The sequence below is a fragment of the Ignavibacteria bacterium genome (genome assembly GCA_017303675.1).
Taxonomy (GTDB): domain Bacteria; phylum Bacteroidota; class Ignavibacteria; order Tepidaquicellales; family OLB5; genus OLB5.
Genome location: JAFLBX010000002.1, coordinates 230,687 through 288,357, shown reverse-complemented (window position 1 = coordinate 288,357; position 57,671 = coordinate 230,687). Strand labels below are relative to the sequence as shown.

Genomic DNA, 57,671 nt, shown 5'->3' with positions numbered 1-57,671 from the left:
TGAACCATCTTTCGGAGATTGTAGCATCTAAGCTAAGTCTGCCGAAATGGAAACCAGCACCAAGGCTGATTGATGATGCATTCACAACGCTTAAACCTGTCTGCTCGCCTGTTGTTGAACCTGCAGTAACTTTGTTGCTCTCTGAGTTGATACCTTTTGAGAAACCAAGTCTGCCTGTTAACCAGTCAGCGATTCTTGTTTCAACAGCCATATGGAAATTAGGAGCGATGAAATCTGTGCTCTTTATTTCGATGTTGCCTGAATCAGCTTTAGCTGTGTTATAGAAAGCTGTAACACCGCCAGCGATCTGGATATCATCCATTATTGGCCAGTTTAAGCCAACGCCGCCGCTGATGTTCATCCAGCTGTAGTTTAAGCCTGTAACTGTTGTTGAACCTGATGTGCTCTTAGGCTGGAAGCTCATTGTGTTGAATCCTAATACAGGAACGATAGCTACTTTGCTGCCTTTTGAAGGATAGATCCATCCTCTGAAGTTAGCGCCGAACTGAATACCACCGTCGTTTTCAACTGTTGTTGTTGTTGAACCAACTGTGTTTTCGCTTTTGTATTTGTTCATTCTGAATGTGAAGTTACCTTCGATCCATCCTTTTTTGATCATATAGATGAAACCTAAGTTTGCACCCATTGAGCTTGAGCTTGCATCACTGTTACCAACTAATGTATCTGATGATGTTGTTTTGCTGTTCCACATTGCAACATACGGAGCAAGTGCGATATGGAAGTTTTTGCTGGCTGATGTACCAATAAGACCCATGAAAGGAACTATTGGTGACTGAACGTTACCAGGGAAAAATGTGTTTGTGGTATCTCTGAAGCTTTCCCACATATCACTTCTTCTGTTAACGATGAAACCGAGATTCCATTTTTTGCCAACACCGAATGTAACACCAGCGTGTCCGTCGAATCCAGCACCTGTTTCAGGTGTAAGATCTGCAAATGCATAGTTTCTGTAATAATTGTTCCAAGCCGGGTTGTTCAACATATCAACATGAGCATCCAATATGAACGGTGAACCGCCTAAAGCTGTGTATCTACCAGTTCCGCTCGGTATAGACTGTGAATAAGTGCTCACGCCCATAACAAACAGTAACATAACTGCTAGAAAATGTTTTAACATTACTTTTTTTCCTCCTATAATGTTTATTAATGTTGTTTAAGTCACTCAATCTCTACTTTAATCACGATGACGTCTTTCATGATTATTTCGGTCCTGAAGTGAAAATCTTTAATTTATAACTTTTACTAAATGCTTAACTTTATTGATCATACCCCTGATCTGAGGAGTATCATTGTGTTCCTTAACTTTTGAAATTTTGCCAAGCCCAAGAGCTTCAATAACTCTTTTCTGGTGTTTCGGCCTGTCTATTGTGCTTCCTGTCTGCTGTACTTTTATCTTTGCCATTATCTCTGTTCTGTCCTCTCTTAATTCATGATAACTGTTTGTATATCAACGCCTCTTCTTGAAGCCATTGCTTTGGCATCATAGATGTTCTTTAAAGCGTTCATAGTAGCTTTTACAGCATTATGAGCATTTGATGAACCAAGTGACTTTGTTAACACATCCTGTATCCCTGCAGCCTCAAGAACAGCTCTTACGCCGCCGCCGGCGATCAAACCGGTACCCGGTGTAGCAGGTTTAAGTAAAACTTTACCGGCTCCGTATTTGCCGATAACTTCATGAGGTAATGTACCTTTTCTCAAAGGAACATAAACCAGGTTCTTTCTGGCGTCATCTGAACCTTTTGCGATAGCCGCAGATACTTCATTTGCTTTTCCTAATCCGATACCAACGTGCCCGTTGCCATCGCCAACTACAATAACTGATGTAAAGCTGAATCTTCTTCCGCCTTTTACTACTTTAGCCACCCTACCGATGTAGACTAACTTATCTTTTAACTGTAATTCGCCTGCTTTTACTTTTTTTGCCATTAAACGATATTTTCCTAAACGTTTCTAATTACAAATATATATAAAAAAAATATAAAAATCCACAATATGCTACTTTTTTGGAGATTTCTGTTCTCAGGGGAGGATTCGAACCTCCACTAACGGCTCCAAAGGCCGCTGTCCTGCCATTAGACGACCCGAGAATTTAATTTATTAATTCCAGTGGAGTTAGGGCCGCTAATATAACAAAGACTAGAACTTAAGCCCGGCTTCGCGCGCTGCATCTGCAATAGCCTTTACTCTACCGTGATAAAGGTAGCCGTTTCTATCAAAAACTACTTTTGAAATATTCTTCTCTGCAGCTTTTTCAGCTATCTTTTTTCCGATAAGCTTACTTTTATCTGTTTTGGAAATCTTTGAGGCTTCCCCTTTTGTATCTTTTGCAATTGATGATACCGAACATAACGTTTTGCCGTTTATATCATCTATCAGCTGTGCATAAACATTGCTCAGGCTTCTGTATATTACAAACCTCGGCACCTCTGCAGTTCCTGTTACTCTTTTTCTTATTCTGAGCTTTATTTTCTTACGCGGTAATAAATTTGTTTTTGTCGGCATTATAAATAAAAATTAGATTTCTTAACTTTAATAAATTTCGTGAATTATAGATTATTTAGCGGCTGCTTTACCGGCTTTTCTTCTTATGAATTCACCTTCATACTTGATTCCCTTGCCTTTATACGGCTCAGGTTTCTTTAAGGACCTTATTTTTGCAGCTACAAGTCCAACCAGCTGCTTATCAATACCTGATATCTGAATAGACGTATCTGAGAGCACATCTATTTTAATTCCTTCAGGAGCGGTAAAAATTACAGGGTGAGAAAAGCCTAAACTTAAATACAATAACCCCTGTTTAATTTCTGCACGGTAACCGATACCAACAAGCTCTAGCTTCCTGGAAAATCCTTCGGTCACGCCGTTTATCATATTTTTTACAAGTATAGCGTATAAGCCATGAAGAGATTTTTCTCTTTTCAGATCAGAACCGCGTATAAACTCTACTTCATCTTCCCTGATCTCTGATTTGATGATCGGGTTAACATACAGGCTTAATGAACCCTTGGGTCCGTTAACAGTGATATTATCGCCTGATTTTTCTACTTTTACGCCTTTTAATATTTTTACCGGCTTTTTACCTATTCTTGACATTTATTTCTGATGTTTATAACTTAAACTTTATTAAAAAATTACCAAATACTGCAGACTACTTCTCCGCCGACTCCCAGTTTCCTGGCTTCTTTATCGGTCATTAATCCTTTTGATGTTGACACAATATTAACTCCAAGGCCGTTAAGCACTTTGGGAATAGCTGTACTTTCAACATATTTACGGATACCCGGACGGCTCACTCTTTCAAGCCCAAGGATAACACCTTCACTGTTATTATATTTCAGCTTTATTACAATGCTTCCCTGTTTATTCGCAGTTTCAACAACGTTAAAATCTCCGATAAAACCGTTCTTGTTAAGAATTTCAGTGATCCTGAGCTTCATTTTGGAAGCAGGGATTTCTACTGATTTCTTTTTCGCTTTCTGAGCGTTCCTTATTCTTGTTAAATAATCTGATATTGGATCGGTGTACATTATTTACTTTATTTTACTTTTAAATTTTTTACTCAAAAGCTGAGCGCGATATATCACATACCTCGCCGAACTTTTGTATGGTTAATATATTACCAGCTGGCTTTTTTAACGCCCGGGATCTTGCCTTCAAGAGCCATCTTTCTGAAAGTCAGCCTTGATATGCCGAACTTCCTGTAAAAGCCCCTTGCTCTTCCTGTAATAGCGCACCTGTTATGAAGCCTGATAGGATTGCTGTTCCTTGGAAGCTCAACCAAAGCATCATAGTCTCCTGCTGCTTTAAGCGCTTTTCTTTTTTCAGCGTACTTATCTACTAATTTTTTTCTCTTATTTTCTCTGGCTACCTGTGATGTTTTTGCCAATATTTGCTCCTGTAAATTAGTTCAGTTTTTTAATTAAGTGATACTTCTTTTTTGATAAAAGGCATACCGAAAGCACGTAAAAGCTCTCTTGCCTCATCATCAGATTTAGCTGATGTTACAAATGTAATATCCATACCGAAATGTTTCTGAACAGCGTCAATGTTTATTTCCGGGAATATTACATGCTCTTTTACTCCAAGTGTATAATTGCCGTTGCCGTCAAATGACTTATCAGGCACGCCCCTGAAATCGCGGATACGCGGGATAGCAATATTAATAAGCTTATCAAGGAATTCGTACATCCTGGCTTTCCTTAATGTTACCTTGGCTCCTATTTTCATTCCTTCTCTTAACTTGAAGTTTGAAACGGATTTTTTAGCCTTTGCCACAACCGGCTTTTGACCTGCGATGTTTTCAAGATCTTTTACTATAACATCAACAATTTTAGGATCCTGAGTTGCCGCGCCAATACCTACATTGATAGATATCTTTTCAAGCTTGGGAACCTGGAACGGATTTTTATAGCCAAACTGTTTGGATAATGTTTTAACTACATCGCTCTTGTAAAGATCCTGCAGCCTTACAGGAATCTTTTCCTCTACAAAATCTTCCTTTACTTCAGGTTTCTTTGCAGTTTTTTTGCCTTTCGGCTCGTCCTGTTTTTCTGTTTTAGCTGCTTTTTTTTCTTTTTTCTCGTTAGCCATCTATATGAATAAATTATACTTTTAACTTACAATGATTTCGCCGCTTTTTTTACCGTAACGCATTCTTTTCTTCTTGCCTTCAGCTTCTTCTATCACCTGCATACCAAGCCTTGTCGGTTCGCCCGCTTTGGGGTCAATAAGCATTACATTTGATACCTGTATCGGCGCTTCTTTTTGCGTTATACCGCCCTGTGGATTTTTCTGGTTGGGCCTGGTATGGCGCTTTATGATATTTACGCCTTCAACAATAACTTTATTGGATGAACGGTAGATCTTAAGGATCTTACCTTCTTTGCCTTTATTGTTTCCGGCTATGATTTTTACTTTATCGTTCTTTCTTAGTTTTGTCATATTGATTATAATACCTCCGGAGCTAATGAAATTATCTTCATGAACTGCTTTTCCCTGAGCTCCCTTGCAACAGGTCCGAAGATACGGGTTCCGCGCGGTTCATTTTCTGCGTTTATAAGAACTGCGGCATTTTCATCAAACCTGATGTATGAGCCGTCTTTTCTCCTGGTCTCTTTTTTAGTCCTTACAATTACTGCCTTTGATACTTCCCCTTTTTTAACGTTGCCGCCGGGAATAGCGGATTTAACGGATACTACTATAAGATCTCCGACACCGGCATACCTTCTGTCAGATCCGCCGAGTACCCTTATGCATCTTACTTTTTTTGCACCGGAATTATCAGCAACAACTAGATTTGTTTCTTCCTGAACCATTTTATAATCCTAGATATAATATTATTTTACTTTTTCAATTACTTCTACAAGTCTCCATCTTTTCCTGGCGCTAAGCGGCCTGGTTTCCATGATCTTGACTATATCGCCTATGTTAGCAACGTTATTCTGGTCATGAGCCATAAACTTTGTTGTCTTCTTGAAATATTTTTTATAGATCGGGTGAATGATCCTTCTTTCAATTGCAACAATGATGCTCTTATCCATCTTATTGCTTACAACCTTGCCAATACGGGTCTTTCTTCTTCCTCGTTTAACCGATGAACCGTTAACTGCATCAGCTGATGCGGTAACTTCCTGGACATCCGGTGTATTATTAACTTGTTCTAAATTTTCGCTCATTGGTTAATTATTTATCCTTTTTATCTGATAATTCTCTTTCTTTCAGAACTGTTTGAATCCTGGCAATAAGCTTTTTGGTATTCTGTATGCCTTTAAAATTCTCGAGCTGACCGATTGATTTCTGGAACCTTAAATTCTCCAGGCCCTCGTTCTCTTCCTTAAGCCTGTTTTTAAGATCTGCGGTATCCAGTGTTTTTATTTCGTAGTATTTCATTCTAAATAAATATTATTATTGCCTCAAAAAATCATTGTTAAATTAATTCAGCTTACTCAGAGTAATCGTGCCTTACAACAAACTTGGTTTTTATCGGCAGTTTATGCGCTGCAAGCCTTATAGCCTCTTCAGCAATAGCTTTTGTAACGCCGCCTACTTCGAACATTATTGTTCCGGGCTTTACAACCGCTACCCAGTACTCCGGAGCGCCTTTACCTTTACCCATCCTTGTTTCAAGCGGCTTCTTGGTAAACGGTTTATCAGGGAATATCCTTATCCATACTTTTCCATCACGCTTCATTTCCCTGGTAATTGCAACCCTCGCAGCTTCTATCTGGCGCTGGGTGATCCATGCCGGCTCCATTGCCTTTAATCCAAAGTTTCCGAAAGAAACTGTGAATCCGCGCGTAGCTTTTCCGGCTCTTCTGCCTCTGTGCGCTTTTCTGAACTTAACTCTTTTTGGCATCAATGCCATAAAAACACTCTCCTAAACAAGAAAAATTCTAAAATGTCTGTTTCTTTAATTTCCTGCTAATTTACTTCTGCTTATTTTCTGATAAGCTTATCGCCGATACAGATCCAAACCTTAACACCTATCTTACCGTAAATTGTTGAAGCTGCAAGGCTGGCGTAATCAATGTTGGCTCTTAATGTCTGAAGAGGGATCCTTCCTTCTTTAAACTGTTCAGCCCTGGCAATTTCAGCGCCGTTAAGCCTGCCGCCTACATATATCTTGATCCCTTCAGCACCCATTCTCATACTTGAAGCAATGGCTGTTTTAATAGCCCTCCTGTATGATACCCTGTTGGATATCTGGTTAGCAATAGTTTCAGCTACCAGGTAAGCATCCAGCTCAGGTTTTTTAATTTCGGTTACCAGAACCTTGATATCCTTGCTTGTTACTTTTTTTAATTCACCTTCAAGGTGAGTAATTTCTTTGCCGCTTTTACCAATTACATATCCCGGTCTTGATGTATGTATGGTAAGCGTTATCTTTTTGGGAGTTCTTTCAACTTCAATTTTTGAGATTCCGGCATTATCGAACCTTTTGCGGATATAGCCGCGAATCATATTATCTTCCATAAGCTTTGTGGCAAAGCTTTTGTCGTCATACCAGCTTGAATCCCAGCCATTTATGACGCCAAGTCTAAAACCTACCGGATGTGTCTTTTGTCCCAAATAAATCTCCCTTTAATTATATATGATAATTTTAGTTTTTTATTATACCGGTTATTTTCCGATAACCTGGTCCTGGATGTAATGGTCAACTGCTTTATTAACCGCTTCCTGAATGGAATTAACGGTATACTCTCTTAACCTGTATGAATCCCAGAAATTATCAACAGGTCTTTTATTGCTCAGGTAATACATGTTCCATGAAGTATTGAAATCAAAATCCACCAGTATCCTGCTTCCGTCAAATCCGGTGTTAACGTATACATTGATCTTCCTTACAACTTCATCATTTTTCACAAGGTCATAAACCCAAATATCAGTCTTGCCGGTATATACTTTTGATTCAATGAACTTATACCCGTATTTATCATCAGAGCCTTTTGCAAAAACAGAAACTGCCGCAAGCAGTAAAAAAACAACAAGTGAATATTTAAATGTTTCAGTTTTCATGCTCAATTATGCTTTATCTTTTTCTGCAACAACAATTGTTAAATGGTTTGAGCGTTTCCTCATCCTGTAAGCTCTTCCCTGCGGAGCCGGAAGCATTCTTTTGAGAACCGGGCCGCCGTTCACATAAACAGTCTTAACATAAATATCTTTTTCTTCTACCCTGCCTGTTTCAAGCTTGTTTGAAAGATTTGAAACTGCTGACCTTAATGTCATTTCAACAACCTTTGAACCGTGCTTTGGAGAAAAATGAAGTATGTTCAAAGCTTCACTTACAGCTTTGCCTCTTATGAGATCAACTACCAGCCTCATTTTCCTGGGTGAACTCTGTATATATCTTTTTATTGCTCTTGCTTCCATTATACTTTTTCTTAATCCTGCTCTTTATATAAACTGTGATTTACAATTTTCTTTTAAATAATAACAGCAAAAACGAATTTTACTTTTCGTCTTTCCTGTTACCTGAGTGCGTTCTGAAGATCCTGGTGGGAGAAAACTCACCAAGCTTGTGGCCAACCATATTTTCTGATACGAAAACAGGAACAAACTTATTGCCGTTGTGAACAGCGAATGTATGCCCTACGAAATCAGGAGTAATAGTTGTTGACCTTGACCAGGTCTTTAAAACTTTCTTCTGGTTAGCTTTGTTTAACTCCTCAACTTTTTTAAGAAGCTTCGGATCTATGAACGGTCCTTTTTTAAGTGATCTTGGCATTTATTATAAAATTACTTTCTTCTCTTAACTATGAATTTGTTTGACTGGTTCTTTTTCTTTCTGGTTTTGTAGCCTTTTGCGGGCAAGCCCCACGGACTAACCGGGTGTCCGCCGCCTGATGTTTTACCTTCACCGCCGCCCATTGGATGGTCAACCGGGTTCATCGCAACACCTCTGACCTTTGGCCTTCTGCCAAGCCATCTCGACCTGCCTGCTTTACCAAGTGAAAGATTTTCATGTTCAAGATTGCTTACAACACCGATTGTAGCTTTGCAGGTGTTGAGTATCATTCTGACTTCGCCTGAAGGCAGCTTAACCTGTGTATATTTTTCATCTTTAGCAACAACTATACATGAGCTCCCTGCGCTTCTTGCAAGCTGTCCGCCCTTGCCGGGCTTTAATTCCAGATTATGTATGAACGTTCCAAGAGGTATATTTGCAAGAGGTAATGTGTTTCCTACTGTGATATCAGCATCAACACCTGATAAAATTGTTGTGCCAACCTTCAGGTTATCAGGAGCAATAATATAAGTAATATCGCCGTCTGAATATTTCACCAAAGCAATTCTTGCAGAACGGTTCGGATCGTATTCAATAGCTTCCACTTTTCCTTCGATGCCTGTTTTATCTCTTTTAAAATCCACTACGCGGTACATTCTTTTATGTCCGCCGCCCCTGCGCCTTGAAGTTATTCTTCCGGTATTATTTCTTCCGCCTGATTTCTTTAAAGGTTTTAATAAAGATTTTTCCGGGGTCGACTTGGTAATTTCTTCGAATGAAGAAATGGTATAATACCTCGTAGCCGGTGTCATTGGTTTTAACTTTTTTAATGCCATTACAATATAATCCTGATCAGAACTTTGTCTGTTTTATTAAAAATTACTCAAATTAGCAAAAAACGTGTGAAATAGTTTGGTACAGAAGACAAATATAGCGGTTTTTATATTTAATGTCAATGAAGCAAATGATGGTAAACTCCACTGCTAAGATATTATATTAGGTAGATTAGGGATTATTAATCATTATGAAATATGATAACTGTCAAGTCAAAATGTTCGTTTTTTGTAATATTTTTAGGGGTGGCTACACTATATATAGTGTAATTCGCATTGCTCACAAAAAGTGCATTAAAGAGTAATTTTTGACGTTATTGCTATAAAGTTTAAAAAGTACCAATTTTTAACGCTTAAGAATTATGTACAGACGTGCCGCATGTACGTTTCATCTAAACTTAAAAACAAAACCTGCCAGATCTTCGAATCCCGGCAGGTTTGTAAGTTTAACTGAATCTATGACCACCCTCAAGTGATTGATTATAGCTATTATTACTTAACCATCATCATTTTCTTTGTATCTATTTTTGCACCGTCAATAAAGAGTGAATAAAAATAAATACCTGAGCTGAGCTTATCAGCGCTGAACATAATTGATCTTGTGCCTGGCTGCATTGATTCATTATTCACAAGTGTTTCAACCTCTTCACCTGAAACATTGAATATTTTCAGTGTAACATTCGCTGATTTCTGCAAATTGAAAGTAATATTCGTTACCGGGTTAAATGGATTAGGATAATTCTGATTTAAGCTGAATTCTTTTACTATCTCGCTTGTATTACCTGTTGATGTTAGCGGACTTGCATTCAGCCTTGTAACTACAAAGTTACCCTGCGAGCCGGCAGTACCTGCATAACTTCCTGTCCAGCATGCGCTGAAAAGAAATGCGTAGCCGCTCGTTGAAGTTAGTATAGCATCGGTACTGGCTGATGTACCTGAAAATCCGGTGTGCCTGATTTCAATGAGTAAATGTCCGCCATTATATACATATGCAGAATCAAATGCTATATCGGTTCCAAACGTGGTTGGAGAGCCTCCAAATGGAAATGAACCCGCAGTGATCGTAAGACCTCCAAATCGTACTCTCTTCTGAACTCCAACTACATTCTGCGCAAAAGTTAAACTCCTGTTTTCGGGTGCTACGCTTTCGCTTAGATATATATCATAATTTGTGAACGTAACATCAGCAGCCGGCCAGTTTGCGCTTGCAGAAGCAAGAAGCCTGAATGTTAAACCGGTTATCTGCTGTCCAACCAGAGAAGTGAGCATTGAATCCCTTATCAGCATTTGATAGGTTCTTGGAGAACCGGATAACGGACCCAGAAATGTACCTGTACCTTGTGTACCCGTATAACTTGGCGGCACTACATGATATGCCCTTGTTGCGGATTCAGTTTCCCCTGCTTTAATCCCGGCCGCAATGAATAAAAATACGGCAATTAAAAAAGATCGTAATACGAAATTCATTAGACTCTCCCAATAATTTAATTTAAAAAAAATGCGTTTACCGGATAACATTCCGGTAAACGCATAAATTTAGCTATTCTGATTTTATTTTACAAGAACCATCTTTTTAGTATCTATCTTCTCATCATTAACTATCAATGAATAGAAGTAAACACCTGAAGCGAATCTTGTGCCGTCAAAATCAAATGAAACTGTTCCTGCATTGAACTGCATATTGTTAAATACAGCTTCAACTTCCTTACCCAATATGTCATAAATTTTGAGTGTTACTCTCGCTGCTTTTGGTAAACCAAATTTTATGACTGTTCTTGGGTTAAACGGATTTGGATAATTCTGTGATAAAGTATACTGAACCGGAATTTCGTTGTTCCATGTGATTCCGCCTGTTAAAGGATTGTAAACTTTAAAAATTCCTCCTAATGATGCAACTGCAAAAGCAGAATCATAACCTTTAGCGTAAATTCCATTTGTTGTAGATCCGGAGGTATTAAGGACTTGCCAAGCGGCACCTCCGTTAGAAGTCCTGTAAGTTAACCCGGTTGCACCGGCAATGAAACCTGTGTTAACATTTGAAAATGACAACATGTATAAACTTGATGTAAATGGAACCGCAACTGTATCCCAGTTATCACCACCGTTGGTCGTTTTCCTTACTGTACCTGATAAACCGCAAAGATATCCTGTATTAGCATCAAACATCTGTACATCATACAATGATGATGTTGTACCCGGAGTTTGAGCCGTCCATGTTGTTCCGCCGTCAGTAGTTTTTCTGATTGTACCAGTTGTGCCTACAAACCAACCTGTATTAGCATCTAGCATATCTATATTATAAAGAGTATTTGTGATTCCGGTTGTTTGTAATTCCCAATTAACACCTGCATTTGTTGTTTTAAAAATTCTACCTGATGCGGCTGAAATCCAACCTGTGTTTGCGTTTGGAAAATCGACATTATACATTGTAGTAGAAGTGGAATATACAGTTGATGTATCCCAATTCATACCACCATTGGTAGTTTTTGCCAACTTGCTGGAAGCACCTGTAACATAACCTGTAGTAGGATTCAACATTTTGATTCCATAACATGTAAAAGTAACATTTGTACTGGTATTAAATATCCAGGACGAACCGCCATTTGTAGATACAATAATAGGATATTGGGCTGCTGATCCAACAGCGATAACTCTTCCATTCATATTATCGCACCAAATATCATTAAGTGTACCTGAGTAATCTAAAGAGTTGTGTGCAGTCCAGTTTGCACCGCCGTTAGTAGATGTATTAATCAACCCAAATGCTCCAACAATAGCCATGTTGTTCGCATTTCTATCAACGGAATACATTGTTGAAACGTAGGTTTGACTCCCGACGATAGAAACTGAATCCCAAGTTGTTCCATAGTTAGAACTTCTGAATGCATAAAAAGAGTTACCTGCAACATAAACATAATCTGCATCAGTTACTCCTGAAGCGTAAGCAACATCATAAAATGTACTTGTGGGTAAACCCGTGCTTGTTTGTGTCCAATTCAATCCGCCATTAGTGGTAACGCGAATTGCTGTGGAACTGCCGCAAACCCAGCCGGTATTTCCATCTTTAAAATGCACATCATAAAGAGTTACTGACGCTCCGGTAGATTGTATTGTCCAGTTAGTTCCACCATTAGTAGTGTATCTAATATTACCTGCTGTTGTGGTAACAAATATTGTATCATTATTTAAAGCAAATACACTGTATAATGTTGCAGAAGCGCCAGTAGATATTGCAGTCCAGTTTAAACCGGCGTTTGTGGTCTTTCGGATATTGCCTCCGGTAGAGGTACTGAAGAATCCTGTATTGGCATTTATAAAATGCATACCATAAATAATACCGGATTCTCCTGTTGTAATAGTATCCCATGTTAATCCGGCATTTGTTGTTCTTGCAAGTTTTCCGGATTCACCACCGGCCAAACCAATATTCTGGTCAAAGAACCAGCCGCAATATGCAAATAACTGACCATTTTCCTGAGTACCAAACACATTAGTAGTAATAAACCAGTTTGTTCCAGAGTTTGTTGTTTTTAGAAACGTTCCGGCATAACCAATCGCATAATAGGTAGTTGCATTAAATGTTTTTACATATCGCAATGTATTACCCTGAGGTGTAGGATGGACCCACTTCCATGGTGAATTAACCTGCGAATATGTTAAACAATTGAATAAAAAAAGAATTACAAACACAGATACCGATTTAAGAAAAGAAATTTTCATAAAATCCCCCGTTTTAGTAGTTTATAAAATAATTTTTAATATGAATATGATAATATATATACTAATTTATCCTACATCAAGGGTAAATATATCCTATATAGAAGGTTATATTTTCCTACATTTTATCGGGATCAATTTATCTTAAAATTCTACGTTTACATAAAAAAAGGCACTGCGGTTAATCTGCAGTGCCTTTGTTTTTTAATATTTTACGAAATTATTTCACTAAAACCATCTTTTTGGAATCAATTTTATTATTGTTCACTATCAATGAATAGAAATATATTCCTGATGCCAGCTCAGTTCCGTCAAAATCATACGTTACTGTTCCCGGGTTAAAATCTACATTATTGAACAATATGCTTACTTCCCTGCCAAGGATATCATAAACCTTTAGGGTAACTTTAGCAGCTTTCGGCAACCCGAATTTAATTGTTGTTACAGGGTTAAACGGGTTAGGATAGTTTTGGTCTAATGTGAATTTTTCAGGAACCTGGTTATACCATGTAATTCCCCCGACAAGCGCATTATACATTTTTAAAACCATAGCGCTTGATGAAGCTATGTAAGCAGAATCATATCCTTTAGCATAAACAGCGTTTATTGTTGATGCTCCGCTATTTTTTATATCCCATGTAGTGCCGCCGTTAGAAGTCCTGAATGTATATCCGGAAGCTCCAATAACGTAACCGGTATTCATATTAACAAAAGAAACGGAATATTGTGAAGCTGAGATCGGGGTCATAACTGTATCCCAGTTCGTTCCTCCATTGGTAGTTCTTCTTAAAGTTCCACCCAGACCGGTAATATAACCGCTATTTTCATCGATCATATCTATCCAGTACAATGTTGAACTGTAATTTGATGTCTGTGCTGTCCATGTAGTTCCGCCGTCTGTAGTTTTCCTAACAGTACCTGATGCGCCGATAAAATAACCGGTATTAGCATTCAGCATATCAATTCTGTAAAGAGTTGATGTAGTTCCTGTTGTCTGCAAAGTCCAGTTCATACCACCGTTTACTGTTTTATACACTGTACCTGATGAACCGCAAACCCAGCCTGTATCAGGACTGATAAAATCAGGACAGTATAAAGTGCTGGTTGCACCTACAAATGAAACTGAATCCCAGTTCATGCCGCCGTTTGTTGTTTTAAACATTTTACCGGATGCGCCTGATGAATATCCTGTCAAGGAATTAATCATATTTAATCCGTACATCGATGTTGTTATACCGGTTCCTATATCGTATATCCAGTTTGTACCACCGTTAGTTGAAACTAAATATGGAGTAGGTGCTGATAATCCAACAGCAATTACTTTACCATTCATATTATCACACCAGATATCATTCAATGTGCTTGAATAACCAAGATAGTTATGCGCAGTCCAGTTGGTTCCTGTGTTTGTTGTAGTATTTATTAATCCAAAAGCTCCAACATTCAGCATATTACTGCCGTTTCTGTCAACAAAATAATATGTTGAAGTATAATATTGGTTTCCGGTTTGGGCAAGTGAATCCCAAGTAACTCCGTCATTAGTACTTCTGAAGATCCAGCTTGAGTTACCTGAAATATACCATGTATTTGTATTGTACAAAATACTCCAGAATGAAGTTGATGGTAATCCGGTAAACGGTACCCATGTTAAACCCGCGTCAGTAGTCTTTCTTACAGTTGCAGTAGCGCCGCTTACAATTCCCGTAAGTGAATCTTTGAATGCAACATCATAAAGTGAATTTGCTGTTGCAGCTGTTGTATCATTAAACCAGGTAGTACCGCCGTCATATGATGTTAATAATATTGAAGCAGTGCTTGTAGGGCAATACACCCTGTTGTTCAATGCAAAAATATTATTGATAGTATATGTTACACCTGTTGTCAAAGCTATCCAGTTTACACCGGCATTTGTGGTTTTGAGTACAGCTCCGCTTGAACCTCCAATATAACCTGTATTCGCATCAACAAAATGAATACCGTATAATGTTGAAGTAACACCGCTTGGGATTGAATCAAAATTAAGCCCGCCGTTGGTTGTTCTCCAGATCTGACCGCTGGAACCGCATACAATACCTGTTGTCATATTAAAGAACCAGGCATTATATAACAGAATCTGTGAAGATGTTTTTATACCGGCAGCATCATGTGTAATTGACCAGTTAACACCGGCGTTGGTTGTTTTCATAAATGTTCCGCCGTATCCAACTGCTACCCAATCAGTAGCTGAAAACATTTTTGCATACCTTAAAGTATTTCCCTGTGGTGTAGGATGTACCCACTTCCAGGATAATTGTGAATATGAAATTAGTGTTGTAATGAAAAATATAAAAGCAAAGAGAATAGTTCTCTTCATGAGTTCCCCCTTTCGAGATGGAGTAAGTTAATATTATCTTTGATAATTCGTATAAAAATATCAGTATTAAATCCTTATGACAAGATAATATTTCTATGAAAAGTTACCTGCTTTGTTTAACTTTTAAAGCTATTGAAGATTACTGAAAAGGTTATGACCCTAAATGTATCAGGTAGTCTTTACAGCTATAACTGCTGCGATAATTATCAGGCGTGAATATGATTTTTGTAAATAAAAAGAGCAGCTATAGCTGCTCTTAAATCATGAAAATATTTTCCGGAAATTATTTTACCAGCATCATCTTTTTTGTATCTGCTTTGATACCATCAATATATAATGAATAGAAAAAAATACCTGAAGACAGCTTTGAAGCATCATACATTATTGCAGTACTACCCTGCTGAATATTTTCACCGTTAATGAGTGTTTCAACTTCTTCACCCGCTAAATTGAATATTTTAAGTGTAATAACAGCCTGCTTTTTTAAATTGAAAGAAATATTTGTAACAGGGTTAAACGGGTTTGGATAATTCTGGTTTAAGCTGAAATCTCTTATAACCTCACTGTTATTACCAGTAGAAGTAAGCGGACTTGCATTGAGCCTGATTACTGCAAAATTACCCTGCGTTCCTGATGTACCTGTATAATTGCCTGTCCAGCAGGCGCTGAATAAAAATGCGTAACCGCCGGTTGATGTAGAAATCGCATCAACACTTGTTGAAGTTCCGGTGAATCCAGTATGCCTTATCTCTATCAGCAAATGGCCGCCGTTATATGTATAAGCGGAATCAAATGTTATATCTGTACCAAATGCAGTTGGTGTTCCTCCTGCTGGGAATGAGCCTGATGTTATCGTGAGGCTTCCGAACCTAATGCGCTTTTGAGCACCCACCACATTTGCTGCGAATGTCAGGCTGCGGTTTTCAGGTGCAACACTTTCGCTTAAATAAATATCATAATTTGCATACGTAATATCTGATGCCGGCCAGTTGTTGGTAGCTGATCCAAGCAGCCTGTATGTCATCCCTGTTATACGCTGACCTACTATAGCTGTGAGCATTGAATCCCGTATTAAAAGCTGATAAGTACGCTGTGCATTTCCCAGCGGTCCCAAAAAAGTAGCAGTACCTTGCGTGCCTGTATAACTTGGAGGCACAACGTGAAAAGCGCTGAATGCTGAACCTGAAAATTCTGTATTATATGCATTAATTCCGGTTGTTAAAAGAAAAAACGATATGAAAAGGATAAATAGTGATCTCATGATACCCCCCTAAAAAATGAATAAATGGTTTTTTATATTATTTATTGTTGAATAAAAATTTTCCTGCGTCATTTACTGTTATATCAAGCTTTTCTCCCGGCAGAACTTCCCCGGTAAGGATCTTTTCGCTCAAAGGATTAGTAATATGATTTTGAATTGTTCTTTTCAGAGGTCTTGCGCCAAAAGTAATATCATAACCTATTTTCGCAAGCCAGTCTTTTGCTTCATCGCTTACTTCAAGCACTATATCGCTGTTCTTTGCCAGCATTTTCTTTATTCCTTCAAGCTGAATATCTACAATTTTCCTAAGCTCGCTGCCCATAAGCGGCTTGAACATTACGACTTCATCTATCCTGTTAAGTATCTCCGGTCTTATCTTTTGTCTAAGAAGCTCGAAAAGCTTTTCTCTCAGTTTACCCAGAACTTCATCACGGTTATCATCATTAATGTTCATTAGTTCATCCTGTATAAGGTGCGAACCAAGATTGGATGTCATAATGATTATTGTATTTTTAAAATTGACCGTTCTTCCCTGTGAGTCTGTTAATGTACCTTCATCCAACAGCTGAAGCAGAATGTTAAATACATCAGGATGCGCCTTTTCAATTTCATCAAGCAGCACAACACTGTATGGCTTCCTGCGGACAGCTTCTGTTAACTGACCGCCTTCTTCATAACCAACATATCCCGGTGGAGCCCCGATAAGCCTGCTTACAGAGAATTTTTCCATATATTCACTCATATCTATCCTTATCATATTATGTTCATCATCAAACAAAAATTCAGCAAGCGCTTTGGCAAGCTCGGTTTTACCAACACCTGTTGTACCTAAAAATATAAATGAGCCAATGGGACGGTTCATATCCTGCAAACCTGCCCTGCTCCTTCTTATAGCATTTGCCACAGCGCTGATAGCTTCATCCTGCCCAATGACCCTGTTATGCAGGTTTTCTTCTATTTGCAGAAGCTTTGTTCTCTCGCTTTCAAGCATTTTATTTACAGGTATGCCGGTCCATTTAGCTACAATTTCAGCGATATCTTCAGAATCGACCTCTTCTTTCAGCATTTTCCATTTTTTCTGAAGCTCTGCCAGCTTGGATGACTTTTCCCCGATACTTTTCTGCAGCTCAATAACCTTGCCGTATCTTATTTCAGCTACCTTCGCAAGATCGCCCTGCCTTTCAAAATTATCAGCTTCAGTTTTTAGGTTTTCTGCATCTTCCTTCATTTTCCTGATATCTGAAATCAGCTCTTTTTCCAATACCCAATGAGCTTTAAGCTCATCACGCTTGGCGCTAAGCTCGCTGATTTCCTTTTCAATTACTTCCAGTCTTTTGGCAGTTGGATTATCTTTTTTGGATTTAGCCATTTATTGTAAATTCCTTCTTTTCTTTTATACCCAAAGATACAAAAATGAAATATTCTTTAAAATGAATAGAATTTTAGCACCTGCTTGTATATATTTGTTTTTTATGAGCAGAAAATTATTAAATGAGCAGGAAAAAGACAACTGAAATTTCATCAAAAAAGCAGGAAACGGTATTAAATATTCCTTATAGCGAAACCTCATTTGAAGCTAAATATTCAAAATATTTCTGGCTTATTATTCCCGTTCTGGCAATTTTATATTATTCTTACCGCAAGATCGCGGTTGGATTTTACCAGGATGATGAAGTAGCCCAGTATATTAACATGGTAAACTTCTGGGCAGATCCATGGGTAATTTTGGGCAACGGCCCTAAACCCGGGTACAAGATTTTTATGGTGATCCCTGCCCTTATCAGTTATGATGCCGTGTTAATTTTCAATTCGTTAATTGCGGCTGCAACTGTATATATTACCTATATTCTGATTAGAACTTACAAAGTAAGCTACGCAATTATCGGGGCATTGTTACTGGCAACTCAGCCGCTGTATGTAGATCTTTCCTTCAGGTCATATTCTGAAATTTTTACTGCATTATGTATTGTCAGCTTTCTTATACTTTATAAAAAGGAAAAATTCCTCTTCAGCGCTCTTCTGCTTGGATATATATATACTATCAGGCAGGAAATTGCTTTGCTTATAATTGTATTTGCCGTAATATTTGCTTACCGCAAACAATACCTGTTTGCCGCCGCATTATTTGTATTTCCTGTATTATATAACTTATTGGGATTTATAAAAACCGGTGATATTTTATTTGTACTTACTGAAATGCAGTCTGTTGCAGGGCTTAACTATAAGTCACAGGGCCTGCTTCATTATTTCAAGGTGTATATATTTATTGTCGGACCTGTTTGCCTCTCTCTTTTCCTCCTGGGATTTTTCGGCTTCCTGAACGATACATCAAAGATCAAAGAATATTTTAAGAAATACGCTGAGTTTTATATAATATTCATTTCGATTTTTATTATCCAGATGCTTACTATGGTAAGCGATGGTCCTAATCCTGGTAACTGGCGTTACCTGCTTCATATATCGCCTATCTGTGCATTTTTTGCAGCAGTAGGCCTTAATAATCTTTCACTTAAAAATTTCCGTTCAACCAATTATATAATAACAGGAATTTTCGCTGTTTTGGTGTTCCTGTTTCTTTCCAAAGCTACTGATGGTTTTATTCTGCTTGAAAAAACCGAGTATATAAAGATCATTTTTGTGGTTTTATTTTTTGTTCTTTCTATTGCTTTATGGAATGAATCGCGGGCAAAATACCTGTCTTCTCTTGGGATAGCGTTGGTAATAATTGCTGCTGTACATTTATATTTTGTAGAGCCTAAAAAGCTTTCACCTGAAAATATTTCTGTCCGTGAAACCGCAGAGTTTGTTGATACCATTGCTGAAGCTAAAGGAAAAGAAAAACTGACCAATCATACGTTCATTATGTTTTATTCAAAACAGTATAAAGATGAACAAAAGCTTTGGAAAAAGCTTGACCTTAAAAATCTGAATGAAGCGCCTAAAGGTTCATACGTGATATGGGAATCACATTACGGTTACAGACCTGAATTCAAAAATGATGTACAGCTTGATGTGCTGAAAGATTCAACTAAATACAGATTCATTAAACAAATAATTTCACAGGATCAGCGTTTCGGTTCCTTTATTTTTGAAAAACAATGAGACCCGCACCCGGGGATTTTGAAAAGTGGAATGAAGAACATGCCATCAAACATGATCTTGATAAATTCTATAATCACCCCAACCGATTATTCAGGTTCATTGAAAACAAGCGCATAAGGGTATTAATTCAGGAAGCTGATATCAGAGAAAACGATGAACTTCTTGAAGTAGGCTGCGGCGCAGGACATATACTCGAAAGGATAGGCAAAGGAAATCTTACAGGTATCGATATTTCACCGGTACAGATCGAACGCGCTGAAAAAAGGCTTGGAAACAAAGCTAAATTAATCAGAGCAAACGGCGAATCGCTGCCTTTTAAAGATAAAAGTTTTGACAGGATATTATGTACTGAAGTGTTTGAACATGTATTGGAACCTGAAAAATTATTAATGGAAATGAAGAGGGTTTTGAAGGATAACGGTATAATTTCCCTTTCAATACCCAACGAAAAATTGATTATTATTACTAAAAAAATACTGTTAAATTCGGGTTTACGGAGAGTTTTAGAGCCTAAAGAAAGCAATTGGGACCTGGCATCCAAAAATAATCTGGATGAATGGCATATTCATAATTACAGCCTAAAATTAATTGCAGATCAGGCTGCAAAGTTTTTCAGGATTCTTAAAATTAAAAGAATACCTTTTTGTTTTATCCCTTTCAGATATGTTTTGAAGTTAAGCAAATAAACAGATAATGAAGGAAAGCTGTATAATATTCGGAGGCGGCGGTTTTATAGGCTCACATATTGCCGAAGACCTGCTTGCAAACGGTATCCGCGTCACCGTTTTTGATAAGCTGAACGCATCCAAAAAAAATGTAGCCCATATACTCGATAAGATCGATTTTATTGAAGGTGATTTCAACAATGAAGTCGATATTTCCAAAGCATTAAAAGGAAAGAATTATGTTGTTCACCTTGTAAGCTCAACTGTTCCGGCTACAAGCAATCAAAATACATTTTATGATGTAGAAAGCAATCTTATTTCATCACTTCACCTTTTCGAAAAATGTGTTGAGTATAATATTAACAGGCTTGTGTTCATATCTTCAGGGGGAACCGTTTACGGCAATCCCGTTAAGCTGCCTATAAACGAAAAACATCCTACAGAACCAACAAGCTCGTACGGGATTATTAAGCTTACAATTGAAAAATACCTGTTTTTATACAATGAATTAAAAGGTCTCGACTATAAAATACTGCGTTTTGCCAACCCGTATGGCGAAAGACAGAATCCTTTTTTAACACAGGGACTTATAGCACATTTGCTCTATAAGATAAAGCAGGGAGAAACTCTTGAAGTATGGGGTGATGGCAAGGTTATAAGAGATTATTTTTATATAAAAGACGGGGCAAGATCAATTTACAGGTCTTTAAAAGATAAAACATCAAACAGGATCTATAATATCAGCAGCGGTAAAGGTCATTCAATTAACCAGATACTTGAACGTTTCCGTAGGGTTTTGAAGCTGGATTTTGACGTTAAATACCTGCCCGGCAGAAAATTTGATGTACGCTCTAATATTCTGGATAACAGGCTTGCAGCCAGAAATTTGAAATGGGTGCCTGAATTCAGCTTTAACGAAGGATTAAAAAATACATGGAGATATTTTCTTGATAACGAATAAAGATATACGGCTTTCTGTTTTTTTCCCTGCTTATTATGATGAAAAGAACATAGATAAAGTTGTTCATAAGGCTGTTGCAGTGCTGGAAGAGCTCCAGCTTAAGGATTATGAAATAACGATCATTGAAGACGGCTCCCCTGATAATACGGCTGCCGTTGCCGATAAGCTGACTACGCAATATCCAAAAGTAAAGGTTGTACACCATGAAAAGAACAAAGGTTATGGCGCAACTTTATGGGAAGGTTTTACTACAGCGCGGTTTGAGTATGTTTTTTATACTGATGGAGATAACCAGTTTGACCTCGAGGAATTAAAAAAGTTCGTGGCACTGGTTCCTTTCAGCGATATGGTTGTAGGCTACAGAAAGAAAAAACAATACTCACCCTACAGGAAGCTTACAAGCTTTGTGTATAATTATATCTTGCGGTATACTTTCGGTATAGACTATATAGATATCGACTGTGCATTCAAGATAATTAAAACAGACCTGTTCAAAAATATCAAGGTTAACACAAAAGACGCATTTATTGATGCTGAAATAATGATACGCGCCGAGCTTCTTGGTTACACATTTACCGAGCTCGGAGTAAAGCACCTGCCCAGGGTTGATGGTGTATCAACTGCTGCAAGGCCGTCTATAATTTTCAGGACCATCAGGGAAATAATTGACCTGAGAAAAGAATTAAAGAATGATTTAATTGGCAGACGAAACAAAAAATAAAAGGGAATCCGGCGATTTAAAAGATATAATTATTATTTTTTCAGTAATAATTATTATTCTTATTGCCGCATCCATGCTTGATTTCTTTGTATGGATGAGAAATATTGCGGCGGATACTGAAGGATTCAGGATAGTAGAGCTCCTTTTTGTTTTGATGCTTTTTGGATTTGCTTTCGCTATATTTTCACGCAGACGTGCTAAAGAGTCACATATTCAGATCACTGATCTGGCCAAAGATATTGAAGAGCTTCAGGATAATGTCAACAGGCTAAGGAGCACAGTTGACCTTTCACCGGATACAATAACAATACACAGGGATGGTAAGTTTTTATTCATAAACCAGGCAGGTCTTAATCTTTTCGGAGCTCAGTCAGAAGATCAGTTAATAGGAGCAAGCGTTTATGATTTTATACATTATTCATTCAAAGATAAGATAAGCAAGCGGATTGAAGAAATGGTGAAATACATGAAGAAGGTTCCTGTAATTGATATCACCATTAAAAGAATTGATGGTTCTTACCTTGATGTTAGCGTAGCTTCAACACCGGTACAATATCACTCTATACCCCACGTTATAACTATCATAAGAGATATAACGGAAAAAAAGAAAAATGAAGAAATAAAAAACCAGCTGGCATCAATAGTGCTGAATTCCAGCGATGCTATTTATGCAATGAGTATAGACGGCCAGATCCAGAGCTGGAACCCCGGCGCCGAAAAGCTTTACGGATACAGGGAAAAGGACGCCATCGGAAGGAATATTTCCATTGTTATACCCGATTATAAACAAAACGAATTGAACCATCTTTTGAATAAGGTAGCAAAAGGTGAAAGAATAGAATCTCTTGAAACCAAACGTCAGAAAAAAGATAAAACCATTATCGATGTTTCTCTGACCTTATCTCCTATCTGGGATGAATCAGGTATTGTAACAAGTGTATCTGCAATTTCCAGGGATATTACATTCAAAAAACAGGTCGAAGAAGAATTAAGAAGATATGCCGAAGAACTTGCGCTTTCCAATGAAGAGCTGTACGTATTTTCATACGCAGCTTCACATGACCTGCAGGAACCGCTGCGCTCAATACAGAACTTCCTTGAAACCCTGAACAAAAAATATAAAAAACGCCTTGGTCCTGAAATGGAAGAGCAGATAAATTCAGCAGATGACGGCGTTACACGAATGTACAGGCTTATAACTGATTTTCTGATGTATTCCAGGGTTGGAACCGAACGGGCAGTTAAAGAAAATGTTGACTGTAACCTTGCGCTTAAAGATGCTATGGCAAATCTTGAACTGGCAATAAAGGAAAGTAAAGCCAACATCAAACAATTTACTTTACCTGTTATATTCGGCAATTTTGTGCAGATAACACAGGTATTCCAGAACCTGATAGCTAACGCTATAAAATACCAGGGAGAAAACAAACCAACAATTGATATATCCGCTGAAAAGAAGGATGGTATGTGGCTCTTCGCTGTTAAGGATAATGGTATCGGAATTGAACAATGGTTCAGCGAAAGAATATTTATAGTTTTCCAGAAGCTTCATGACCACAGGAAATACCCGGGTTCCGGAATAGGGCTTGCATTATGCAAGCGTGTAATTGAAAAACACGGCGGGAAGATTTGGTTTGAGTCTGAAGTTGGTAAAGGAACAACATTTTTCTTTACACTACCGGTTCTTGAAGAAAAGAAAAAAGACAAAATAGAATTGCAGCAACCTGATTAATTCAGCCTTCCAGTTGCCATTGCCCATTTTTATAAATATATTTAATTTTCTTTTTTTCTGAAAATCTTTTTTTATCAAATACCCTGACACAAACTTCAAAACTATCTTCAAAAATATATATAACATTATATGAATTGGGTTCTTCCCGTATCCTGTTAGAAATAGCAGTTCCTGCCTGGGCTACAATTATAGTTCTTTCAGATGAAGGATAGTGTTTTCTGATATCCCCTGTGTAACCATGATGGAGGTGGCCAGCCAGCAGCAGGTCAATTCCGCATGGGTCAATTACATCAACAGCCAGCTGGGCTTTATCAACAAGCTCAGCTAGATCATCATTCGGAGGTGGGATAAACGGATGATGAGTTACAACAATTTTAAAATACTCATCAGGTATACTGCACATATGTGATTGTATCAGTTCAATCTGCTCCTGTGAAATTGCTCCATTTTTCCATTTATATGGCCTCGCTGTATTCAATCCTAAAACCGCAAGACCTTTTTCATTGTGAGCAGGCGTTAAATTTCCGCAGATATATTTTCTGAACCTTTTTAATGGCATAAAAATACGCCTGAATATATCAAACAACGGAATATCGTGATTGCCAGGTATGACAAGCTGCGGCTGCGGTAATTTCTGTAAATACCGCTGCGCTTCTATGAACTGTTTTTTTCTTGCCCTCTGCGTTAGGTCCCCGCTGATTATGAGCAATGAGAGCCCCAAACCCTGAAGGTCTTCTATCAGTGCTTCTCCAGCATACAGATCTTCAGTGCCAAAATGAAGATCAGATATGTGGGCAACTATCTTCATATAATCAGCCTTTATCGGGTAAAATGACTTTTAAACTTTTTCTGTTAATTTTGTAGCTAAGTGGTGGAGTCATTATTTCAACTTCGCCATCAACTGATACTGAAAGAGATTTCTTTTTTGAATCTATAATAACTTCATCAACAAGCCTCAATTCAAGTTCATCTGAATCGTTAAGCCTGTTAAAACAAGCTGCTATTATAAGCTTTATCATTTTCCAGCGGGTATTGCTCTTTGCTATATACAGGCTCAGTTTTCCTCCTGAAATAGTCTTTCTGCTTCCTAGCGTTACCAGTTCTGTGCTATACTCATTATTGCCTACAAATACTATGGGTGATCTTATAAGCAATGTTTCACTTTCAGTTTTTATCCTGACAGCATAAACAGGAAACTTCCTCATTACAGCTAAGAGTCCGAAGAACAAAGCAATCCATTTATTACGTTTAAATCTGTTTTGCTGTATCTCTCTTTTGCGTACTGCAATCGGATAGATTCCGATAGATGAATTGTTTATAAATGTCCTGCCATTGACTGTTGCCGTATCAATTAACGAAGGTTTTCCGTTTATTAACAATTTAACTGATTCTTCTGTTGATAAAGGAATATCCAGATCTTTAGCGAAATGGTTCAGCGTACCTGAAGGTATTACTCCCATCGCAATATCCTTTCCTGCAAGAAAATCCGCGATCGCGCTGATCGTTCCGTCTCCTCCGGAAACTGCGACAATATCGAAATTGCCGTTATCGATGATATTCTTAATATCTTCGCGTGAGTTTTCATCAATATAAAAGAAATGAGGGGTAATACCGTATTTGGTAAAATGTGATCTCAAGGTACTGGAAATCTCAGCTGAACTTTCAGCCGCCCCTGATTTACAGTTTGCCGCAATTAGAATTCTCATATAGCTTTAACTAACTAACAGGGCAAAAACTGTTAAGGTTCTGGAAAGTTATGGTAATGCAGACTTTGAAAATCTATTTTAGGAAGTAATTTCTCTTTTCAGCGCTTCACGCTCTATTTCAAGCTGTTTGATCTTTTTTTCAATGATATCCAGCTCTTCAGGCATAGAATCAATTTCTATCCTTAGCTTGCTTGCGGCTTCATCTATAAGATCAATAGCCTTATCAGGCAAAAACCTGTCAGTAATATACCTGTGAGAAAGTGATGCTGCCGAAACTATAGCTGAATCAGTAATCCTTACTCCATGGTGAACTTCGTATTTTTCTTTAAGTCCCCGTAATATTGAGATCGTATCTTCTACACTCGGCTCATCCACAATTACCGGCTGGAAGCGTCTTTCAAGCGCAGGATCCTTTTCAATATATTTACGGTATTCATCAAGTGTAGTTGCGCCAATTGCATGAAGTTCTCCCCTTGCAAGCGCAGGCTTCAGAATATTAGCCGCATCCATAGCGCCGTCAGTTTTTCCCGCCCCTACAAGCGTATGTATCTCATCAATAAAAAGTATTATCTCACCATTGCTTTGTTTTACTTCATTTATCACGGCTTTCAGCCTTTCTTCAAACTGTCCGCGGTAGCTTGCCCCGGCAATTAAAGCGCCCATATCAAGGGCTATCACAATTTTCGATTTCAGGTTTTCAGGTACTTCACCATTCACTATTCTGAAGGCGAGACCTTCAGCTATTGCGGTTTTACCTACTCCTGGCTCACCCACAAGCACAGGATTATTTTTCGTTCTTCTGGATAGAACCTGGAGAACTCTTCTGATTTCATCTTCCCGCCCGATAACAGGGTCAAGTTTTCCCTGCCTGGCAAGCTGGTTCAGGTCTCTCCCGTATTTTTTAAGTGACTGGTATGTTTCCTCAGGGGCCTGTGATGATACTCTTTGGTTGCCTCTTACATCCTTTAATGCAGAAAGTATAGATTCACCTGTTATTCCCTGCACATTAAGAAGTTTGCCGGTTTCCCCTTTATCATCTGCAAGCGCAAGCAGCAAATGCTCTATACTTATATAGTCATCTCTTAACTGTCCCGCAAATTTAACCGCATCATCCAGATCTTTTTGAAGAACATTTGATAGAAATTGATTTGAGGAAGTTGTGTTTGATACTTTGGGTAATTTTTCAATTAAGCCTGATACTTTTATTCTGATTGTATCAATATTAGGACCGATCTTTTTGATCAGTGATACTGCGATGCTCTCATCATTTTGTATAACTGCAGCCAAAAGGTGCTGCGGTTCTATCTGCTGGTTTGAGTAATTAGCGGCAATTTCAGCCGCTTCCTGCATTGCTTCCTGAGCTTTTATTGTAAATTTATTGAAGTTTATAGCCATTTTTTAGTTTATGATTATTCTTATAATATAGAATTTCTTACTATATAAAAAAATTCCATTATTTTTAAATACAAAAAAAGCTCCCGAAAACTTACGGGAGCTTTTTGAAAATCTAATTATAAATTTTATTACTTCACCAAAACCATTTTCCTGGTTTCAATGAATTTATTTCCTTTTACATCTTTTGCTTCTATCCTGTAAATATAGATTCCGCTCGAAAAATTCACTGCATTCCAGTTTGCAATGTATTCGCCCGCCTCAAGCTTTGAATTTACAAGTATATCCACTTCCCTGCCCAGCATGTCATATACTGATATTTTCACATCAGCATTAGCCGGCAGCCCGAACTTTATTTTTGTTTCCGGATTGAACGGGTTAGGATAATTGGGGTTTACATAGAATTTATCAGGTATTACTGATGATATCGGTTCAATTCCAATTACGGTTCTTGCTATTGTAACCAGAAAGTTAGTATTTGCAGCAAGAGAATCGAACTGTGTAAAACATTTAACTGACCATCTGACCCTTATCGAATCTCCAACATTATTTACACCCCATGAAGCAACAATTGAATCAAGCGTATTTTTGGAAATCGACAGGACTGAATCAGTTCCTGAAGAATTCGAAAAAGTACTGTATGAATTCGAGTTGTTTGTGGTACTTAGTGTCCATTTGTATTTAAACTCAGGTAATGAACCGCCCTTTGTAAAGCTGAAGTGTACCTTTGATGTGTCTCCGGTACTCACATTTATCCTGCTTAATTGCGGGGGATTGAGCAAAGTAAATGCTGTTATGGTAGGTCTTAACTGAAATGTACTGTCACTTTCATCTGCCGTTGATGTATTTCCGCTTTGAAAAACGCGCACTTTTGCCTGTGTAGTTGTAGGTATATAAGGAATTGTCCAGTTATATGTTCGCAATACTGCATCAATATTAGTTCCAATATTGACCCAGTTAGTTCCGTTATTTGTTGTATACTGCAGGTCAACATTTCCAAGATTTGACGTTCCCCAAATAACAGGAACTGTTGTACCGGAACGGTAGAAACTTCCTCCATTAGGGTAACCAATTGCATAACCGGAAACACTGTTCATACATGCTGCAGCTTCAGATCTTGATCGAATAAGCTGCGAAGGTAAGGCACCAAAGTATAACGCAATAGAACCGTTCAAATGACAATAACTCATAATTGTTCCCACACGGGCTATAGCCGGACCGGTATAACAGCCTCCTTCTGTTTCATAACAGCTGTCAATCGGGCCGCCTGGCCATGAACAGCTGTGGGTATGAGGTGAGCCGAAGTTGTGGCCTGTTTCATGAGCTACAACCATACAATCCCATGAATAAGTAGGCAACGGATTAAAATTTGCATCAATATCGCTGAATGCATAACCATTATGATTCGGTCCTGTTGCACACAGTACGTTAACCCAAGCAATTCCTCCTAATCCGCCGGGACGTGTGGAAATAAAATGCGCGAGGGTTCTTTGTGTTGACTGCATATTCGCATTCCAGTAACTGCGGAATGAATTCAATAAAGTATTTGATGAAGTAGCATCAGGATACGGGTCTGCAGATGTAGTCCACACTCTCATATAAGTTAACTGCAGCATTACATTTACATCCCTCATATAAATAGCAGATACGGGAACATATAAAGCAATAATGTAATTCGTTGCTTTTTCTGTTGAATTCCCTAATCCTGTATAGAACTCATAATCTGATTCAGTTGCTATACTTGCTTTAAGCAATGTGCTGGTTTGGCTAGAAGAAAAATTTCCACTGAGTGATTTCTGCAATTCAGTGATCTGCGAAGGAATTCCAAGTTCATCTGTATTACATTTAAAATTGTTCTGTATTTTCAATTTGCTGCTTTTATAAGAAATAAAGTCACCGGTACTTTGCTGTTTTGCCAGAACATATGTTTCATTATTATAGATTACCAGCGCTGATACATCATTGCGGAAAAAAGTTACAGCAACCAATGGAGAATTTATATCATATAAATTTCCGGTATATGATGCGAATTCCTTTTTAGAAGTGATCTGTTTATCGCCTGATGCTGTTCCTTCAACTATTTTAATATTATCATCAAGTATATCAAACCTGTTTAATTTAATGACCAGGTTACTTCCGTTATGAGGTATTGAAAGTGTAATGTTTTCGGAATTATTGTCTATTATCTTATTTATAAGATTAAAGTCAACATCAACAATTTCGGCATCATCAACCGATTTGGAAAGTTCGCCCGCTGCCAGGCTTGTTTTAGCATAATTAATGCTGAACGGGTTATAAATGTTTGTTTGCGAACAAACAGGTACCAGCCCAAAAATAAGCATTAAAGCTAATATTGTTAGTTTCTTCATGGATGAATTAATTAAATTTATGATAATTTTACTTTTGGATCAAGAAAGGCATAGATTATATCCACAATAACATTAACAATTATGAATATAACCGCGGTGAAGAGTACTGTTCCCTGTATCATCGGGAAATCGAGTGATAAAATAGAATTTATCGCAAGCAGTCCGATTCCCGGCCAGTTAAATATATATTCAATGAAGAAGGTTCCTCCGAGCAGTGCAGCAAGCCAGGCGCTGATAGTTGTGATAACCGGATTCAGCGCATTCCTTAATGCGTGCCTTATTATTACCTTCCATTCATTAACACCTTTGGCCCTGGCTGTCCTTACATAATCCTGACCCAGAACATCCAGCATACTTGACCTGGTAAGGCGGGCTATAATTGAGAGCGGTCTTAAAGCAAGAGTAAGCATCGGCAATACAAGATATATCATACCATTGTTGATATAACCTGAGATTGGGAACCATTTTAACAGAGCGCCGAAAACGAACGCCATAATTAATCCTAATGCGAACGGCGGAAATGATATCCCGAACAATGCTACAAGCATTGAAATATTATCTGAAAGCGTGTATGGTTTGACTGAAGAAACAACTCCAATAAGGATTCCGATGATAGATGAAATTAATAATGCTGAAACAGCAAGAATTGCTGTTGCGGGAAATGTTTCGATTATTGTTGTAAGCACATCACGGTTTGATGAATAAGACCTGCCAAGATCACCCTGTACAGCTTTTAGCATGAACCTGCCGTATTGAACGTATAAAGGATCATCAAGCCCTAATTGTTTCCTGACTGCATCTATTGAAGCTATATCTGCCCTTTGTCCCAGCATTAATCTTGCAGGGTCACCAGGTATAACATACATTAAACAAAAAGTTACTGTAATAACCCCTATTAAAACAAGGATTGAATACAGTAACTTTCTGATAATATAAGTTGCCATTCGTTATTTTATAACACGTCTTGCTGTAACATAGCGCGAGTTATAATAATCTTCATTAAGAGAGTTTGTTTTTACTCCGCCGCTTGAAGATGAATGTGCGAAAACTCCCTCACCGAGGTATATACCTACATGTGAGATCCTTCTTCCCATGGTGTTGAAAAATACCAGGTCGCCAAACTGCAGGTTTTCCCTTGCTACTTCATCACCAACTGTTGATTGCATTATGGATGTTCTGGGAATATCAATGCCTAAAGCAAATTTCATTACTCTCTGGCAGAATGCAGAACAATCAATGCCGTTTGTTGTTGTACCGCCCCAAAGATACGGGGTGTTAATGAGCTCAATTATCTTGATCATTACAGCGTCACGGTCAACAGAAGTATTGGAATATTCGGAAACAATGTTTGTGAGCGTCTCTAAATTTGACTGCTCTATCAAGCTTTTTTTCTGAATACCAGTTACACTGGCTACTTCTTCTGATTTCTTGGTTTTCTTGTTTGTTTTTACGCTGTACTCACCATCACTGCCTGATGCTGAACAACCTGTAATCCCGATCAAAAATACCGGCAATACAAATATACCGAGGACTATCAGTTTTTTAATCAAATAATTTTTACTCCTTTCTTTTATTTTATGTTATTAAATTCAGAAGTTTTACCTTCTGTGCAAATATAATTATATTAAAAATTTATTAAAACCCGAAAATACGTCATTAAATATATGTTATGTAACCATTAAGAGAAAAAAATAATTCCTTTAAACAGAAAAATTATTTATCCAGCCAGGTAAATCTCATATTTACCCTGTGCATCGGGTCCAAAGCAAAACCGCGGACAAATGACTGCACAAGGCGCCAGTCTTCATCATAATATATGAAAAGACATACAGCGTCATTTACAGCAAGCTGTTCAGCCTGTTCATACAGTTTATTTCTTTCTGCTATATCAACAGTTGCAATGGCTTTCTCAAACAATGCGTCATATTGCGGATTAACATATCTGAAGCTGTTTATTGGGCTGACATCTTTTGGATTTGCAGGTACATTCTTACCGTAAAACAGGTTAAGAAATGTTTCCGGGTCAGGGTAATCAGCATTCCACCCAAGCCTGTAAAAATCACTTCTGCCTGCATCAATATTATCCAGATGCTGAGCAAACTGAAGAAGCTGCAGCTTTACAGTTACTCCAATTTCCTTTAACATATCCTGTATAGCTTCGGCAATCTGGGTATTTCTGCCGCCACCCTCATTTATATTCAAAGTTACTTCCGGGAAGCCTTTACCGCCGGGATACCCGGCTTCTGTCATTAGCTGTTTAGCTTTTACAAGATCAAAAGTGTAGCCTTTAACCTGTTTAGCATTATAATTTGGCATTACAGGCGGAACCATTCCGTATATTGCCGGGTCAGTTGCAGAACCGTTCAGTACATACTTAAGTATCTTTTCCCTGTCAATTGCATAATTGAAAGCCTGCCTTACTCTGACATCAGAAAATGTTTTGCTTGTTACCAGAAAGCCGTAATACTGAGTAGATAATGCTGTTTTACGCTGAACCGTAAATTGTGAATACTCCGGGGTCAGCGTCTTATCTTCATTTACAATTGATTTGAACAGCTCATTGGGAATTCTGTATGATTCATACAAATTACCGTTCTTGAATTCCAGAAGCTGCTGCGAAAGGTCCTTGATGAACCTGAATTTAACTCCTTCAAGGTAAGGTATCTGGTTTCCGTGAGTGTCTTTATCCCAGTAATTGGGATTCCTTTTCAGGTTGATCTCAAGATCCGGAGTCCAGTTCTGGAAAACAAAAGGACCTGTTCCAACCGGATTCTGGAAATAATCTTTGCCGTATTTTTCAACCGCTTCTTTGGGAACAATGTATGCAAAGCCCTGGCACATATAATAAATGAACGGTGCAAATGATTTTTTCAGCTTTATCTGGAAAGTGGTATCGTTCAGTGCTTTATAGCCGGTTACTTCAGCAAGCTTCGGCTCTCTTTTTTCCGAAGTTGCTTTGCTGATCTCTTCATTATATTCCTTAGCACCTTCAACGTAATTCTTATAAAAATCGAATCCTAAGCTTCCGGTTCTCGGGTCAAGTACTCTGGTGAATGAATACATAACATCCTGCGCGATAAACTTTCTTCCTTTACCTCCCGGGAAACATTCATTATCATGAAAAGTCACATCATTTCTTAGATAAAAAGTATACGTAAGTCCGTCCGGTGAAATTTCCCAGCGTTTAGCGAGCATCGGGATTATCTGCAGATTAGTATCAAGATCGATCAATCCGTCATATATCTGGTGTGAAACGTGATGTGAAACAACATCATTTATACCGACCGGGTCAAGGCTCCTGATATTTTCAAGCTCATTGGCAACAAAAATTCCGCCGCCTTTTATTCCGCCTTTCAGTTCAACAAGGTTTTCATTGCCCGATTTTTTGCCGCAGCTAAGGGCTAAAAGCGAAAATATTAATATGAATAATGAGGTTTTCACAGCCGGAATTAATTTCATGATCTTTTAATTAATTATTGGAAGGAAATTACAATTAAAAATGCGCCGTAATTAATACGGCGCACAAAACCTTATAGTTATCCTAAATATGTTTTTAATTGTTTGCTCTTGGAAGCATGTTTAAGCCTGCGAATCGCTTTTTCTTTAATCTGTCTTACGCGCTCTCGTGTAAGCTTAAACTTTTCACCAATTTCTTCAAGGGTTAATGGATTTTCCTGGTCTAAACCGTAATATAATTTCAATACATCGCGCTCTCTTGGGCTTAATGTATTTAATGCTCTTTGTATCTCTATCTTTAATGATTCATTTATAAGCGTATGATCCGGAAGAGGCTGGTTCTGGTTAGGCATAATATCAACAAGCCTGCTGTCTTCACCGTGAACAAACGGAGCATCTATTGAGAGATGTCTTCCTGAAATTTTCAATGTATCGGATACTTCGTATAAAGACATATCAAGCTGTTCAGCAAGCTCATCTGCGCTTGGTTCTCTTTCAAATTCCTGCTCTAATGTGCTGTATGCTTTACCGATCTTGTTAAGAGCTCCAACCCTGTTAAGCGGAAGCCTTACTATCCTTGATTGTTCAGCAAGTGCCTGTAGTATTGATTGTCTTATCCACCATACTGCGTATGAAATGAATTTAAAGCCTCTTGTTTCATCAAATCTTTTAGCGGCTTTTATAAGGCCTAGATTACCTTCATTGATAAGGTCGCCGAGTGAGAGTCCCTGGTTCTGGTACTGCTTGGCAACACTAACAACAAACCTCAGATTAGCTTTTGTAAGCTTTTCCAAGGCTTTTTGTTTCTCTTTATCGTCACCGTATTTTATTTTCTTCGCAAGGTCAATTTCCTCTTCTACATCAAGAAGTTCGACTTTCCCGATCTCCTGAAGATATTTATCAATTGACTGGGATTCCCTATTTGTAAATTGTTTTCCAATTTTCATAGGCAGTTAAGAATGGTTAAATTATAAAAAAGTTTTGGGATGAGAGCCGCTTTAAGCTTTGGAGCTTAAGCTGAAGTCTCGAAAAGATCTATTTTGTTATCTTTTGCCAGAGTAACAATAGCTCTTTTTCTGTTAGGTCTAAAGCCCTCGTATCTGCCTCTTCTTGTGAACTGAGACTTGCGTTTACCTTTTGAAAGAACTGTTCTGATGCTTTCAACTTTTACATTGAACTTGTTCTGAACAGCATTTTTGATATCAACTTTGGTTGCTTTGATATCAACTTCGAAAGCATACTGGTTTTTCTGCTCCTGCAGCAGTGTCATTTTTTCGGTGATGACCGGTTTTATTAAAATACTTCTGATCATGATCTGTTTTTATACTCTCTTAATAAATTTATTTTAAAAAGGGTTTGCATAACTCATCAACTGCGCTTTTCTGGATCAGAATGAGCTGATTATTAACCAGGTCATATGTTGCTGCGCTTGATGCACTGAGAACGTTAACCTTGGGGATATTTCTACCTGAGCGGTATACATTATCATTGTTCTGAACAGTGAGCATTAATACTTTTTTACCGTCAATGTTCAGGTTCTTTAAAATAGAACTGAAATCTTTGGTTTTTGGCTTTTCGAAGTTAATATCTTCTACTACCATTATTTCGCCGTTCTTCGCTTTCAGGCTGAGTGCGCTTTTCCTTGCAAGCTGAGCTGATTTTTTTGTCATAGCAAGCTTATAAGTATGCGGTCTGGGTCCGTGTACAGTACCTCCGCCCACCCAAACGGGTGACCTGGTCGTTCCGGCTCTCGCGGTTCCGCGTCCTTTTTGCTTCCATGGTTTTTTTCCGCCGCCTCTTACTTCGCTTCTTTCCTTGGCTTTATGTGTCCCCTGTCTCTGGTTAGAAAGATAAGTTCTTACAGCCTGGTATATAAGATGGTGGTTCGGCTCAATTTCAAATACATTTGAAGGAAGATCGATCTTTTCCTTGGTTTCGGTTCCGTCTATTTTAAATACGTTTAATTGCATCGTTTATTTCACCTTGTATATTTCAACAATACCTGAAATTGCTCCCGGTACTGCTCCCTTTATTAACAATAAATTTGATTCAGGAATAATTTTTACTATTTTTAAATTTCTTACGCTGATCTTATCACCGCCTGTACGTCCGGCCATTCTCTGGCCTTTAAATACCCTCGATGGATATGAGCTCGCGCCTATTGAACCGGGGGCTCTTAACCTGTCGCTCTGACCGTGTGTTACCGATCCGCCGCCAAAACCGTGCCTCTTAACAACGCCCTGGAATCCTTTTCCTTTGCTCTTTGAAGTAACTTTAACAATATCTCCTTCTTTAAAAAGATCTGTTTTGATCACATCTCCGACCTTGAATTCTTCAGCATTCTCAAAATCTCTGACTTCTTTTAAGAACCTCAGTACCGGCAGGTTTTTCTTTTTAAAATTCTTAACCTGCGGAACTGCCAGGCGTTTTTCTTTTCTTTCAGTAAAGCCAAGCTGCAATGCGGTATAACCATCGTTTTCTTTGGTTTTTACAGCAGTAACATAGCATGGTCCCGCTTCTATTAAAGTGCAGGGTACACTTGAACCATCATCGGTAAACACCGAGGTCATTCCAAGTTTTCTTCCTATTAAGCCTTTCATTGGTTTATCTGTATCCTTTGCTTATGTTTTAATTTCAATGTATACGCCGCCGGGAGGATCAAGCTTGGTAAGCGCATCTACGGTTTTTTTATTGGAATTCAAAATATCGATAACACGTTTATGTGATCTTATTTCGAACTGCTCCCTGGATTTCTTATCAACATGCGGTGACCTCAAAACAGTATAAACAGCCTTCCGGGTAGGAAGCGGTATCGGACCCGATACCACTCCGCCGGTTGATTTAATTGTCTTGATGATCCTGTCAGTCCACTTATCAATAAGCCTGTGGTCGTATGACTTTAATTTTATCCTTATTTTCTGTGTTGCCAAGTTATTCTATACCTGCCTTAATTATGACCTTTAATATTATTCAATAATTTTAGTTACAACACCTGCGCCAACTGTTCTTCCGCCTTCACGGATAGCGAACTTCAATCCTTCTTCCATCGCGATCGGGGTGATAAGATCAACTTTTAAGTTGTCTACGTTATCACCGGGCATAACCATCTGTACTCCTTCGGGCAGATTCATAACGCCGGTAACGTCAGTTGTTCTGAAATAGAACTGAGGCCTGTAGTTACCGAAGAACGGTGTATGACGGCCGCCTTCTTCCTTTGAAAGAACGTAGATCTGGCAGTTAAATGATTTGTGCGGGGTGATTGAACCCGGCTTAGCAATAACCATACCTCTTTCGATGTCTTTTTTATCAACACCGCGTAAAAGCATACCAAGGTTATCGCCTGCAAGACCTTCTTCAAGCTCTTTCTGGAACATTTCGATACCTGTTACAACTGTTTTCTTGTGCTGGCCTAAACCGATAAGCTCAACTTCATCGCCCATCTTAACTTTTCCTCTTTCAACCCTGCCTGTAGCAACAGTACCGCGGCCTGTGATCGAGAATACGTCTTCAACTGACATCAAAAACGGCTTGTCAATTTCTCTTGCCGGCTCTAAAATGTAGTTATCAACTGCATCCATAAGATCATAAATGCATTTCAGGTTCGGATCATCTGCGCTTGAACCTTCAACAACTGCAGCTTCCATAGCTTTTAAAGCGCTTCCGCGGATAAACGGTATTTCGTCGCCGGGGAATTCATAGCTCTTTAAAATATCCCTTAATTCTGATTCAACCACTTCGAGGAGAAGCTCAGCATCATCAGCTGATTTTTCCTGTTCATAGATCATATCAACTTTATTGAGGAATACAACAATACGGGGAACGCCAACCTGTCTGGCTAAAAGAATATGCTCTTTTGTCTGAGGCATAGCACCGTCATTTGCAGCTACTACAAGAATAGCTCCGTCCATCTGAGCTGCGCCTGTGATCATGTTCTTAACATAATCTGCGTGACCGGGACAGTCAACGTGAGCATAATGCCTTTTATCGGTTTCATACTCTACGTGAGCTGTTGCAATCGTAATACCCCTTGCTTTTTCTTCAGGTGCATTATCAATTGAATCAAAAGCTCTAACTTTAGCTTTTCCTTTTTTTGCAAGTGCCATTGTGATAGCAGCGGTAAGTGTTGTCTTACCATGATCTACGTGACCGATTGTTCCAATGTTCACGTGAGGCTTACTTCTATCGAATTTTTCTTTAGCCATTTTTGATTGTATCTCCTAAAATGATTTATATTATTTTGGTTTTATTTACTTGTATTATATCAAAGCATCTTATTGCTTTAAACTTATTAAAGTGGGCCAGTGTGAAGTTTGACTCTTTCACCCTCCCGCCTTCGGCGGGATGCTCTAACCACTTTTTGTTTAAAAAAGTGGGCCAGGGAGGATTTGAACCTCCCACCCCGCGCTTATAAGGCGCGTGCTCTAACCACCTGAGCTACTGGCCCAGTAGTTCAAGAGGAAACAACCTGTATTTAAAGACTCTTTATATACAGCCTGTTTTATAAAGCATTTTAATGCGCCTGATCATTTTGCGGGTGATCTACTTAAAGATTGACCCTAAAACTATTTAAAGAACGAAAACTATTTTATTATCTTCGAGAAATCTTTTAATTCCCCGATTCTTAATCTTTTTTTTATGAACTAACAATCTGAGTTAATTTAGAAGCAGAGATCCTTCACTATCGTTCAGGATAAATTAAGCTCCGACTGTTTCTTTACCTTTATACTTCTCTATGATCTGCTCAGAAATTGACTTAGGCACTTCTTCATAATGTGAAGTTTCCATATTATAAAGCGCTCTGCCCTGGGTCATTGAACGCATCTGCGTAGCATAACCGAACATTTCTGACAGCGGTACCATAGCGCGGATAACCTGCGCGTCTGCGCGCTGGGTCATACCTTCAATTTTACCGCGGCGTGAGCTTAAGTCACCCATTATATCACCCATATACTCATCCGGTGTTATAACTTCTACTTTCATTATAGGCTCTAGTATAACCGGACCCGCTTTTAAAGCTCCCGCTTTAAATGCCATTGAGCCGGCGATCTTAAACGCCATTTCTGATGAGTCAACATCATGGAATGATCCGTCAAACAGAACAGCTTTAACATCCTCAACAGGATACCCTGCAAGAACACCGTTCTTCATTGCTTCTTCTATTCCCTGCTCAACAGGCTTAATGAATTCTTTTGGAATTGAACCGCCAACGATCTTATTTTCAAATACGAATCCTTTGCCTTTTTCATTCGGCTCAATTGTGATCCAAACATGGCCAAACTGACCTTTACCGCCTGACTGACGGACAAATTTGCCTTCCTGTTCAACTTTCTTGGTAATGGTTTCTTTATAAGCAACCTGGGGTTTACCAATATTAGCTTCTACTTTGAACTCGCGTTTTAAGCGGTCAACAATAATTTCAAGATGAAGCTCACCCATACCGGCTAAAATTGTCTGTCCGGTTTCCTCATTTGTTGAAATGCGGAGAGTCGGGTCTTCATCAGCAAGCTTGCCAAGTGATTCTGAAAGCCTGTCCTGGTCTGCCTTGGTTTTAGGCTCAATAGCAATTGAAATTACAGGATCAGGAAAAGTCATCCTTTCAAGTATGATAGGATCACCTTCATCACATAATGTATCGCCTGTCTTTGTATTCTTCAGGCCAATAGCTGCGGCAATATCACCTGCGTATACTTCTTCAATATCCTCGCGGTGGTTGGCATGCATCTGAAGAAGCCTGCCTACTCTTTCCTTTTTACCGGATACTGAGTTATATGTATATGAACCTGATTTCAATGTACCTGAATAAACCCTGAAGAATGTAAGCTTTCCTACAAACGGGTCTGTCATTATCTTGAAAGCAAGTGATGAGAACTTTTCATTATCTGCAACATTCCTAGTAATGTGGTCATCGCTGTGTACATGGTGTCCCCAAACTTCTCCTATATCCTTCGGACACGGGAGGTAATCAATAACTGAATCAAGAAGGGTCTGTACACCTTTGTTCTTGAATGATGAACCGCATAATACGGGAATTATCTTTACTTTTAAAGTAGCTTCCCTTAAAACTTTTTTAATTTCAGCCTCGGAAATTTCCTGGCCGTCTAAAAACTTATTAAGAAGAGTATCGTCAACTTCACTGACTGATTCAAGAAGCTTTAAACGGTATTCATTGGCTTTTTCAACCAACGAAGCCGGTATTTCCTGTTCTTCCCAGGTCTGGCCAAGTGTATCAGCATTATAGATAAGCGCCTTCATCCTGATAAGATCGATCTGTCCAACGAAAATATCGCCCTGCCCTATCGGAAGCTGCAGAGGAACTACGTTGGCTTTTAATCTTTCTTTCATCATATCAAGCACGTGATAAAAATCAGCGCCTGTTCTGTCCATCTTGTTTACAAATGCAAGCCTCGGTACGCCGTATTTATCAGCCTGTCTCCATACGGTTTCAGACTGAGGTTCAACTCCGCCAACCGCGCAAAACAGAGCAACAGCTCCGTCAAGCACTCTTAATGAACGCTCAACTTCGGCGGTAAAATCAACGTGACCCGGTGTATCAATAATATTGATCCTGTGATCTTTCCAGAAACATGTTGTAGCAGCGCTGGTAATTGTTATACCGCGCTCTTTTTCCTGCTCCATCCAGTCCATAGTTGCTGCGCCTTCATGTACTTCACCCATTCTGTGCAAACGTCCGGTGTAATACAGAATTCTTTCAGTAGTCGTGGTCTTTCCGGCATCAATGTGAGCCATGATACCGATATTTCTTGTCTTTTCTAATGTTACTTTTCTTGCCATTAAAACTATATGCTTTCTATTATTTTTTACTTTGTTGTGAAGATGCTGCGAATACCATACGGCTTGATCTATTTACAGACTGCAGCCCGGTATTTTTTACCACCTGAAATGAGCAAAAGCCTTGTTGGCTTCAGCCATTCTGTGAACGTCTTCTTTTTTCTTTACAGCGCTGCCTTCGTTGTTCGCAGCAGACATAAGCTCACCTGCGAGTTTTTCAGCCATTGACTTTCCGGCTTTAGCCCTTGCGTAAGTAAGTATCCATTTTATTGCGAGCGCTTTTCTGCGTTCCGGTCTTACTTCTGTTGGCACCTGGTAGTTTGATCCGCCAACTCTTCTTGAGCGAACTTCAAGTGAAGGCTCTACATTATGAATAGCCTTTTTGAATATCTCAACAGGCTCTGCGTTAAGCTTTTCTTTTATGATATCAAATGCATCATAAACTACTCTTTCAGCTTTCTGCTTCAATCCGTCATACATAATGCAGTTTATGAACCTGTTAACGAGTACATCTGAATAAATTCTGTCTGTACCTCTGCGTCTTTTATTTGCTGTTTTCTTTCTCAAATCTCTTTATATATAATTATTTTTTTTATTCCTGATTAAATGGATCAGCGGCAATATTATTTTCCGCCGGTCTTTGCTTTCTTAGCGCCGTATTTTGAACGGGCCTGTTTCCTGTCAGCAACACCGCTTGAATCCACAGCGCCTCTTACGATGTGATAACGAACACCCGGAAGATCTTTAACCCTGCCGCCGCGGATAAGAACTATTGAGTGTTCCTGAAGGTTATGTCCTTCACCCGGGATATACGCAGTTACTTCCATACCGTTGCTTAAGCGTACCCTTGCAACTTTTCTTAAAGCTGAATTAGGCTTCTTGGGTGTTGTTGTATATACTCTTGTACAAACTCCTCTTTTCTGAGGTGATGATTCAAGAGCCGGTGATTTGCTTTTGAACTTTAAAACTTTTCTTCCTTTGCGGACGAGCTGATTGATTGTTGGCACGTAATATTCCTACCTTAGTCTTAATTTACTAAATAAATTTCTGCGCTCATTTGTCCCCGGCTTGGCAGCCATTGACTTTGGATGAGCGGCATTATTATTAGAAACTACAAAATTAGCGATTTTTTACGAAATAGTCAAGTTAGGGATTGATGAGCTTTATAATAATACAACTTACCAATGGAGTTCGTAAAACTATTCAATTTATTCATAAAATTCAAGGTTTTTTGAATAAAATTAGTGTAATCATCAAATTTTACTTAATACTTCAATAAAACTGAACGTCACCGTAATAACGGCAGAATTCGCTGCCAGAAGGAAACCGTTTTGAACGGATAATAAATCTGAAAACACCGCTGAATATCAAATGTTCACGCGCATTAAATTGTACTTCATAAACCCCGGCGTTCAGCACCTGATCTCTGATAAATACCGCTGTATCCCCGTTTGTTTTGAGATACATCAGGCTGATCGTATCCTGTTCCGGAAGCTGGAACCTGAAGTTCACAGTATCATTTGCGGGATTTGGATAAGCAGCATTAAACCTGAATAGGCTGTTATTTCTAACACACCAATCAGTAGTATCGCCGCCAAGCTCATTTCCGAACCGGTCTGTGATTGTAATCGTGGGGTCAATTATTAGCATGCCGCCGTTTCCAGTGGTGACTGTTTTGTCATCTGTACAGGAAATAAAGAAAATAATTATCAAAACTGCAGGGAGGAAAATTGATTTCAAGATTTTCATTTTATTTTAGTCTATAGTTAAGGAATAGAATTTATCAATCATTACAGAACATTCTGCTTTACAGCAATGTTTACAAAATATAACTGGTTCACAGTAGAGATGTGATGGATTGGCGGCTATCGATATATATTCTAAGGATTGCATTATTCAGTTTTATAAATATAATACCCAATTTGTCATTTTTAAATGATGAAATAAAAATTATTTTGTAAATCAACAATTTTCATTATATTTGCTTTAACAGTTAGCGGAGGCAAATGTTATTAAAGCATCTATACATACTTCCCCTTTTTTTCATTCTGGTTTGCGTCAGGACGCTTACCCAGCAGGTTTCTTCAGATGAGCTGACCCCCGATAAAATTTACGAAAAGGTCGATAATTCCATTGTTGTTGTACTTGCGTACGATAATCTTGGCAATATGTTCCAGGGCTCCGGTGTAGTTATAAATAACGAAGGGCTCATCGTCACCAATCACCACGTATGCAAGGATGCAAGCCGCATCGAGATCAAACACTATAATAAAGAAATCAAAAATGTTTCCGTTTTCAAATATGATGAAGTTAAAGATATCCTTTTCCTGAAAACCGATGACAGAACTTTAACACCAATTCCCTATGGCACAAGCAGCAGCTTAAAAACAGGTCAAAGGATTTACGCAGTAGGTTCACCCGAAGGCTACGAAAATTCTATTTCAGAAGGAATTGTAAGCGGGTTCAGAACTGATGAAAATAATGTTAAACTTATACAAATGACCTGCCCTATAACTGACGGTTCATCTGGCGGAGCGGTGCTGAATTCAAAGGGTGAGCTTATCGGTCTCAGCGTAAGCGGTCAGCATGAAGGCGCATTATACTTCGCAATACCTGTAAATGATATTTACGCGATGATCGGGATCGAACCGCAATACACGGAAGTTTCTGATCCGGTTAAATATTACGAAATAGGCACACAGGCTAATGAAAGCAAAAACTATAAAGATGCCGAGGTATATTTTTCCAAATACCTGGAAAAATTCTCAGGTGATGCTAACGCTTATTATAACCGCGGGTATGCAAGGTTCAAGTTAAAAGAGTATAAAAAGGCTATCAGTGATTTTTCAGCGGTGCTTGAAAAAAGCGAAACATCAGAATCATTTTTTTACCGCGGCAACTGTTATTACTCACTTAAAGATTACAAAAACGCGCTTGCTGATTATACCAAAGCGCTTGAGCAGGAACCTGATAATTACGATATATATTATAACCGTGGTTACGCTAATTTCCGTTTGAAAAACTACAGCGAAGCTGTAAGTGACTGGCAAAAGGCTGTTCTGCTGAATCCTGATTACAGCTCAGAGCTTGATGTTAAGATCAAAATAGCGCAGGATGAACAAAACAGTAACAGTAAATTTAAAAAATAATGTATTATAAGCAATGTTCCCTAATAAACTAAGAAGCTCAAACCAGTTTTACATTTTATTCGGCATACTGATACTTACTGTTATTATTGTCGGACTCTATATCGGTTTCCTGAAGTAAATTTCAGCAGTAATTCATAAACACGGTAAGCCCTTTCCATAATTTAACAATTAAATATTATCCGGCTATGCAATTTATATATTTTATCAGACCCCATAAAGAGAATTTTGCGGAAACTATGACAGAGGAAGAAGGGAATATTATGGGAGTACATTTTGAATACTTAAAGGATCTGCTGGATAAAGGTAAACTGATTCTTGCCGGACCTGAAACAACAGGTAAATTCGGGATTGCAGTTATTGAAGCGGAATCAGAAGATGAAGCCAGTAACATTATGATGAACGACCCGGCAGTAAAATCAGGTATAGTATCACCGGAACTGTATCCTTACCGCGTAAGCCTGATAAGAGCGAAATAGTGAAATAATAAATTGGTGAAATAGAGTTAGTAAGATTCAGTTTTATTGAATATTTCCACCCATTATCCTACTCACCTACTCATCTACTTACCTACGTACCTACTCAACAACTCACCTACTCATCTTTCTTCTTAAAATCAAGCGCGGCGGAGTTCATACAATATCTAAGCCGTGTGGGGGCGGGACCGTCATCAAATACATGCCCCAAATGTGCGCCGCAGTTTGAACATACTACTTCAGTTCTTTTCATACCCAGTGTATTATCGGTTTCTTCCTTAACATTTTCATCCTTAATTGGCTTAAAAAAACTTGGCCAGCCTGTTCCTGATTCGAATTTGGTGTCACTGCTGAAGAGCTCCTGGCCGCATACTATGCAGGCATACTTGCCTTCATCGTGGTTATCCCAATACTTATTACTGAAAGGACGCTCAGTCCCCTTTTCCTGTGTAACTTTATACTGCTCATCTGTGAGCTTTTCTTTTAATTCGTCTTTACTCATGACCGGTTTAAATTCTCCGCAAATGTTTGTGGAATCAGTTTGTTTTGTTAATTGCTGCTCATGCATCGCTGTTCTGCCGGGCTTTTCAGCGCACCCTGTCAGCATTACAAGCGAAATTATTAATGCCAATATACTCATTTTTTTCTGATTTTTTTGGATTCCTATATACTAACAAATTCACAGTTTAATTTGTTTCAATAACTAATGCATTGTATATCCGCCGGATGCAATTGCTATCCATATTGCCAGCAGATATGCAACTGCCAATGAGCCGGCTATTACTGCTACTGTCAGCAATACATTACTTTCTATAACCTCTATCTTCAAACTGGCTACATTTTGTAATGGCACAGATCTTTCAATATTCACATCTTCATAATACACAATTACATTGCTCACACCTTTATATTTAGGTCTTAACTTAGCTTCTTTTTCTTTTACATCTATTATTGTTCCGTCGTTTAGATAAATCTGAGATATCCTGTATGTTTTTTCAACCGGTACCTTGCTGCTTTCAACATATTCAATTTTGCTGGTAACACAGCCTGAAAAGCTCAGAATAACAATAAATACAATAACACTCAATACTACAGCATTCTTTATCATAAATTAAAATTAAGATTTTTAATAAATAGCTTAAATTGCATAATACTTACCCCATTTTCATACCTTCGAAAGGACTGACAATCATTAACAATAATAGAAAGAACAGGATAACAGAACCGATTATGATAATTACATTTAAAACAGTATTGCTTTCCAAAACTTCTATCTTCAGCAGTGATATATCCTTAAGCAGTATCTTTTTTTCAATATTTACATCTTCAAAATATATAATCACATTTTCATTGCCTATATAATTCAGCTTGAATTCGGGCTCTTTATCTTTAAGGTTTATTACACTGCCATCCTTCATAAATACCTCAAATATCCTGTAGGTCTTCCCTTTTGGAAACTCTCTGCTTTCAACATACTCAATTTTGCTGGTAACACAGCCTGTGAAAGAGATCATAACCAAAACTACTAATGTTTTAAAAAGAGTATTTTTATTAAAAATTACCATTATTATTTCCACATATAGCCAAATACAGAATCTGAGACGACATTTGTTAAACCGGTATTCAGGTCATACTTATATAAAGTCGGCAAATTCGGATGCGCCTGGCCATTGTAGATTATCTTTGTACCATCTGCTGACCACTTTCCTGGTGAATCATAGTCATAATGATTAACGGATATATTTGTTAAACCGCTTCCATCGGAATTTATCAAATGGATTTCATAAATTCCCTGCCCTATACTTTTCAAAAAGCAAATTTTATCCCCGTTTGGTGACCAAAATGGATTTATACCGTCTGTCAACACTCTATAATTATTTCCTGAAGTATCAATGATACAAACATTTGTTTCATTTCCCGGCTGTATTGCGGTTTGGTATACAATTCCGCTGCCATCAGGTGAAAAATCGAGTGAATGAAATTCCATTACACTCAGGCTATCCTTTAATAACTTCTTATTCGTTCCGTCAATATTTATCAGATACAGCCCATGCACTCCTGATGCCGGCTTTTCCAGAAATGCAATTCTGTTACCATTCGGTGAAAATTTTGGGAAAGTAAATGCGCCAAAAATGCTGCCCGAAAGAAGTAACTTTTGGGTTCCATCGATGTTTGATATATAAAGAGCAGCATTATTTTCTTCAGCAAATAAGACCTTTGATGCATCCGGAGAAATTTCAATATAATCTGGCAGGTTTTGAAAAGGAATTTGTAAAATTCCGTTTCCGTTTTCATCAGAATAATAAAATGCTGTAATGTTGTGCAACGAATTTATCCGCGCAAGCAGAATTATCCCGTTTTTGGATTTTGAGAATACTAAAAGCGAGTCATTGAATAATTTAAGCCCATTCTCACCATTCTTATAAGTGTATGTTGCAAAATTGAATGCTGTATCCTTTGATTTGATAATGTACATATCAAAATCAGCTGTTGGATTGCCCACATTATTATTTATAGTATCATCATTGCATGAATATATTGAGGCTAAAAGGATAAGCAGGGATATTATTAAAAGGTTTTTCATGGTTATATAATTTAGGTTGAACCAAATTAATAAATTTTTATTGATAAAACGAGATATTATATTATCATTATGTCCCCAACAGAGCAGAAAATAATAATACTTATTTCAATCCTCATTTTTGTTATTATATTGATAAGAGTCATTATATAAAATATTTTATAAAGAGCTGTTAATTTTCCGTTAGGATTACTTTTTTGCTGTTTTCTGGTTTATTTAGATTTTCTTTGAAATATTTCTTATATTTGTGCAGTGACATCAAATTGTAATTGTTAACTCCAATATTATATAATGCCTGTAATCTGTATAAAAACACTACCCTTAAGCAGACCATTAAAAATTAATGAGATTTTAAAAAGATTAAACCTGCAAATTTCTGATGCAGCAGGAATTGAGCCCGGGCATATCTGGTCATATTGGCAGTTCATTGAGCGGCACCAATATGCTGTTGGCGATACTACTGCGGCTGCAATGCAGGCAAAGACTCATTCACCTATTATTGAAATTACAGGTTTTGAGGGTAAATCAAATGAACAGATTGAAACCATAATGAAAACCGTTGCCGGAACATTAGCGGCTGAACTGGAAATTGAAGAATCAAATATATTTATTACTTATAATGAAATGGCATCAGGCATGGTTTTTGATGGCGGACAGGTCGTAAAAGCTTAACAGGATTTTTGTTTCATTATATTTATTTTAATTATTATTTTCACCATCTCAAAATTTAACTATACTTAATGAAAAGCAGCAAGGCTCCTAAGAAAACCTTTGTTTTAGATACAAATGTGATATTGCATGATTCTACCTGCATAAACCAGTTTAAAGAGCATGATATCGCCATTCCCATAACTGTGATCGAAGAGCTTGATCACTTTAAGCGTGGCAGCCAGGTTATAAACCTGAATGCGCGTGAATTTGCCCGAAAGCTCGATAGCCTTACAGGCTCAGCCCTCTTCAACGGCGGCGTGCCGCTGGGCAAAGGCAAGGGCAAGGTCTCCATTGCCCTTAGCAAAGGATTAAATGATGAGATACGCGATGTATTCAAAGAAGATACACCTGATCACCGCATACTCAGCGCAGCATTTGAAATTAAACAGCGTAAAACCGGGCACAGTGTAATACTTGTAAGTAAAGATGTAAATTTGAGGATGAAAGCCAAGGCAGTCGGCGTTCAGGCTGAAGATTATACAACCGATAAGATCACAAATGTTGAAGAACTATACAGCGGGAAAGAAACCATAGAGAATTTCAGCCATGATCTGATAGAAAAGCTCTACCAGCCGCCATTTGAAGTTCCCATAAAAACTACATTAAAAAAATCAAAAACCGAACAGGTTCCGAACAAATATCTCGTGCTTCGCAATGCAAGCCACTCAGTACTTGCTGCAATTGATAATAAGAACCAGATACTGCGTAAGGTTGATAAAAACCCTGTTTACGGAATTAAACCCCGCAACGCTGAACAAACATTCGCAATTGATGCCTTAACAAACCACAACCTTCCGCTTGTTACAATTACAGGAAAAGCCGGCACAGGCAAAACCCTGCTTGCGCTTGCATCTGCATTGAATGTTAAAAAGAACTACAGGCAGATATATATCGCAAGACCCGTCGTTCCGCTGAGCAATAAAGATATTGGCTACCTTCCCGGTGATGTGGAATCAAAGCTCGCGCCCTACATGCAGCCGCTATGGGATAATCTTAAGGTTATACAGGACCAGTACAGCGAAACCGAAAAGCAGCATCAGCAGATAACACAAATGGTGAAAGACCAGAAGCTGGTAATTGAACCGTTAAGCTATATTAGGGGCAGAAGTCTGCAGCGTATATTTTTCATTGTTGATGAAGCGCAGAATCTGACACCCCATGAAGTAAAAACAATTATAACCAGGGTTGGTGAAGGCGCTAAGATCGTTTTCACAGGTGATGTTTACCAGATTGACCATCCGTATCTTGATTCGCAATCAAACGGTTTAACATATCTTATTGAGCATTTTAAGGGTCAGGATCTTTACGCTCATGTAAATCTCATCAAAGGCGAGCGTTCAGAGCTTGCCGAGCTCGCAAGTAATTTATTGTAGATAATTTATAATTCCCCTCTTGAGAAGCTTGTCCCGCCCTGGCGGGAGGGTGTGTTTCTTCTTTTTAGCATCTAATTATTTTCTAATGAGGGCTAAAGCCCTTTTTTTGTGGGTGCACTTAACCCACGCCCTGAAGGGCATGGCTAATCATATTCCCCTCTTGAGAAGCTTGTCCCGCCCTGGCGGGAGGGTGTGTTTCTTCTTTGAGCATCTAATTATTTTCCTATGGAGCGAAATGTTAAAGCTGAATTTCAGTTAATAAAAAAACCCGCAGAATATTCCGCGGGTTAATTTTAAATTCTGAATTTATACTCTGTAATAAAACTCTTATTTCAATTTCTCAAGATTCTGTTTTGCAAGCTCATTATTGGGATCAACCTGCAATGCTTTTTTGTAGCTTTCCCTCGCTTTTGGAATTTCATTCATCCTTTCATAACAGGTACCAATATTATTATAAGCAGACGAAAATTTAGAATCTTTTGTTGCCGCAACTGTAAAATTTTCTATTGCTTCGGTGTACTTTTCCTGGTCCATATAACACATACCTATGTTATTATAATATCCCGCGGATTTATCAGGCATTAACTTGATAAGCTGGTTCAGCTCATCAATAGCCTTATCAAAATTCTTAGCCTGGTAATTTTTATAGGATGATTCTTCGAGTACTCTCACCTTTTCCATTTTTTCATCCTTTAACACGGGCGGCACAATCTGATTATCGCCTGTATTTTGCGGCGGCGGCAGCGCTTTCAGCTCTGCAAGCATATCCGATGCATTGTAATACCTTGGTGAGTGTGAACACAGCTTTTCAAGCCACTGGATCGCCATCGGAATATCGCCTTTTCGCTGATACATCTGCGCAAACGTGAACTGCGGCTCTGGTGAAAGGGTATCCAGCAGGAATGCTTTATTAATATAGTAGTAAGCTGAATCATAATTACCCTTTACCATAAACACCTTGCCAACATTATTATGCGCTATCAGCGTTTCCTTGCGCAGGTCAATCGCCTTCCTGTAATAAACCTCTGCAACATCAAAATTTCCTTTGTTTGCATATATATTGCCTATATTAACATAAGTCACAGTCCCCGGCCTGCCTTCAGCGCTTAGGAACAATATATCATTGGTTCTCCATTCTGCATTCCTGGCATATGTCATGTATGAAAATAATATAAGCACTGCCGCTGAAATTCCCATAACAAGGTTATAGTTCTTTTTAGTAAAATACCTGAATAGAGCAGCCGCAGCAATAATACTTACGAACATTGAAGGAATATACAAAAACCTGTCTGCCATAAAGTTCATAGTAGGCACTATATTTAAAACCGGCAGCAGTGTGACAAAAAATATTATTATTGCGTAAGAAACATACGGCGCGCGTTTAATGAAATAAACCGAAGCTCCGCCAAGTATCAATATAAAAAATACGGCAAACAGTGCTCTTATATCTGTTAAGCTTGAAATATCCGGCATGTATCCGCTATAATGGTAAAGCATACCATACGGCGCAATTGATAACCTGAAATATAGTGGCAATGTCTGCAGCATTGTTAAAATCGCTGTGAGTGTATCCATCTCATAAAAATAAAAATATGTAGGTCTTGGAACCGCTGTTCTTAATGCATACCATCTTAACAGCATAAAAAGACCCGATAACACTATTAAAGAACCGTAAACAATATAACGTTTTTTGAGCAGCTCTTTAAACTCTCCCCTGTTGATAATCATATCATACAGTATAACAACTGCAGGAAAAGTGATAGCCATTTCCTTGGAAAACAGCGAAAGAGCATACATTAATAGTGTAAGCGCAAGATTTTTATTTGACGGCTCTTTGCTGTATTTCAGATAAAAAATAAATGCGGCAAAAAAGAATGTGCATGAAAGCCCGTCCGTGCGCCCGCTGACCCATGCTACAACTTCTGTATGTATTGGATGAACAGCAAATATAAGTGCGGCGATCAGGATGATATAATCTTTATAAGGTGATTGTGACTTTTCAAACATCAGCCGCAGCAGCGCAAAAAACAGCAGCACATTTATAATGTGCATTATAACATTTGTTAAATGGAAACCGAAGGGCTGCAAGCCCCATATAGCATGATCTATAGTATATGAAGCTGAAACAACCGGTCTGTAATAAGCGCCAATTACCTTGTGAAATCCCATTTCACCTGTAAAGAACTTCGGGATATTGGAAAGCTCTGTTATAGTTGGGTCGCCTTCAACAACTGATTCATCATCAAAAACAAATTCATTCTGCAGTGAATTTGCATATACCGCAAAGGAAATCACTGCGAGTATTATATAGAGAACAATTTTATTGATCTGTACGGGTGTCTGCTCTTTTTTTACCTGCTTATCTATTGATTGTGTTTTTTTCGCTGTTTGATTCTTAGCCATTAATGGGTTTTTCTTTCTTATAATTTTGCGCCTACAACAAGGGTTGATTTTATTGTTTCAACTACACCGTTCTGGTCATTTAAAGCTTCCAGGAATATCACATAAATGCCAAGCCTCAGCTTGCGGTTCTCATCATCAATTCCGTTAAATACAACCTGACCTTCCGGACCCGATGCCTGGTTATTCATGATGGTTTTTACCAGCCTCCCCTTTACGTCATATATTTTCATTCTTACCTGTGAAACTGAATTTTTAAGCTTGTAGCTGATAATTGTAAAATCCTCGTAACCATCGCCATCGGGTGAGAACGGGTTCGGTGAAACAGAAATTTCTCCCGTTGCAAAATTGGTATTTGTATAGATACTGTTCTTCAATCCGGGGGAACCGCCATTGGGGAAAGTACAGCTGCTCCAGTTCTTACCGTCATTGCCGTTAAGTGCGGGATTTATCTTTTCTAGCGATCTGCCTGAACCCGGCAGGTTTGGATTATACCAGTTATCGGAATAATACACACTGTCTATCATTGTTCTGAACACATCGGCAATTTTAACAAGGTCACCTTCATTGCTTAAGTTTAAGGATCCCGGTATAAATACTTTCTGAGTGCTGTCAGGTGTTCTTAAGTACGGGAAGGCGTTATAGATATTTGTATCAGCTGCAATAACTGCATACATTCCCGGTTTTATGATAGCCGAACATGTATCAGTAATTCCTTTTGATCCGCTTGATTCAGAAAGCAGCCAGCCAACTATATTAATATTATTGGCAGTAGGATTGTAAAGCTCAATATACTCAGGCTGTCCCGTAAGCGGAGCTGCCATTATTTCATTAATTATAAGATCATTTCTATGGTAATGTACCGCTGCTGAAATTGAATTTATTAAAGTCGGTGTTGACCTTTCACATGCTATTGAGCTTGCCCAGTTGCTTGAATCATTTGATACACCGTTAATATCTATACGCTCTAGCGATGAATTATCACCGCCCCATTCCGGCAGGAAATCAACTCTGTCAGAAACAGCGCCGTTAATTTTGTAAATAATAACCGCGTCGCCGGTGTTATTAAGCGATGGGAATGATGAATTGATAATTACTTTTGCGGAATCTATTGAAGGATGGTTTGTAAATATTGCGCCGCTTTGCGAAATAACGGCATAACTTTGCGGGTTAAGGAAGTAATCATTTGCTGTAATATTAACCTGTGTTAAGCTGTTATCTGAAACTTTCCAGTTCTTTAAGTTTACAACAGAATCTGAGTTATTGAATATTTCCACCCATTCACACTCACCCGCCGGGAAGTCATACATAATTTCATTTATTATAACTCTGCCTGCAGTTGAGCCACCTGCAACTTCAATTGAAGCTACATATTTGTTATTGCTTGTATCTTCATCAGCGCCGTAATTCACAACTGCAATGTATTGGCGCAAGCCTGCACTATCGAGTATCTGCGAGTATGTTATGTTTACGGAATCACCTGCATTCAACACACCGGTTGAATTCACAGTGGATTTAAGCTCATTAGGAGTTGCAATACTATCCTTATTGTAATCATCATAAAATGATACAGAGTAAGATGGCGCGGAATTGAGTCCCCTGTTTTTAACCTGCGCTATGATCCCAAGCGTATCACCAAGTGCAGGCAAAGTGCGGCTGAATGTTATTTTGTTCAGCGCAAGATCGTTTGGCTTTGGGGTTAAGCTGTTAACTTTGTTCGGAGTAGCTCCAATAGTTGATACACACGTTCCCCAGTTGCTCTGCTGATTTGTTGGCGCTGTGTATGATACTCTTTCCAGTGACTTATTATTTGCGCTTCCGCCCCATGACGAGGTGAATGTGATACTATCAATAATTGTACCGGTTGAATTGAACAGCACAAGGTTATCACCTGTGTTATTCAATGCGCTCCATCCTGTTGATTGCAGGTAAATACCCGGATTATTGGGATAGAACAGCTTCACTGCGGCTGAATCTTCACACACCACGGCAAATCCGTTTGCGGGAATATTTACAGCCTGTGTTGTAATTGTATGCTGTGTTGAAGTTGCGTCCTTCCATTTCCAGTTGGCAAGGTTAACGGGATTTGATGACTTGTTGTAAATTTCAAACCATTCCTTTCCTGTTCCGGTTGTGGGGGCGTACATAATTTCATTTATTACCAGTGAATCAAATCCGCCGCCGCCTGGTATTACTGTTACAGTTCCCGTGCGTTTATTATTTGATGTATCTTCATCAGGTGCGTAAGTGACCACGGTAATAAATTGCCTTAGTCCAAGTGAGTCCATTACTTTAGAAGTATTGTAGTTAATAGAGTCACCCGAATTTAACGGTGAAGATGAATTAACGGTATTAATTAATTCATTCGGGGTTGGATTTCCGTCTTTATTGTAATCATCATAAAACGATACGCTGTAAGTGTTGGCAGTTACTGTTCCACGGTTCTTAACATTTGCAGTTATCTGCAGGTTATTACCTATTACGGGATTATTATTACTGAATGAAAGTATATTCAGCACCAGGTCATTGGCAAGCGGTGAAAGGCTGTTACGCAAACCGGGTGTTGCCCCCGCTGATGCAATAGATGTACCCCAGTTGCTCTGCTGATTTGTCGGAGCCGTCGGGCTTATTCTTTCAAGTGAGCGGCTGCCTGTTCCTCCGCCCCATGTATTTGTGAACTGAATTGAATCAACAACAACATTTGATGCATTGAATATTATCAGGTTTTCTGTGCCTGTATTATTTAATGAGCTCCATCCGGTTGATTGAATGAGCAAACCTGTAAATCCCGGATAAGCTGTTCTGAAAGCTGAAGTATCCTGGCAAATAACAGCGTAACCGCTTGCAGGCAGATCTATATTCTGTGTGGTAATTGTTCTTATTGTAGCTGTTGCGTCCTTCCATTTCCAGTTAGCCATGTTGAAAGGCGCTGATGTATTATTATAAAGCTCAAACCATTCATTGGCTGCAGGTGTTGGCGCGTACATAATTTCATTTAATGCAACATCACCCGGATTCTGTGAAAAGGTTAAGTTACATAAAATCAATAGTAAGCCTGCTGCCTTCAGGAATTTAATTTTCATATTATTGCTAAAAATGATAAAATATATTTGTAAATTTACAGAAATAAATGATGTATTACAACGAAAATGAAAACAATGAAAAATATTAAATTCCCGTTAGTTTTAAAGGTATTCGTGCTTATTACAGTGATGTTCACATTAAACGGCTGCAAGAATATTCACGAAACACCCGATGGCGCAGTTGTGGCATTTATAATAGCTGCAGAACAGCGTGATATGACAAAAGCGTGGAATATTCTGAGTCCCGAGCTGCAGGCACACTATAACTCGCTGGGTGAAAAAATGCGTAAATCAGGCAGAGGCGCGCTGGAAAATGAAATTGCCAGGATAACCAAATTCAAAAAAGTAAAAAAAGATTATACTATAAGCGTTGATCCGGCAAATGGCGAGGTAATTAAAATTGTTATGAATTCAGGCCCGGAATTCAAAATTGAGACGGTTAAAACTGATAATGATTACAAGATAAAAAATTCCGCTTCTATGAAAAATCTTTTGGAAGGCATTGCCGCCGAGATCACGAATAAAGAAGTATATTAAAGTCAATTTCAATCTAAAATTTTCCTGTTTTGCGAGGAAGGATTTATTTGTCGTCCTGAGCGGAGTCGAAGGACAGTTGTAATATCAACCTGAACTTAATACCACAACAGCCTATTGGAGGGAAATAAAAAAAGCCGCATTAAATGCGGCTTTTAAAAAAACAAATTAGTTTCTGAACTATTTAATTAACACCATTTTCTTTGTTTCTGTCACGATGAGCGTCTTGCCCTCATGAGGGTTGGGAGTCAATGGGTCAACAGCCTCAAGCCTGTAAAAATACACACCGCTTGGAATGTTTGATGCATCAAAGTCAGTTTCGTATACACCCGCCTGGAGATTTTCGTTCACAAGTAAACTTACCTCTTTACCTAATGCGTCGTAAATGCTCAACTTCACATAACCAGAGTGCGGCAAATTAAACCTTATCTTTGTAACCGGATTAAACGGGTTTGGGTAATTCTGATTCAGTGAATATGATTTTGGAATTACTGTGGAAATGGGGGTTATGCCGATTGGAAAAATAGATTCAACAAGCCTGTAAATCTTGCCTTTATCCGTACTTAAATAACCATAATATTTGTTTCCAACCCTGATGAAATCAAATGTGAAAATATTTTCCCCGGCTGCTATAGGAATATTCATTTCATTCCAGTTAACACCATCATTAGTAGTTTTATATATTTTCAACCCTGAAGCGGAAAACCAAGTTTGAGTGCTGTCAATATTTTTTATTCCGACAAAGCCCTCAGTATTACCGCTCGAAAAGTACTCAGGGGAACTCCAATTTATTCCTGCATTTATTGATTTAAATCTGTACACATTAAAACCCGGGGCAAACAAAAATCCGGTTGTATTATTTATATTGAATACCGGGGCTAAGATCCACATATTATTTGAGACCAATGAAATATCTTTTATCAACCAGTTATCTCCTCCGTTTGAAGTGTACCAATAACGCAGACTACCGCAATTAATACCCGGACAATTCATTCCTGCATATATATGAGCCGGGTCTTTAATACTTACATCAAAAATGGTATATTCTGTTGTAAATGGAATACCTTGCCGCAGCCAGTTCATACCTCCGTTAGAAGTAGTGAATAGGACACTTATGCTTGAATCATTTTCAAACTGACCGGCAACAACGTGATCAGGATATCGGACGTCAATACTATAAGTATAACCGAATAAAACTGAATCACGTATAATTAGCCAATTATTACCAGAATTGTTTGTTCTGTATAATCTCCCGTTAACGGCATTCATATAGGCGGTGTCTTTGTTTACAGCGATCAATTTATTAGGTCTGTATATACCGGAAGAATTAACTGTACTTAAAGCCTGATTTTCTTTCTTGTAAATTTGCCGATTGTTTATTGAATCAATTGCTACGAACCACACGTAATTAGAATCTATAACAGATATTGACGTAACACCTGTTGTGCTGTTGGCAAACTGATAATCCAAAACCCACTGCGCTGCAGTGGGTTTTGATATCAATAATATAAATACATAAATTAATATTCTCTTCATTTTATAAGTAACATTTTCTTAGACTCAATATAATCACCTGCCTCAATTTTGTAAATGTATAAACCACTGGGTAAATTTGATCCGTCAAATTCTACAGAATATTGTCCGGCCACCTTACTTTCATTTACCAATACCTGTATCAATTGCCCTAAAAGATTGTAAATGCTAACTTTAACAAATGAATTTGTGCCTATATCATAGTTAATCACAGTTTTAGGATTAAAAGGATTTGGGTAATTGTTATGAAGCGTAAAACTGTAATTTGAAGTGATATTGTTATTTCTCAAATTTAAAACTTTTGAATAGCTATTTCCTACTGTATATCTTCCGTTGGTTTCAATTATAAAATCTCTAACCCAGCCATTTTCAGGTTCAGGTATTGAATCAAACATCATAGTAATATAATCTGAACTATCCATTTCAGCATAGTTTAAATCTTTTATGGTGAGGAGCTCTGTAACATTCTCGTTGTTTATTGAATGAATAGCTGCATTCATTGATAACTCTGTTAATGTAAAGCCGCTGTACGCAATAGGAACTACTGCGAAATAAGAAACTGAATAATCGTTTTGCCAGTTAATTTCTACATGATCTACTGCATCATTTAAATTTGAAAAAGGAATCACAACTTCTGACATATTTTCTCTCATCGCAAATTGTCTATCAATATGATTATTTGGGTCAATAAAAATATAAGCAACACCGCCTATGCCTTTGGGGCCAATGGGTTCTCTATCAAGATTTCCTAATAAAGCCATGCTGTCAGGAATAATACTGTTTAGTATGTTTTTATATTTCTTTTTGAACCTACCTGCGGCATTTGATTGCGCTGATGAATCATAATGTGCGTAAATATTATCTCCGGAATTCCCCGATACGATCAATTTGCCTTGGTAATAATATTGTATATTAGCAGTTATATTCGTCCCGTTTCTATTTGCGTCATCTGGCCCTTGCACGATAGTAGTATCATACATAACGATATCATTGTGTTCTGTTACCGCAATTTTTGTGCCAAGCGGATGGTCAACAGCATAAAGTTTAACCATATCAATATAATCATGGTCGTTTTCATGTTCAGCAATTTGAATTGAGAATTTTCCGTTTATTATGTTTGGTTGAATTTGAAGTTTATATTTGTCAGTTATATCAACATTCGCAAAATTATCGAATTCTGAACGGTGTAACAGATTGTTGTCAGTCATATACAATGTTGAATCACTGTTCCAAACATATACAAATGGGCAGCCACCACCGCCTGAGGGTGGGGGTCGAAAAGTTGCACGCGGATATATTGGATTGGAAAATTGAAATTGCGAAGAACCCCAATCATTCACGGCTGTTAATTTTATTGAATAGTTCAGGATGCCATTTTCACAATTAGGATATTGACCAACAACCGTGCAATTTGTATTTTGATAACAATTATAGAGATTAGGACAACTAACTCCAAAGCTGTTTGCAATTTCGAAATACGAATTTGAAGTACCTGCAGATAATTGAAGTCCATTTGGTAAGGGGGACTGATTTTGACATCCGCCGTTAAAGCTACCGCACCTTCTATATTCCCATGCAAAATTCATTGGTTGCGTGCCTGTAAATTGGCTAGTAAGACGGATCTTTTCATTCCAAAAAACATTGTAATCAGGTTTGTCTTTTAAAACGTTAGTAATGTTAGGAGGTGAATTTGCTGTTTGGCCTGTTTCAACTGTGAACCAATACAATAATCCTGCTGTTAACCTAATCGCATTTTTCATACAGTAATGGGCTATTGTTTCAAAATTTGATTGTGAAATTCCATTTTCACCATGTTGAGAAAAAATATTCCTATCCCAAAATGGCGCTCCATTTAAAAATTGGCTTGTAAATAATGGTGGTTGGTTGTATTCAGATTCTCCATCTGCATCATTACTAGGAAACCTGCTGGCTATTTGGTTCATTGTAAAAGCCAAATAGAAAACCGGGTCAACACCGTAACCGTACGGATTTACAAATTGTCCTCCAGTATTAGCAGCAGTGTAATTTTGATACTGCCCGTCCATTCTTGTCTCATAAGAATCACCCCTGTAACAAGGAAAACCGTCAGGGTGAGCATCTAAATGTGTGTGTGCAGGAACACTTTGGTCAACTAAGCAATGTGTCATCCTTCCAAAAATTTCATAGACAAAATATTTTCTTGAATCGCCTAATCTAACTCTCAGAGGCGGATTATAATTTTCCCAAGTACCATTATAATCAACATAACGTCCCGTAATTTCCATATAACCAGTTTCGTACAAATTATTTGGTCCTGTAATCAAACCTTGATAACGCATGCCAATAGGACCAAAGCTAACAACTTCATAAGTGCCCCCTTCCCACAAATTAAAAGTAACTGATGTTATTGGATCACCATTTGGCAAAGTATATTGTTTTTTAAAAATCCACCCACCATTTTTATATAGTTCTAACCTATTCCAAGCACTAGCGGGGACATTACAATGAGCAATCAAACATTCATCTAAAGAGAAGGTGCCGAATTCA

58 protein-coding genes and 2 tRNA genes (2 of these 60 running past the window's edge) are annotated in these 57,671 nt (G+C 38.2%); 10 read left to right on the top strand and 50 right to left on the bottom strand.

Annotation, left to right across the window (positions count from 1 at the left end):
- The 24 genes from J0M37_10575 to J0M37_10460 all read right to left on the bottom strand — a co-directional run.
- Positions 1-1,138: the 5' portion of a hypothetical protein gene (locus J0M37_10575; protein ID MBN8585530.1), read on the bottom strand. The gene continues 83 nt to the left of window position 1, outside the view; the window shows 1,138 of its 1,221 coding nt (coding positions 1-1,138); the start codon lies at positions 1,136-1,138; its stop codon lies off the left edge, out of view.
- 108 nt (positions 1,139-1,246) lie between these two features.
- Positions 1,247-1,423, bottom strand: coding sequence for a 50S ribosomal protein L30 (gene rpmD / locus J0M37_10570; GenBank protein ID MBN8585529.1), 177 nt, complete (start codon positions 1,421-1,423; stop codon positions 1,247-1,249).
- A gap of 20 nt (positions 1,424-1,443) precedes the next feature.
- Entirely contained in the window at positions 1,444-1,950 is a 507-nt protein-coding gene (rpsE, locus tag J0M37_10565; GenBank protein MBN8585528.1) for a 30S ribosomal protein S5, read from the bottom strand.
- Positions 1,951-2,040: 90 nt separating this feature from the next.
- Positions 2,041-2,111: transfer RNA gene (locus J0M37_10560), tRNA-Gln, on the bottom strand.
- Between the two features lie 49 nt (positions 2,112-2,160).
- The gene (locus tag J0M37_10555) at positions 2,161-2,526 is read right to left on the bottom strand and encodes a 50S ribosomal protein L18 (protein ID MBN8585527.1); all 366 of its coding nucleotides are present in this window, start codon (positions 2,524-2,526) and stop codon (positions 2,161-2,163) included.
- A gap of 51 nt (positions 2,527-2,577) precedes the next feature.
- Positions 2,578-3,117, bottom strand: coding sequence for a 50S ribosomal protein L6 (rplF, locus tag J0M37_10550; protein MBN8585526.1), 540 nt, complete (start codon positions 3,115-3,117; stop codon positions 2,578-2,580).
- 38 nt (positions 3,118-3,155) lie between these two features.
- Complete coding sequence (gene rpsH, locus J0M37_10545; protein ID MBN8585525.1) at positions 3,156-3,554, bottom strand: 30S ribosomal protein S8; 399 nt, start codon at positions 3,552-3,554, stop codon at positions 3,156-3,158.
- An 86-nt stretch (positions 3,555-3,640) separates the two neighbouring features.
- Entirely contained in the window at positions 3,641-3,910 is a 270-nt protein-coding gene (rpsN, locus tag J0M37_10540) for a 30S ribosomal protein S14 (GenBank protein ID MBN8585524.1), read from the bottom strand.
- A 29-nt stretch (positions 3,911-3,939) separates the two neighbouring features.
- Complete coding sequence (gene rplE / locus J0M37_10535; protein ID MBN8585523.1) at positions 3,940-4,614, bottom strand: 50S ribosomal protein L5; 675 nt, start codon at positions 4,612-4,614, stop codon at positions 3,940-3,942.
- A 21-nt stretch (positions 4,615-4,635) separates the two neighbouring features.
- Entirely contained in the window at positions 4,636-4,965 is a 330-nt protein-coding gene (rplX, locus tag J0M37_10530) for a 50S ribosomal protein L24 (GenBank protein ID MBN8585522.1), read from the bottom strand.
- Positions 4,966-4,970: 5 nt separating this feature from the next.
- Complete coding sequence (gene rplN, locus J0M37_10525) at positions 4,971-5,339, bottom strand: 50S ribosomal protein L14 (protein ID MBN8585521.1); 369 nt, start codon at positions 5,337-5,339, stop codon at positions 4,971-4,973.
- Positions 5,340-5,360: 21 nt separating this feature from the next.
- On the bottom strand, positions 5,361-5,699 hold the full coding sequence (gene rpsQ / locus J0M37_10520; protein ID MBN8585520.1) for a 30S ribosomal protein S17: 339 nt from the start codon (positions 5,697-5,699) through the stop codon (positions 5,361-5,363).
- Between the two features lie 7 nt (positions 5,700-5,706).
- Positions 5,707-5,913, bottom strand: coding sequence for a 50S ribosomal protein L29 (rpmC, locus tag J0M37_10515; GenBank protein ID MBN8585519.1), 207 nt, complete (start codon positions 5,911-5,913; stop codon positions 5,707-5,709).
- 52 nt (positions 5,914-5,965) lie between these two features.
- Positions 5,966-6,388: a 50S ribosomal protein L16 gene (rplP, locus tag J0M37_10510; protein MBN8585518.1), complete on the bottom strand. Its 423-nt coding sequence runs from the start codon at positions 6,386-6,388 to the stop codon at positions 5,966-5,968.
- 71 nt (positions 6,389-6,459) lie between these two features.
- On the bottom strand, positions 6,460-7,092 hold the full coding sequence (rpsC, locus tag J0M37_10505; GenBank protein MBN8585517.1) for a 30S ribosomal protein S3: 633 nt from the start codon (positions 7,090-7,092) through the stop codon (positions 6,460-6,462).
- 51 nt (positions 7,093-7,143) lie between these two features.
- Positions 7,144-7,539, bottom strand: a complete 396-nt coding sequence (locus J0M37_10500; protein ID MBN8585516.1) for a hypothetical protein — start codon at positions 7,537-7,539, stop codon at positions 7,144-7,146.
- A 6-nt stretch (positions 7,540-7,545) separates the two neighbouring features.
- Positions 7,546-7,896: a 50S ribosomal protein L22 gene (gene rplV / locus J0M37_10495; protein MBN8585515.1), complete on the bottom strand. Its 351-nt coding sequence runs from the start codon at positions 7,894-7,896 to the stop codon at positions 7,546-7,548.
- A 79-nt stretch (positions 7,897-7,975) separates the two neighbouring features.
- On the bottom strand, positions 7,976-8,251 hold the full coding sequence (gene rpsS, locus J0M37_10490) for a 30S ribosomal protein S19 (GenBank protein MBN8585514.1): 276 nt from the start codon (positions 8,249-8,251) through the stop codon (positions 7,976-7,978).
- 11 nt (positions 8,252-8,262) lie between these two features.
- On the bottom strand, positions 8,263-9,087 hold the full coding sequence (gene rplB, locus J0M37_10485) for a 50S ribosomal protein L2 (protein ID MBN8585513.1): 825 nt from the start codon (positions 9,085-9,087) through the stop codon (positions 8,263-8,265).
- A 489-nt stretch (positions 9,088-9,576) separates the two neighbouring features.
- Positions 9,577-10,551 (bottom strand): T9SS type A sorting domain-containing protein, encoded by a 975-nt coding sequence (locus tag J0M37_10480; GenBank protein MBN8585512.1) that lies wholly within the window; start codon positions 10,549-10,551, stop codon positions 9,577-9,579.
- Between the two features lie 84 nt (positions 10,552-10,635).
- A complete protein-coding gene (locus tag J0M37_10475) occupies positions 10,636-12,804 on the bottom strand; it encodes a T9SS type A sorting domain-containing protein (protein ID MBN8585511.1) in 2,169 nt (722 codons plus the stop codon).
- Between the two features lie 217 nt (positions 12,805-13,021).
- Positions 13,022-15,154, bottom strand: a complete 2,133-nt coding sequence (locus J0M37_10470; GenBank protein MBN8585510.1) for a T9SS type A sorting domain-containing protein — start codon at positions 15,152-15,154, stop codon at positions 13,022-13,024.
- A gap of 283 nt (positions 15,155-15,437) precedes the next feature.
- Complete coding sequence (locus J0M37_10465) at positions 15,438-16,415, bottom strand: T9SS type A sorting domain-containing protein (GenBank protein MBN8585509.1); 978 nt, start codon at positions 16,413-16,415, stop codon at positions 15,438-15,440.
- Between the two features lie 37 nt (positions 16,416-16,452).
- Positions 16,453-17,784: an AAA family ATPase gene (locus tag J0M37_10460; GenBank protein ID MBN8585508.1), complete on the bottom strand. Its 1,332-nt coding sequence runs from the start codon at positions 17,782-17,784 to the stop codon at positions 16,453-16,455.
- A 122-nt stretch (positions 17,785-17,906) separates the two neighbouring features.
- On the opposite strand from J0M37_10460, the gene J0M37_10455 reads away from it, so the two are divergent.
- Genes J0M37_10455 through J0M37_10435 form a run of 5 tightly spaced genes read left to right on the top strand, consistent with a single transcriptional unit; the run spans position 17,907 to position 23,596 of the window.
- Positions 17,907-19,517, top strand: a complete 1,611-nt coding sequence (locus J0M37_10455) for a DUF2029 domain-containing protein (GenBank protein MBN8585507.1) — start codon at positions 17,907-17,909, stop codon at positions 19,515-19,517.
- Positions 19,514-20,203 carry a class I SAM-dependent methyltransferase gene (locus J0M37_10450; GenBank protein ID MBN8585506.1) on the top strand — a complete coding sequence of 230 codons (690 nt, stop codon included), beginning with the start codon at positions 19,514-19,516 and terminating at the stop codon, positions 20,201-20,203. Before J0M37_10455 ends, J0M37_10450 begins: the two co-directional genes overlap by 4 nt.
- 7 nt (positions 20,204-20,210) lie before the next feature.
- Entirely contained in the window at positions 20,211-21,143 is a 933-nt protein-coding gene (locus J0M37_10445) for an NAD-dependent epimerase/dehydratase family protein (protein ID MBN8585505.1), read from the top strand.
- Positions 21,130-21,864, top strand: coding sequence for a glycosyltransferase family 2 protein (locus J0M37_10440; protein ID MBN8585504.1), 735 nt, complete (start codon positions 21,130-21,132; stop codon positions 21,862-21,864). Before J0M37_10445 ends, J0M37_10440 begins: the two co-directional genes overlap by 14 nt.
- Positions 21,842-23,596, top strand: coding sequence for a PAS domain S-box protein (locus J0M37_10435; GenBank protein MBN8585503.1), 1,755 nt, complete (start codon positions 21,842-21,844; stop codon positions 23,594-23,596). The genes J0M37_10440 and J0M37_10435 overlap by 23 nt, the downstream gene beginning before the upstream one ends.
- A 1-nt stretch (position 23,597) precedes the next feature.
- On the opposite strand, the gene J0M37_10430 is transcribed toward J0M37_10435, so the two are convergent.
- The 18 genes from J0M37_10430 to J0M37_10345 all read right to left on the bottom strand — a co-directional run bounded on the left by J0M37_10430 (position 23,598) and on the right by J0M37_10345 (position 41,057).
- A complete protein-coding gene (locus tag J0M37_10430; GenBank protein ID MBN8585502.1) occupies positions 23,598-24,404 on the bottom strand; it encodes a metallophosphoesterase in 807 nt (268 codons plus the stop codon).
- A 4-nt stretch (positions 24,405-24,408) separates the two neighbouring features.
- Positions 24,409-25,302, bottom strand: a complete 894-nt coding sequence (locus J0M37_10425; GenBank protein MBN8585501.1) for a sphingosine kinase — start codon at positions 25,300-25,302, stop codon at positions 24,409-24,411.
- A gap of 78 nt (positions 25,303-25,380) precedes the next feature.
- Positions 25,381-26,697, bottom strand: a complete 1,317-nt coding sequence (locus J0M37_10420; protein ID MBN8585500.1) for an AAA family ATPase — start codon at positions 26,695-26,697, stop codon at positions 25,381-25,383.
- Between the two features lie 128 nt (positions 26,698-26,825).
- On the bottom strand, positions 26,826-29,063 hold the full coding sequence (locus tag J0M37_10415) for a zinc-dependent metalloprotease (protein ID MBN8585499.1): 2,238 nt from the start codon (positions 29,061-29,063) through the stop codon (positions 26,826-26,828).
- 17 nt (positions 29,064-29,080) lie between these two features.
- A complete protein-coding gene (locus J0M37_10410) occupies positions 29,081-30,007 on the bottom strand; it encodes an ABC transporter permease (protein MBN8585498.1) in 927 nt (308 codons plus the stop codon).
- Positions 30,008-30,010: 3 nt separating this feature from the next.
- Positions 30,011-30,364, bottom strand: coding sequence for a C40 family peptidase (locus tag J0M37_10405; GenBank protein ID MBN8585497.1), 354 nt, complete (start codon positions 30,362-30,364; stop codon positions 30,011-30,013).
- Between the two features lie 412 nt (positions 30,365-30,776).
- Positions 30,777-32,522: an ABC transporter substrate-binding protein gene (locus J0M37_10400; GenBank protein MBN8585496.1), complete on the bottom strand. Its 1,746-nt coding sequence runs from the start codon at positions 32,520-32,522 to the stop codon at positions 30,777-30,779.
- Between the two features lie 77 nt (positions 32,523-32,599).
- Positions 32,600-33,466 (bottom strand): RNA polymerase sigma factor RpoD/SigA, encoded by an 867-nt coding sequence (locus tag J0M37_10395; GenBank protein MBN8585495.1) that lies wholly within the window; start codon positions 33,464-33,466, stop codon positions 32,600-32,602.
- A gap of 65 nt (positions 33,467-33,531) precedes the next feature.
- Positions 33,532-33,828, bottom strand: a complete 297-nt coding sequence (rplW, locus tag J0M37_10390) for a 50S ribosomal protein L23 (protein MBN8585494.1) — start codon at positions 33,826-33,828, stop codon at positions 33,532-33,534.
- Positions 33,829-33,859: 31 nt separating this feature from the next.
- A complete protein-coding gene (gene rplD / locus J0M37_10385; GenBank protein ID MBN8585493.1) occupies positions 33,860-34,489 on the bottom strand; it encodes a 50S ribosomal protein L4 in 630 nt (209 codons plus the stop codon).
- A 3-nt stretch (positions 34,490-34,492) separates the two neighbouring features.
- Positions 34,493-35,119: a 50S ribosomal protein L3 gene (rplC, locus tag J0M37_10380; GenBank protein MBN8585492.1), complete on the bottom strand. Its 627-nt coding sequence runs from the start codon at positions 35,117-35,119 to the stop codon at positions 34,493-34,495.
- Between the two features lie 21 nt (positions 35,120-35,140).
- Complete coding sequence (gene rpsJ, locus J0M37_10375) at positions 35,141-35,449, bottom strand: 30S ribosomal protein S10 (protein MBN8585491.1); 309 nt, start codon at positions 35,447-35,449, stop codon at positions 35,141-35,143.
- Between the two features lie 36 nt (positions 35,450-35,485).
- A complete protein-coding gene (gene tuf / locus J0M37_10370; GenBank protein ID MBN8585490.1) occupies positions 35,486-36,721 on the bottom strand; it encodes an elongation factor Tu in 1,236 nt (411 codons plus the stop codon).
- A gap of 168 nt (positions 36,722-36,889) precedes the next feature.
- A tRNA-Ile gene (locus J0M37_10365) sits at positions 36,890-36,963 on the bottom strand.
- Positions 36,964-37,214: 251 nt separating this feature from the next.
- Positions 37,215-39,311, bottom strand: a complete 2,097-nt coding sequence (gene fusA / locus J0M37_10360; GenBank protein MBN8585489.1) for an elongation factor G — start codon at positions 39,309-39,311, stop codon at positions 37,215-37,217.
- Between the two features lie 96 nt (positions 39,312-39,407).
- On the bottom strand, positions 39,408-39,875 hold the full coding sequence (rpsG, locus tag J0M37_10355) for a 30S ribosomal protein S7 (protein ID MBN8585488.1): 468 nt from the start codon (positions 39,873-39,875) through the stop codon (positions 39,408-39,410).
- A gap of 56 nt (positions 39,876-39,931) precedes the next feature.
- On the bottom strand, positions 39,932-40,315 hold the full coding sequence (locus J0M37_10350) for a 30S ribosomal protein S12 (GenBank protein MBN8585487.1): 384 nt from the start codon (positions 40,313-40,315) through the stop codon (positions 39,932-39,934).
- Between the two features lie 265 nt (positions 40,316-40,580).
- Positions 40,581-41,057, bottom strand: a complete 477-nt coding sequence (locus J0M37_10345) for a hypothetical protein (protein ID MBN8585486.1) — start codon at positions 41,055-41,057, stop codon at positions 40,581-40,583.
- A gap of 257 nt (positions 41,058-41,314) precedes the next feature.
- Here J0M37_10345 and J0M37_10340 point away from each other — a divergent pair, with 257 nt between their 5' ends.
- Together J0M37_10340 and J0M37_10335 are read left to right on the top strand one after the other, a co-directional pair.
- Positions 41,315-42,457 carry a trypsin-like peptidase domain-containing protein gene (locus J0M37_10340; protein ID MBN8585485.1) on the top strand — a complete coding sequence of 381 codons (1,143 nt, stop codon included), beginning with the start codon at positions 41,315-41,317 and terminating at the stop codon, positions 42,455-42,457.
- A 185-nt stretch (positions 42,458-42,642) separates the two neighbouring features.
- Positions 42,643-42,933, top strand: coding sequence for a hypothetical protein (locus tag J0M37_10335; protein ID MBN8585484.1), 291 nt, complete (start codon positions 42,643-42,645; stop codon positions 42,931-42,933).
- A gap of 115 nt (positions 42,934-43,048) precedes the next feature.
- On the opposite strand, the gene msrB is transcribed toward J0M37_10335, so the two are convergent.
- The 4 genes from msrB to J0M37_10315 form a co-directional block, all read right to left on the bottom strand.
- Positions 43,049-43,498, bottom strand: a complete 450-nt coding sequence (msrB, locus tag J0M37_10330; GenBank protein ID MBN8585483.1) for a peptide-methionine (R)-S-oxide reductase MsrB — start codon at positions 43,496-43,498, stop codon at positions 43,049-43,051.
- Positions 43,499-43,633: 135 nt separating this feature from the next.
- Positions 43,634-44,038 (bottom strand): hypothetical protein, encoded by a 405-nt coding sequence (locus J0M37_10325; protein ID MBN8585482.1) that lies wholly within the window; start codon positions 44,036-44,038, stop codon positions 43,634-43,636.
- Positions 44,039-44,084: 46 nt separating this feature from the next.
- Positions 44,085-44,495, bottom strand: a complete 411-nt coding sequence (locus tag J0M37_10320; protein ID MBN8585481.1) for a hypothetical protein — start codon at positions 44,493-44,495, stop codon at positions 44,085-44,087.
- Between the two features lie 2 nt (positions 44,496-44,497).
- Positions 44,498-45,514, bottom strand: coding sequence for a PD40 domain-containing protein (locus J0M37_10315; GenBank protein ID MBN8585480.1), 1,017 nt, complete (start codon positions 45,512-45,514; stop codon positions 44,498-44,500).
- Between the two features lie 288 nt (positions 45,515-45,802).
- On the opposite strand from J0M37_10315, the gene J0M37_10310 reads away from it, so the two are divergent.
- Both J0M37_10310 and J0M37_10305 read left to right on the top strand, forming a co-directional pair.
- Entirely contained in the window at positions 45,803-46,183 is a 381-nt protein-coding gene (locus J0M37_10310; protein MBN8585479.1) for a tautomerase family protein, read from the top strand.
- 68 nt (positions 46,184-46,251) lie between these two features.
- Positions 46,252-47,595 (top strand): PhoH family protein, encoded by a 1,344-nt coding sequence (locus J0M37_10305; GenBank protein MBN8585478.1) that lies wholly within the window; start codon positions 46,252-46,254, stop codon positions 47,593-47,595.
- Positions 47,596-47,922: 327 nt separating this feature from the next.
- Here J0M37_10305 and J0M37_10300 read toward each other — a convergent pair whose 3' ends face one another.
- Together J0M37_10300 and J0M37_10295 are read right to left on the bottom strand one after the other, a co-directional pair.
- Positions 47,923-49,998 carry a tetratricopeptide repeat protein gene (locus J0M37_10300; protein ID MBN8585477.1) on the bottom strand — a complete coding sequence of 692 codons (2,076 nt, stop codon included), beginning with the start codon at positions 49,996-49,998 and terminating at the stop codon, positions 47,923-47,925.
- A gap of 17 nt (positions 49,999-50,015) precedes the next feature.
- Positions 50,016-53,078, bottom strand: a complete 3,063-nt coding sequence (locus tag J0M37_10295; GenBank protein ID MBN8585476.1) for a lamin tail domain-containing protein — start codon at positions 53,076-53,078, stop codon at positions 50,016-50,018.
- 75 nt (positions 53,079-53,153) lie between these two features.
- On the opposite strand from J0M37_10295, the gene J0M37_10290 reads away from it, so the two are divergent.
- The gene (locus J0M37_10290) at positions 53,154-53,615 is read left to right on the top strand and encodes a hypothetical protein (protein MBN8585475.1); all 462 of its coding nucleotides are present in this window, start codon (positions 53,154-53,156) and stop codon (positions 53,613-53,615) included.
- Positions 53,616-53,792: 177 nt separating this feature from the next.
- Here J0M37_10290 and J0M37_10285 read toward each other — a convergent pair whose 3' ends face one another.
- Complete coding sequence (locus tag J0M37_10285; GenBank protein ID MBN8585474.1) at positions 53,793-55,148, bottom strand: T9SS type A sorting domain-containing protein; 1,356 nt, start codon at positions 55,146-55,148, stop codon at positions 53,793-53,795.
- A protein-coding gene (locus tag J0M37_10280) for a T9SS type A sorting domain-containing protein (GenBank protein MBN8585473.1) crosses the window boundary here: on the bottom strand, positions 55,145-57,671 show its 3' portion. The gene runs 332 nt beyond the window's last position; only the last 2,527 of its 2,859 coding nucleotides appear in the window; its start codon lies off the right edge, out of view; its stop codon occupies positions 55,145-55,147. The genes J0M37_10285 and J0M37_10280 overlap by 4 nt, the downstream gene beginning before the upstream one ends.

What these genes read in the sequence shown, in the direction of transcription:
- J0M37_10555 (MBN8585527.1), bottom strand. Translation starts at nt 2,526, where the DNA reads ATGCCGACAAAAACAAATTTATTACCGCGTAAGAAAATAAAGCTCAGA.
- rplD (MBN8585493.1), bottom strand. Translation starts at nt 34,489, where the DNA reads ATGCAATTAAACGTATTTAAAATAGACGGAACCGAAACCAAGGAAAAG.
- rpsQ (MBN8585520.1), bottom strand. Translation starts at nt 5,699, where the DNA reads ATGAGCGAAAATTTAGAACAAGTTAATAATACACCGGATGTCCAGGAA.
- msrB (MBN8585483.1), bottom strand. Translation starts at nt 43,498, where the DNA reads ATGCATGAGCAGCAATTAACAAAACAAACTGATTCCACAAACATTTGC.
- J0M37_10465 (MBN8585509.1), bottom strand. Translation starts at nt 16,415, where the DNA reads ATGAGATCACTATTTATCCTTTTCATATCGTTTTTTCTTTTAACAACC.
- J0M37_10480 (MBN8585512.1), bottom strand. Translation starts at nt 10,551, where the DNA reads ATGAATTTCGTATTACGATCTTTTTTAATTGCCGTATTTTTATTCATT.
- J0M37_10460 (MBN8585508.1), bottom strand. Translation starts at nt 17,784, where the DNA reads ATGGCTAAATCCAAAAAAGATAATCCAACTGCCAAAAGACTGGAAGTA.
- J0M37_10310 (MBN8585479.1), top strand. Translation starts at nt 45,803, where the DNA reads ATGCCTGTAATCTGTATAAAAACACTACCCTTAAGCAGACCATTAAAA.
- rpsS (MBN8585514.1), bottom strand. Translation starts at nt 8,251, where the DNA reads ATGCCAAGATCACTTAAAAAAGGACCGTTCATAGATCCGAAGCTTCTT.
- J0M37_10415 (MBN8585499.1), bottom strand. Translation starts at nt 29,063, where the DNA reads ATGAAGAAACTAACAATATTAGCTTTAATGCTTATTTTTGGGCTGGTA.
- J0M37_10475 (MBN8585511.1), bottom strand. Translation starts at nt 12,804, where the DNA reads ATGAAAATTTCTTTTCTTAAATCGGTATCTGTGTTTGTAATTCTTTTT.
- J0M37_10455 (MBN8585507.1), top strand. Translation starts at nt 17,907, where the DNA reads ATGAGCAGGAAAAAGACAACTGAAATTTCATCAAAAAAGCAGGAAACG.
- rplV (MBN8585515.1), bottom strand. Translation starts at nt 7,896, where the DNA reads ATGGAAGCAAGAGCAATAAAAAGATATATACAGAGTTCACCCAGGAAA.
- rplF (MBN8585526.1), bottom strand. Translation starts at nt 3,117, where the DNA reads ATGTCAAGAATAGGTAAAAAGCCGGTAAAAATATTAAAAGGCGTAAAA.
- J0M37_10500 (MBN8585516.1), bottom strand. Translation starts at nt 7,539, where the DNA reads ATGAAAACTGAAACATTTAAATATTCACTTGTTGTTTTTTTACTGCTT.
- J0M37_10445 (MBN8585505.1), top strand. Translation starts at nt 20,211, where the DNA reads ATGAAGGAAAGCTGTATAATATTCGGAGGCGGCGGTTTTATAGGCTCA.
- rpsE (MBN8585528.1), bottom strand. Translation starts at nt 1,950, where the DNA reads ATGGCAAAAAAAGTAAAAGCAGGCGAATTACAGTTAAAAGATAAGTTA.
- J0M37_10420 (MBN8585500.1), bottom strand. Translation starts at nt 26,697, where the DNA reads ATGGCTATAAACTTCAATAAATTTACAATAAAAGCTCAGGAAGCAATG.
- J0M37_10400 (MBN8585496.1), bottom strand. Translation starts at nt 32,522, where the DNA reads ATGAAATTAATTCCGGCTGTGAAAACCTCATTATTCATATTAATATTT.
- J0M37_10305 (MBN8585478.1), top strand. Translation starts at nt 46,252, where the DNA reads ATGAAAAGCAGCAAGGCTCCTAAGAAAACCTTTGTTTTAGATACAAAT.
- J0M37_10340 (MBN8585485.1), top strand. Translation starts at nt 41,315, where the DNA reads ATGTTATTAAAGCATCTATACATACTTCCCCTTTTTTTCATTCTGGTT.
- J0M37_10320 (MBN8585481.1), bottom strand. Translation starts at nt 44,495, where the DNA reads ATGGTAATTTTTAATAAAAATACTCTTTTTAAAACATTAGTAGTTTTG.
- tuf (MBN8585490.1), bottom strand. Translation starts at nt 36,721, where the DNA reads ATGGCTAAAGAAAAATTCGATAGAAGTAAGCCTCACGTGAACATTGGA.
- J0M37_10325 (MBN8585482.1), bottom strand. Translation starts at nt 44,038, where the DNA reads ATGATAAAGAATGCTGTAGTATTGAGTGTTATTGTATTTATTGTTATT.
- fusA (MBN8585489.1), bottom strand. Translation starts at nt 39,311, where the DNA reads ATGGCAAGAAAAGTAACATTAGAAAAGACAAGAAATATCGGTATCATG.
- J0M37_10295 (MBN8585476.1), bottom strand. Translation starts at nt 53,078, where the DNA reads ATGAAAATTAAATTCCTGAAGGCAGCAGGCTTACTATTGATTTTATGT.
- J0M37_10425 (MBN8585501.1), bottom strand. Translation starts at nt 25,302, where the DNA reads ATGAGAATTCTAATTGCGGCAAACTGTAAATCAGGGGCGGCTGAAAGT.
- J0M37_10410 (MBN8585498.1), bottom strand. Translation starts at nt 30,007, where the DNA reads ATGGCAACTTATATTATCAGAAAGTTACTGTATTCAATCCTTGTTTTA.
- J0M37_10290 (MBN8585475.1), top strand. Translation starts at nt 53,154, where the DNA reads ATGAAAAATATTAAATTCCCGTTAGTTTTAAAGGTATTCGTGCTTATT.
- rplC (MBN8585492.1), bottom strand. Translation starts at nt 35,119, where the DNA reads ATGAAAGGCTTAATAGGAAGAAAACTTGGAATGACCTCGGTGTTTACC.
- J0M37_10470 (MBN8585510.1), bottom strand. Translation starts at nt 15,154, where the DNA reads ATGAAGAGAACTATTCTCTTTGCTTTTATATTTTTCATTACAACACTA.
- rplP (MBN8585518.1), bottom strand. Translation starts at nt 6,388, where the DNA reads ATGGCATTGATGCCAAAAAGAGTTAAGTTCAGAAAAGCGCACAGAGGC.
- J0M37_10285 (MBN8585474.1), bottom strand. Translation starts at nt 55,148, where the DNA reads ATGAAGAGAATATTAATTTATGTATTTATATTATTGATATCAAAACCC.
- rplN (MBN8585521.1), bottom strand. Translation starts at nt 5,339, where the DNA reads ATGGTTCAGGAAGAAACAAATCTAGTTGTTGCTGATAATTCCGGTGCA.
- rpmC (MBN8585519.1), bottom strand. Translation starts at nt 5,913, where the DNA reads ATGAAATACTACGAAATAAAAACACTGGATACCGCAGATCTTAAAAAC.
- J0M37_10345 (MBN8585486.1), bottom strand. Translation starts at nt 41,057, where the DNA reads ATGAAAATCTTGAAATCAATTTTCCTCCCTGCAGTTTTGATAATTATT.
- rpmD (MBN8585529.1), bottom strand. Translation starts at nt 1,423, where the DNA reads ATGGCAAAGATAAAAGTACAGCAGACAGGAAGCACAATAGACAGGCCG.
- rplX (MBN8585522.1), bottom strand. Translation starts at nt 4,965, where the DNA reads ATGACAAAACTAAGAAAGAACGATAAAGTAAAAATCATAGCCGGAAAC.
- J0M37_10315 (MBN8585480.1), bottom strand. Translation starts at nt 45,514, where the DNA reads ATGAAAAACCTTTTAATAATATCCCTGCTTATCCTTTTAGCCTCAATA.
- J0M37_10405 (MBN8585497.1), bottom strand. Translation starts at nt 30,364, where the DNA reads ATGATCAAGATAATTGAGCTCATTAACACCCCGTATCTTTGGGGCGGT.
- rplB (MBN8585513.1), bottom strand. Translation starts at nt 9,087, where the DNA reads ATGGCATTAAAAAAGTTAAAACCAATGACACCGGCTACGAGGTATTAT.
- J0M37_10430 (MBN8585502.1), bottom strand. Translation starts at nt 24,404, where the DNA reads ATGAAGATAGTTGCCCACATATCTGATCTTCATTTTGGCACTGAAGAT.
- rplE (MBN8585523.1), bottom strand. Translation starts at nt 4,614, where the DNA reads ATGGCTAACGAGAAAAAAGAAAAAAAAGCAGCTAAAACAGAAAAACAG.
- J0M37_10450 (MBN8585506.1), top strand. Translation starts at nt 19,514, where the DNA reads ATGAGACCCGCACCCGGGGATTTTGAAAAGTGGAATGAAGAACATGCC.
- J0M37_10300 (MBN8585477.1), bottom strand. Translation starts at nt 49,998, where the DNA reads ATGGCTAAGAATCAAACAGCGAAAAAAACACAATCAATAGATAAGCAG.
- J0M37_10335 (MBN8585484.1), top strand. Translation starts at nt 42,643, where the DNA reads ATGCAATTTATATATTTTATCAGACCCCATAAAGAGAATTTTGCGGAA.
- J0M37_10395 (MBN8585495.1), bottom strand. Translation starts at nt 33,466, where the DNA reads ATGAAAATTGGAAAACAATTTACAAATAGGGAATCCCAGTCAATTGAT.